Source organism: Pseudomonas sp. PME37.24/025, assembly GCF_055556615.1.
Genome location: NZ_JBVHNK010000003.1, coordinates 1 through 56,709 on the forward strand (window position 1 = coordinate 1; position 56,709 = coordinate 56,709).

Annotated in this window: 53 protein-coding genes and 2 pseudogenes (1 of these 55 only partly in view); 27 read left to right on the top strand and 28 right to left on the bottom strand. The window is 56.4% G+C overall.

Going from position 1 to position 56,709, the window contains the following annotated elements; genetic code table 11:
• Positions 1-72 precede the first annotated feature (72 nt).
• The 3 genes from tnpA to ACZ3HH_RS06030 form a co-directional block, all read right to left on the bottom strand.
• On the bottom strand, positions 73-384 hold the full coding sequence (tnpA, locus tag ACZ3HH_RS06020; protein ID WP_465803410.1) for an IS66-like element accessory protein TnpA: 312 nt from the start codon (positions 382-384) through the stop codon (positions 73-75).
• 199 nt (positions 385-583) lie between these two features.
• Positions 584-817, bottom strand: coding sequence for a BPSL0761 family protein (locus tag ACZ3HH_RS06025; protein WP_465803412.1), 234 nt, complete (start codon positions 815-817; stop codon positions 584-586).
• Between the two features lie 165 nt (positions 818-982).
• A complete protein-coding gene (locus ACZ3HH_RS06030; protein ID WP_465803413.1) occupies positions 983-1,765 on the bottom strand; it encodes an SIR2 family NAD-dependent protein deacylase in 783 nt (260 codons plus the stop codon).
• A gap of 106 nt (positions 1,766-1,871) precedes the next feature.
• On the opposite strand from ACZ3HH_RS06030, the gene ACZ3HH_RS06035 reads away from it, so the two are divergent.
• Positions 1,872-2,081, top strand: a complete 210-nt coding sequence (locus ACZ3HH_RS06035) for a hypothetical protein (RefSeq protein WP_465803415.1) — start codon at positions 1,872-1,874, stop codon at positions 2,079-2,081.
• Positions 2,082-2,131: 50 nt separating this feature from the next.
• On the opposite strand, the gene ACZ3HH_RS06040 is transcribed toward ACZ3HH_RS06035, so the two are convergent.
• A complete protein-coding gene (locus tag ACZ3HH_RS06040; RefSeq protein ID WP_465803416.1) occupies positions 2,132-2,623 on the bottom strand; it encodes a hypothetical protein in 492 nt (163 codons plus the stop codon).
• Between the two features lie 3,049 nt (positions 2,624-5,672).
• On the opposite strand from ACZ3HH_RS06040, the gene ACZ3HH_RS06045 reads away from it, so the two are divergent.
• From ACZ3HH_RS06045 to ACZ3HH_RS06075, 7 genes and pseudogenes are all read left to right on the top strand, one after another.
• Complete coding sequence (locus ACZ3HH_RS06045) at positions 5,673-7,607, top strand: hypothetical protein (protein WP_465803418.1); 1,935 nt, start codon at positions 5,673-5,675, stop codon at positions 7,605-7,607.
• Positions 7,608-7,615: 8 nt separating this feature from the next.
• On the top strand, positions 7,616-8,554 hold the full coding sequence (locus ACZ3HH_RS06050; RefSeq protein ID WP_465803419.1) for a TniB family NTP-binding protein: 939 nt from the start codon (positions 7,616-7,618) through the stop codon (positions 8,552-8,554).
• A complete protein-coding gene (locus ACZ3HH_RS06055) occupies positions 8,547-10,478 on the top strand; it encodes a TniQ family protein (RefSeq protein WP_465803420.1) in 1,932 nt (643 codons plus the stop codon). Before ACZ3HH_RS06050 ends, ACZ3HH_RS06055 begins: the two co-directional genes overlap by 8 nt.
• A 459-nt stretch (positions 10,479-10,937) precedes the next feature.
• A pseudogene (locus tag ACZ3HH_RS06060) lies at positions 10,938-11,249 on the top strand (response regulator); the annotation flags it as partial.
• Between the two features lie 255 nt (positions 11,250-11,504).
• Positions 11,505-12,131 (top strand): response regulator, encoded by a 627-nt coding sequence (locus tag ACZ3HH_RS06065; protein WP_367372443.1) that lies wholly within the window; start codon positions 11,505-11,507, stop codon positions 12,129-12,131.
• 8 nt (positions 12,132-12,139) lie between these two features.
• Complete coding sequence (locus ACZ3HH_RS06070) at positions 12,140-15,784, top strand: transporter substrate-binding domain-containing protein (RefSeq protein WP_465803422.1); 3,645 nt, start codon at positions 12,140-12,142, stop codon at positions 15,782-15,784.
• Positions 15,785-15,833: 49 nt separating this feature from the next.
• On the top strand, positions 15,834-18,779 hold the full coding sequence (locus ACZ3HH_RS06075; RefSeq protein ID WP_465803424.1) for an HD domain-containing phosphohydrolase: 2,946 nt from the start codon (positions 15,834-15,836) through the stop codon (positions 18,777-18,779).
• On the opposite strand, the gene ACZ3HH_RS06080 is transcribed toward ACZ3HH_RS06075, so the two are convergent.
• Both ACZ3HH_RS06080 and ACZ3HH_RS06085 read right to left on the bottom strand, forming a co-directional pair.
• Positions 18,780-19,262: a GAF domain-containing protein gene (locus ACZ3HH_RS06080; protein ID WP_007940023.1), complete on the bottom strand. Its 483-nt coding sequence runs from the start codon at positions 19,260-19,262 to the stop codon at positions 18,780-18,782.
• Positions 19,259-20,149 carry an ATP-binding protein gene (locus tag ACZ3HH_RS06085; RefSeq protein WP_465803426.1) on the bottom strand — a complete coding sequence of 297 codons (891 nt, stop codon included), beginning with the start codon at positions 20,147-20,149 and terminating at the stop codon, positions 19,259-19,261. Before ACZ3HH_RS06085 ends, ACZ3HH_RS06080 begins: the two co-directional genes overlap by 4 nt.
• Before the next feature lie 154 nt (positions 20,150-20,303).
• Between ACZ3HH_RS06085 and ACZ3HH_RS06090 the strand changes: the two genes are divergently transcribed.
• Positions 20,304-22,625, top strand: a complete 2,322-nt coding sequence (locus ACZ3HH_RS06090; RefSeq protein ID WP_465803427.1) for a hybrid sensor histidine kinase/response regulator — start codon at positions 20,304-20,306, stop codon at positions 22,623-22,625.
• Here the strand turns inward: ACZ3HH_RS06090 and ACZ3HH_RS06095 are convergent.
• The 3 genes from ACZ3HH_RS06095 to msrB form a co-directional block, all read right to left on the bottom strand.
• Positions 22,609-23,070, bottom strand: a complete 462-nt coding sequence (locus ACZ3HH_RS06095) for a MarR family winged helix-turn-helix transcriptional regulator (protein ID WP_465803428.1) — start codon at positions 23,068-23,070, stop codon at positions 22,609-22,611. The genes ACZ3HH_RS06090 and ACZ3HH_RS06095 overlap by 17 nt on opposite strands.
• Positions 23,067-23,552, bottom strand: coding sequence for a glutathione peroxidase (locus ACZ3HH_RS06100; RefSeq protein WP_465803429.1), 486 nt, complete (start codon positions 23,550-23,552; stop codon positions 23,067-23,069). The genes ACZ3HH_RS06095 and ACZ3HH_RS06100 overlap by 4 nt, the downstream gene beginning before the upstream one ends.
• A gap of 143 nt (positions 23,553-23,695) precedes the next feature.
• A complete protein-coding gene (msrB, locus tag ACZ3HH_RS06105; protein WP_465803431.1) occupies positions 23,696-24,091 on the bottom strand; it encodes a peptide-methionine (R)-S-oxide reductase MsrB in 396 nt (131 codons plus the stop codon).
• 225 nt (positions 24,092-24,316) lie between these two features.
• Between msrB and ACZ3HH_RS06110 the strand changes: the two genes are divergently transcribed.
• Positions 24,317-25,528 carry a pyridoxal phosphate-dependent aminotransferase gene (locus ACZ3HH_RS06110; RefSeq protein WP_030132315.1) on the top strand — a complete coding sequence of 404 codons (1,212 nt, stop codon included), beginning with the start codon at positions 24,317-24,319 and terminating at the stop codon, positions 25,526-25,528.
• Positions 25,529-25,845: 317 nt separating this feature from the next.
• Entirely contained in the window at positions 25,846-26,733 is an 888-nt protein-coding gene (htpX, locus tag ACZ3HH_RS06115) for a protease HtpX (protein ID WP_008075669.1), read from the top strand.
• 189 nt (positions 26,734-26,922) lie between these two features.
• Here htpX and ACZ3HH_RS06120 read toward each other — a convergent pair whose 3' ends face one another.
• Positions 26,923-27,579 (bottom strand): thiopurine S-methyltransferase, encoded by a 657-nt coding sequence (locus ACZ3HH_RS06120; protein ID WP_465803433.1) that lies wholly within the window; start codon positions 27,577-27,579, stop codon positions 26,923-26,925.
• 103 nt (positions 27,580-27,682) lie between these two features.
• Here ACZ3HH_RS06120 and ACZ3HH_RS06125 point away from each other — a divergent pair, with 103 nt between their 5' ends.
• Complete coding sequence (locus ACZ3HH_RS06125) at positions 27,683-28,450, top strand: DODA-type extradiol aromatic ring-opening family dioxygenase (protein WP_465803435.1); 768 nt, start codon at positions 27,683-27,685, stop codon at positions 28,448-28,450.
• A gap of 69 nt (positions 28,451-28,519) precedes the next feature.
• Here ACZ3HH_RS06125 and ACZ3HH_RS06130 read toward each other — a convergent pair whose 3' ends face one another.
• Entirely contained in the window at positions 28,520-30,193 is a 1,674-nt protein-coding gene (locus ACZ3HH_RS06130; RefSeq protein WP_007899905.1) for a DEAD/DEAH box helicase, read from the bottom strand.
• A gap of 422 nt (positions 30,194-30,615) precedes the next feature.
• Between ACZ3HH_RS06130 and ACZ3HH_RS06135 the strand changes: the two genes are divergently transcribed.
• A complete protein-coding gene (locus ACZ3HH_RS06135; protein WP_465803436.1) occupies positions 30,616-31,407 on the top strand; it encodes a crotonase/enoyl-CoA hydratase family protein in 792 nt (263 codons plus the stop codon).
• A gap of 142 nt (positions 31,408-31,549) precedes the next feature.
• On the opposite strand, the gene ACZ3HH_RS06140 is transcribed toward ACZ3HH_RS06135, so the two are convergent.
• Entirely contained in the window at positions 31,550-32,305 is a 756-nt protein-coding gene (locus ACZ3HH_RS06140; RefSeq protein ID WP_460145150.1) for a spermidine synthase, read from the bottom strand.
• Positions 32,306-32,468: 163 nt separating this feature from the next.
• On the opposite strand from ACZ3HH_RS06140, the gene ACZ3HH_RS06145 reads away from it, so the two are divergent.
• The gene (locus ACZ3HH_RS06145; protein ID WP_465803438.1) at positions 32,469-33,815 is read left to right on the top strand and encodes a class II 3-deoxy-7-phosphoheptulonate synthase; all 1,347 of its coding nucleotides are present in this window, start codon (positions 32,469-32,471) and stop codon (positions 33,813-33,815) included.
• Positions 33,816-33,945: 130 nt separating this feature from the next.
• Here the strand turns inward: ACZ3HH_RS06145 and ACZ3HH_RS06150 are convergent, their stop codons facing one another.
• Positions 33,946-35,175 (bottom strand): winged helix-turn-helix domain-containing protein, encoded by a 1,230-nt coding sequence (locus ACZ3HH_RS06150; RefSeq protein ID WP_465803439.1) that lies wholly within the window; start codon positions 35,173-35,175, stop codon positions 33,946-33,948.
• 64 nt (positions 35,176-35,239) lie between these two features.
• Entirely contained in the window at positions 35,240-35,455 is a 216-nt protein-coding gene (locus ACZ3HH_RS06155; RefSeq protein WP_465803441.1) for a DUF1127 domain-containing protein, read from the bottom strand.
• Between the two features lie 96 nt (positions 35,456-35,551).
• Between ACZ3HH_RS06155 and ACZ3HH_RS06160 the strand changes: the two genes are divergently transcribed.
• Positions 35,552-36,406, top strand: coding sequence for a LysR substrate-binding domain-containing protein (locus ACZ3HH_RS06160; RefSeq protein WP_007899911.1), 855 nt, complete (start codon positions 35,552-35,554; stop codon positions 36,404-36,406).
• Here the strand turns inward: ACZ3HH_RS06160 and ACZ3HH_RS06165 are convergent.
• Positions 36,396-37,130 carry a sulfite exporter TauE/SafE family protein gene (locus ACZ3HH_RS06165; RefSeq protein ID WP_465804022.1) on the bottom strand — a complete coding sequence of 245 codons (735 nt, stop codon included), beginning with the start codon at positions 37,128-37,130 and terminating at the stop codon, positions 36,396-36,398. The two genes, ACZ3HH_RS06160 and ACZ3HH_RS06165, sit on opposite strands and share 11 nt — an antisense overlap.
• A gap of 125 nt (positions 37,131-37,255) precedes the next feature.
• Between ACZ3HH_RS06165 and ACZ3HH_RS06170 the strand changes: the two genes are divergently transcribed.
• The 4 genes from ACZ3HH_RS06170 to ACZ3HH_RS06185 all read left to right on the top strand — a co-directional run bounded on the left by ACZ3HH_RS06170 (position 37,256) and on the right by ACZ3HH_RS06185 (position 40,567).
• Positions 37,256-38,212 carry a LysR family transcriptional regulator gene (locus ACZ3HH_RS06170; protein ID WP_465803442.1) on the top strand — a complete coding sequence of 319 codons (957 nt, stop codon included), beginning with the start codon at positions 37,256-37,258 and terminating at the stop codon, positions 38,210-38,212.
• Between the two features lie 69 nt (positions 38,213-38,281).
• Positions 38,282-38,743, top strand: a complete 462-nt coding sequence (locus tag ACZ3HH_RS06175) for a MarR family winged helix-turn-helix transcriptional regulator (RefSeq protein ID WP_465804024.1) — start codon at positions 38,282-38,284, stop codon at positions 38,741-38,743.
• Between the two features lie 355 nt (positions 38,744-39,098).
• Positions 39,099-39,518 carry an organic hydroperoxide resistance protein gene (locus ACZ3HH_RS06180; protein WP_052964019.1) on the top strand — a complete coding sequence of 140 codons (420 nt, stop codon included), beginning with the start codon at positions 39,099-39,101 and terminating at the stop codon, positions 39,516-39,518.
• Between the two features lie 32 nt (positions 39,519-39,550).
• Positions 39,551-40,567, top strand: a complete 1,017-nt coding sequence (locus ACZ3HH_RS06185) for an alpha/beta hydrolase (protein WP_465803444.1) — start codon at positions 39,551-39,553, stop codon at positions 40,565-40,567.
• 100 nt (positions 40,568-40,667) lie between these two features.
• Here the strand turns inward: ACZ3HH_RS06185 and ACZ3HH_RS06190 are convergent, their stop codons facing one another.
• Positions 40,668-41,237: an elongation factor P gene (locus tag ACZ3HH_RS06190; RefSeq protein WP_028619992.1), complete on the bottom strand. Its 570-nt coding sequence runs from the start codon at positions 41,235-41,237 to the stop codon at positions 40,668-40,670.
• 48 nt (positions 41,238-41,285) lie between these two features.
• Entirely contained in the window at positions 41,286-42,428 is a 1,143-nt protein-coding gene (gene earP / locus ACZ3HH_RS06195; protein WP_465803447.1) for an elongation factor P maturation arginine rhamnosyltransferase EarP, read from the bottom strand.
• Positions 42,429-42,552: 124 nt separating this feature from the next.
• Between earP and ACZ3HH_RS06200 the strand changes: the two genes are divergently transcribed.
• On the top strand, positions 42,553-42,951 hold the full coding sequence (locus tag ACZ3HH_RS06200) for a hypothetical protein (RefSeq protein ID WP_007899919.1): 399 nt from the start codon (positions 42,553-42,555) through the stop codon (positions 42,949-42,951).
• Positions 42,952-42,965: 14 nt separating this feature from the next.
• Positions 42,966-43,448, top strand: coding sequence for a GreA/GreB family elongation factor (locus ACZ3HH_RS06205; RefSeq protein WP_465803449.1), 483 nt, complete (start codon positions 42,966-42,968; stop codon positions 43,446-43,448).
• A 16-nt stretch (positions 43,449-43,464) separates the two neighbouring features.
• On the opposite strand, the gene cysB is transcribed toward ACZ3HH_RS06205, so the two are convergent.
• The 5 genes from cysB to ACZ3HH_RS06230 all read right to left on the bottom strand — a co-directional run bounded on the left by cysB (position 43,465) and on the right by ACZ3HH_RS06230 (position 47,423).
• The gene (gene cysB / locus ACZ3HH_RS06210) at positions 43,465-44,439 is read right to left on the bottom strand and encodes an HTH-type transcriptional regulator CysB (RefSeq protein WP_007899921.1); all 975 of its coding nucleotides are present in this window, start codon (positions 44,437-44,439) and stop codon (positions 43,465-43,467) included.
• 113 nt (positions 44,440-44,552) lie between these two features.
• On the bottom strand, positions 44,553-45,056 hold the full coding sequence (locus tag ACZ3HH_RS06215; RefSeq protein WP_123357700.1) for a universal stress protein: 504 nt from the start codon (positions 45,054-45,056) through the stop codon (positions 44,553-44,555).
• A gap of 97 nt (positions 45,057-45,153) precedes the next feature.
• Positions 45,154-46,059 (bottom strand): 5'-nucleotidase, encoded by a 906-nt coding sequence (locus ACZ3HH_RS06220; protein WP_253550608.1) that lies wholly within the window; start codon positions 46,057-46,059, stop codon positions 45,154-45,156.
• Positions 46,060-46,083: 24 nt separating this feature from the next.
• Positions 46,084-47,040, bottom strand: coding sequence for a putative 2-dehydropantoate 2-reductase (locus ACZ3HH_RS06225; RefSeq protein ID WP_465803452.1), 957 nt, complete (start codon positions 47,038-47,040; stop codon positions 46,084-46,086).
• Entirely contained in the window at positions 47,037-47,423 is a 387-nt protein-coding gene (locus ACZ3HH_RS06230; RefSeq protein ID WP_465803454.1) for a thioredoxin family protein, read from the bottom strand. Before ACZ3HH_RS06230 ends, ACZ3HH_RS06225 begins: the two co-directional genes overlap by 4 nt.
• On the opposite strand from ACZ3HH_RS06230, the gene ACZ3HH_RS06235 reads away from it, so the two are divergent.
• The gene (locus ACZ3HH_RS06235; RefSeq protein ID WP_465803456.1) at positions 47,422-47,850 is read left to right on the top strand and encodes a PilZ domain-containing protein; all 429 of its coding nucleotides are present in this window, start codon (positions 47,422-47,424) and stop codon (positions 47,848-47,850) included. The genes ACZ3HH_RS06230 and ACZ3HH_RS06235 overlap by 2 nt on opposite strands.
• 143 nt (positions 47,851-47,993) lie before the next feature.
• Positions 47,994-49,070, top strand: coding sequence for a 3-deoxy-7-phosphoheptulonate synthase (locus ACZ3HH_RS06240; protein WP_008009435.1), 1,077 nt, complete (start codon positions 47,994-47,996; stop codon positions 49,068-49,070).
• A 70-nt stretch (positions 49,071-49,140) separates the two neighbouring features.
• Here the strand turns inward: ACZ3HH_RS06240 and ACZ3HH_RS06245 are convergent, their stop codons facing one another.
• Complete coding sequence (locus ACZ3HH_RS06245) at positions 49,141-49,422, bottom strand: GNAT family N-acetyltransferase (protein WP_030132333.1); 282 nt, start codon at positions 49,420-49,422, stop codon at positions 49,141-49,143.
• Between the two features lie 631 nt (positions 49,423-50,053).
• Between ACZ3HH_RS06245 and oprI the strand changes: the two genes are divergently transcribed.
• A complete protein-coding gene (gene oprI / locus ACZ3HH_RS06250; RefSeq protein WP_003172710.1) occupies positions 50,054-50,305 on the top strand; it encodes an outer membrane lipoprotei OprI in 252 nt (83 codons plus the stop codon).
• Between the two features lie 123 nt (positions 50,306-50,428).
• Here oprI and ACZ3HH_RS06255 read toward each other — a convergent pair whose 3' ends face one another.
• The 3 genes from ACZ3HH_RS06255 to ACZ3HH_RS06265 all read right to left on the bottom strand — a co-directional run bounded on the left by ACZ3HH_RS06255 (position 50,429) and on the right by ACZ3HH_RS06265 (position 52,664).
• A complete protein-coding gene (locus ACZ3HH_RS06255) occupies positions 50,429-51,400 on the bottom strand; it encodes a L,D-transpeptidase family protein (protein ID WP_465803464.1) in 972 nt (323 codons plus the stop codon).
• Positions 51,401-51,708: 308 nt separating this feature from the next.
• Positions 51,709-52,002 (bottom strand): hypothetical protein, encoded by a 294-nt coding sequence (locus ACZ3HH_RS06260; protein WP_003226812.1) that lies wholly within the window; start codon positions 52,000-52,002, stop codon positions 51,709-51,711.
• 56 nt (positions 52,003-52,058) lie between these two features.
• Complete coding sequence (locus ACZ3HH_RS06265; protein WP_465803467.1) at positions 52,059-52,664, bottom strand: arylesterase; 606 nt, start codon at positions 52,662-52,664, stop codon at positions 52,059-52,061.
• A 10-nt stretch (positions 52,665-52,674) separates the two neighbouring features.
• On the opposite strand from ACZ3HH_RS06265, the gene ACZ3HH_RS06270 reads away from it, so the two are divergent.
• The 3 genes and pseudogenes from ACZ3HH_RS06270 to ACZ3HH_RS06280 form a co-directional block, all read left to right on the top strand.
• A complete protein-coding gene (locus ACZ3HH_RS06270; protein ID WP_258620861.1) occupies positions 52,675-53,358 on the top strand; it encodes an ABC transporter ATP-binding protein in 684 nt (227 codons plus the stop codon).
• On the top strand, positions 53,358-55,862 hold the full coding sequence (locus ACZ3HH_RS06275) for an ABC transporter permease (RefSeq protein WP_465803469.1): 2,505 nt from the start codon (positions 53,358-53,360) through the stop codon (positions 55,860-55,862). The genes ACZ3HH_RS06270 and ACZ3HH_RS06275 overlap by 1 nt, the downstream gene beginning before the upstream one ends.
• 70 nt (positions 55,863-55,932) lie before the next feature.
• Positions 55,933-55,998, top strand: a pseudogene (locus ACZ3HH_RS06280) (transcription elongation factor GreB); the annotation flags it as partial.
• A gap of 106 nt (positions 55,999-56,104) precedes the next feature.
• Here ACZ3HH_RS06280 and greB read toward each other — a convergent pair.
• Both greB and ACZ3HH_RS06290 read right to left on the bottom strand, forming a co-directional pair.
• On the bottom strand, positions 56,105-56,578 hold the full coding sequence (gene greB / locus ACZ3HH_RS06285; protein ID WP_465803470.1) for a transcription elongation factor GreB: 474 nt from the start codon (positions 56,576-56,578) through the stop codon (positions 56,105-56,107).
• 78 nt (positions 56,579-56,656) lie between these two features.
• Positions 56,657-56,709 carry the 3' end of a type II toxin-antitoxin system HipA family toxin gene (locus ACZ3HH_RS06290; RefSeq protein ID WP_465803471.1) on the bottom strand. Its footprint extends 1,252 nt past the window's final position, so 53 of the gene's 1,305 nt are visible here — the last part of the coding sequence; its start codon lies off the right edge, out of view; it ends in the stop codon at positions 56,657-56,659.

Sequence of the window (56,709 nt, forward strand, 5' to 3'; positions counted from 1 at the left end):
AGTGTCCACGTATTTTTAAGTGGAGAACATCGCCCTTATCGCGGGGATCGGGTAGGTGACTTTGGCGGACGGTTACAGTCCACGGACAAAGCAGGCGCAACCTTCAGGATCGGACGCTGGCCATTTCACTGTGATCGATTGCTCACCAAGCGGCAGCTCAATGGTCGCCAACGCTTCCACCTGCCGTTTAGGCGTAGCTTTCAACGGAACGAAAGCCGGCAACGCCGCTGGTAGCTGATCTCGATAAAGCGGTAGCCACTTGCGGATAACGTTGGCATTAATGCCGTGGCTGATGGCAACGCTGGATAGTGTTGCGCCCGGTTGCAGACATTCCTGAACAACCTGGGCTTTGAACTGTTTCGGGTAAGAGCTTCGTTGGCGCATGGAAATCCTGACGTTAAGGGCGATCGCGTCCGCTTAAAAAAACGCGGACACCATCGCCCTTAATGCTGGAGTTCGGAAGGTGTGTTCGCCGGCCCCTTACTCATAAGCGTCCCCACCATGATCTAAACGATCAAAAGATTGAGCAGTTTCAGACGTTTTCACACAGCGTGGGTCGGAAGTTGCCTGTCGTGATGAGCTGCTACCAGTCTTCAGTTGAGGAGCAAAAAACGGGGCCAAATACACCTATCCCTAATTTTTTTGCTTGCTCTTCAATTCGGCCAGCCTGGAGCACATCATGCTTAGTGGGAAAGTGGCGTAAAAGGAAGTGAGCGTTTTGTCTAACGCGTTCGGGCACTTCTGTGTCGCGAGCAAGTTCCGTCAAGAAAGCATGAGTTTGTGCGACGGACCTGCTCCGTTCAAATGGCATCGTCATTTAAGCCTCCACACGTTGAGGTCGTCAGTCCAAGACAAGGCGACCAAATTCGGTCACCTATAATCGCTCTATAATCGCTCTATAATTCCCTATAAACCTGCGCCGTAAGCGGCCGCCTGTAGCGGTCTAATGGGCAGATCAGGAACGCGTGTTCGAAACGTGGCTTCAAGGCTCAAGCTTCCTGATCTTACCCGTCTCTATCCTTTCGAGCAGCATCGACAGTACTTCAGCGGCAGCCCCCATCAGCATGAACTCCCTCGGTTCACCCATTGCAACGTCGACCTTGTTCACATGAATGACCGAAGCTCCCGACGCCAATGCAAGGTCGGGAAGGCCTGCGGCAGGCATAACGATTCCGGAGGTGCCGACTGAGACCAGCAGATCGCAATCCTTCACCAACTGCACTGCGGCCTTCCAAGCTTGGGGCGGCAAATCCTCACCGTACCAGACCACCGCAGGACGCATTTTGCCGTTACAACGCTGACACCTAGGCGGCTCGATCAGGGCGCCCTCATCCGGCACTGCTGATTGATCGGGTGACACAACCGCAGGCCGGTGGCAGGCGAAGCATTTGGGCATTGCCAAACTGCCATGCAAATGCACCACATTGAACGAGCCGGCTCGCTCATGGAGGTCGTCAATATTCTGGGTGATAACAGACACCTGGCGCTGGGAGTTAGCTAGGCGAGGTATTGCACGATGTGCGGCATTGGGCTCTGCTTGAGCAACGCGAAGCCGCCGCCACAGATACCATCCCCAGACCAAGGCGGGGTTCTCCCGAAAGGCCTTGGCCGTCTCCAAATCCCTTGGATCGGATCCTGTCCAGATTCCAGACAGTTTTTCGCGGTACGTGGGAATGCCGCTATCGGCGGAGATGCCAGCACCGGTGAAAAAGACCACCTTCCTGGCCTTTTGCAGTGCGTCTACAGCTTGCTCTATGACTGTCATGCTACCCCTCCCAGCCTCAGTTGCTTTCCACAAGTAGCAACTGGCAGCTAATTGCATCGAAGGCCGCCACGCCCTGCTACGCTTTGCCCTTCACGGAGGAAACACCATGCCCACCTCAGACCTGCTGCCGTCCCTGTTGTCCAAGCTCAATGAAAACCAACTCGCCTTGGAAGCAGCCATCCTAGAACTTTCAAACTGGGTAGAGCAGCGTGGTGCGGTAGAAGTCGCGGATAACGTACGCGGCGCCCTGGTGGCGATCGACCGAAATGAAGAATTCATCAAGCTGACCCTCGCGTTAATGATGACGCCAGAGTGAAGATCGGAAGCGAGCTGTGTCCCGCGAAATACGATAACGGGGGGAGTGATCTACCCCTTCAACACAGCCGGAGACAAGAGGTCATCGTCTGTCGATCCGCTTTTGTCACTGTCAGGACTGCTGACTTTCGGTTTTCGACGACGAGTGTTGCCAGACGGGAGATCCGTACCTAGTCCCGCCAGCGGGCCGGATGGCTCCAGGCTTTCATCGCGATGGCGCAGGTTATTGATCAGCCGCTCATCGAGTGCGCCAAATCCCAAAGTCGTTTCTTCCCCCTCTGGCTCAACATCCTCGGCGTCTGGGGCCAAGTAGCCAGGGCTGAGCAAATAATGCGAAAGCAGTTTGTGCTGGGGATATCGATTCTCAAAAAGCGGTAACAACCCATTGAAAATTTCTTCCCCGGCGGGTGCCCCGGCAACCCGCCGAATTACAAACTCGGCGATGGCCAGGCGGACCTCGATCTCGCTCGAGTTAAGCGGAAGCTCCTCTGCGGTTTCTTCAAACCATTGGTAACTACCGTATCTCAGAGGCTGATCAGACATCTTCGGACACCCGTAGCGAATGGATCGCCGCGATGAGCAAGACCGTACACCAACATCCGGCCAATCGTTATCAGCTGGCTGTCGTTAAAGTGAATGCGGCAGCGAAGTCCAACATACTTCAAGCGGGAGGCCAATGAAACCACCGGAATCCTGTGTACGCCCGCGGGAGGGTCGCAGCCGTACATGCGGCAACAAGCGCCAGGATGACGACGTCGAAGATGGTCGCCAGAGTGAACGCTCTTGCCAGGCCCCTCCTCAGCCATTTAACCGTCGAGGCCGCCTTCGGGTCTGGCCCAGCTCAAGCTCGACCACCTCCGCGAATGACGCATTCGGGTTTCCCTTCAGCTCGAAGCCGGCACTAAACGACGAAAAAGGCCACTTCACAGGCACGCAAACACCGTGAGGGCGGGCGGCTTATGCATCCGTCGACCATCTATTTACTGCGCAGCGGAAAGACAGCGGCATACTTTTGCAAGGTGTCGTATTATTGTATGTAACCAAGCATTGGCCGATGTTGGAGTATTAAACGTCCAATCGGCATCAAAACTTCTTGGAGGTTAACAATAGGTTATAAGTGAAGCCGTCATTGCGGCGAATGACCGCGAGGGTCTACGCCCTGAATAATCGCTGGTCACCCGTAAAATGATACCGAATTTTCGACTATTTTCCCGATAAACGGTCATCACCTTGGGTAACTTTAGATTATCCCGCATCAACAAGCCTTACAAACTAGCGTTCGATCACAAACTTTGTACACTGTAATTACATGCAACGTACTACAGTTCAAAAAAGTATTGTGTATGGCATAAAGACATCAATACCCCTTGAGGTAAAAAATCAAACAAGGTTGGTGGCCTAATGCTAGCGCTTGGCTACTGCTGCCATAAGCAGTCGCACAGGTGGTTGAATGCTCCGAAGGACTCGCCAAATCACCGGCAATAACATGTGGCACTTGGAATTTTGCAAAAACCAGCGCTAGCGATGCCCCATAAGCAACTGACTTGGTATTAGTGCAGCTCTTGCTCGCGAATACGTAAGGTGAGCGGGCCCGCGAAAGCAAACGGCTCAGCAGATATAAAGGGAGGAACGACGCTTAAACATGCAGCGACTGCTATACAAACAATAAAACTGCTATGAAGTTAAAAGCGGCGTTAAAAAGACAAAAAAATTAACTAGCCGCCTTATCGAACGCAGCCAAGCAACATCTTCAATTAAGCATAAACTTACCAACTAAGTGCGAGCTCGCAGATTACGACACACCTAGATCTAAAATCGGTTTACATATCCATCTTCTTCAGAACACATAAGACCAACACACCATCCCCTGAAGTAAAACCATCTATCTCAGATATACGAACCCCCTTCAAAAAAGCGAATGAAACATATAATGAAAAGTGGGACAAGTACAAAAATACTGAACACAGCTAAATTAAACCAAGCCTGTGACTAACCAGCCAACTATAGCGGGAGTAGTAAATTCAGTGTCTAGCTTATCTGAACGAAGCCCTTTAACTTTCAAAGCGGGAAGCGGCGAAACAGACTCCTGCAATAAATCACGTCCAGTAATACTCCCAACCGAACGCGGTGCTAGTCCGATACATCGAGTCGTCGGTTGATCTAAGCGAAACACATCAATGGTCAATCAATGGTCGCTAAGGAATGGCGCCCCAGGCGCAAACTCACGTCAGCTTACCTTTACAGCATGAGCACTGCGCCAAGCCACTCTCCAGACCGGTCCGCAAACGCCAGCCGATTGGTGCCATCACCACCATCCGAAGTGTCAACACTTTTTGGCACGCGTGAAAACGAACACTGATCACTGGCACCGCAAAGCATTTACCAACCAAGGTAAACTTTTACCAACTAAGGTAAATAACTTACACACGAAGCAATATAACTCGTTCTATTTATTGATATTTTTGAAAATTGTAACAATCATCGTTTACCAGTAGAAAAAAGAATGAACCAGGCGTACATTTACCCTCATCAAGCAAAAGCAATCATTACCATCAGCCACCAATAAAGGGCCGTCATTTAAGATCAAATATCATTTCATCGCCATTCAAATGAGAGGCATTTAAACCAATTTTTATTTTTCTAGAAGGACGAGTGTTTAGTATTTGTTGAATCCTTAAAAATTTTAGCTATCGAGACCCGCTTCTCAACAGTCAACAAGGGATGGAAAAACGCCCAAGCTCTTAGAGGACATTTACTACAGAAAACACGCGACGATAACGCGAAACAACTTAATACGGTCATCGCTTCATCATGAAACCAGAGGGTGGTCATCATGTTTGATCGAAACTGGCGGCCTTCGCATGCCGCCCCTGCACGCGACGTACGTAAAAAACGCTTCGGCAAATCGTTGGTCTACTTTCCATCGAGAAAAAATCACGTCCAACTCATCTGCGAGAGTCACAACGAAGCCTATATGTGTTGGCTTTTGGAGTATCAACACCACGTCACTCAATATTACATACAACCCGTCAGTTACAGGTATGACTCCACCAAAAAATCTTGTCAATATACGCCAGACTTTTTCGTTAAATGCGATGACGGCCATGCTTACTTTATTGAGTTAAAGGGAAGCCTGTCAGAACTTTCCAGCCACTATCACTCCGTATTAGACAGTTTCGCAACTGCGGCGGCCATGTTGGGCTATGGCTTTGAAACATTCAACCTGGCTGAGTTTGCTAAGGATGGTACCCTAGATAATCTCGCACTCCTATACTCGCGTTCGCACCGGGTCACAGACTATGAGCTACGGCAACTCATGAGTTGTCTCTGCACATGGACGGGGCCGCTCTCGATCTCACTCCTGCTTTCGCACGAATCACACCCATCATTAAGGGCAATATGCTCCGCTATATTTGATCAACAGCTAAATTTTGATCTCCGTAACACACTCACCTTGAACACGCCGTTATTCAAACCGAAGATTCAAGAGCCTTAAAAGTTTATTAAAGTATAAATCGCTGCTTAATCGGCGCATTGAAACATACGGAATATCTCCATTTCCACGGCATAAAACTCAAACATGAGTGTAGTCATGGATACCTACCCCATAATTCACCCCGGCAGCCAATACAATCTTTATGGAAAGGTATATGAAGTAATCACGGTCGAAACAACTCGAATCTCGCTCCGCTCAGTACAGAGTAAACACCCACTATTCTTCAGCCCAGAATTATTTAACGCTTTAGCCTTGAAGGGCGAAATCCGACTGCATGCGTCGGCCCTCATCGACCAGTCCTATGAAATTTGCCTGCAGTGCCTTTCAACAAAACAGCAGATGGCGGCACAACGAAAAATTTATTATGTCAGAGGTCTTAATGAATATTTTCAAGGGCCATTACCAAAGAGTGAGGTTAAAATAGAAGCAGCGCGCCTGGCGAAGCTTTATAACAACGACAAACCGCCTTGTTACACTTCCCTTTATACGTGGTGTCGAATTTACCGTGAGTCCAATTTTAGTCTAGCGTCGCTGATCAAAGCTCCCAGCCGTCGAGCTCGAGGAAAAAAACTTAGCTCAGAGACAGACACAATAATATCAGACTTCATCCATAAATTTTATTTGCAACCCAAACACCCAACCATAAAAACACTGCAGAAGCTTATTCACGCGTATATCGACAACGAGAATGATGCCCGCAGTGCCTATTCGACGATAAAAATTGACGTACCATCGACATCCACTGTCAAAAGACACATTAAACGCATCAATGAATATTACAAAGACATTAAACAGCTTGGCCGAAAGCAAGCGGAGAAAAGCAATAACTACAGTACAAAACAAACCCCCTCGAATGTATTGTTGAGACTCGTCCAAGGCGACTCACATGAAATGGACATTCTGATTGTTGACCATATAGGTAGAATTCTCGGGCGCCCTTGGTTACATGTCTTAGTAGAAGTGTCCACACGTTACATCATCGGATACGAACTCTCGCTCACGCCCCCATGTGCTGAAAAATTTCTAAAATCACTTCGCATGGCATTAACATCTGAAGACGAATCGCGTTACGGTGGTCGAACGGTGGAAATCACCGTTGATAATGGCGCAGAGGCCGCCAACGGCTCAGTCCAAAATGTCGGACATTTACTTTGTATCAATATCCACTACGCACCTCCTGGTACGCCTAATGCTAAAGCAATAGTCGAGCGTTTCTTTGGCACACTTAACACTCAACTCACTCACGCGATGGAGGGTTCCACAGGGTCTAATCCCGTCATTGGAAATTTTTACAGCTCTGAAAACGGTGCCTGTTTTCAGCTTAGTGAACTTGTTCAGATTTTTGATCGCTTTGTTTATGGCGTCTACCACAACGAATACCACCAGACAATTCGCACGTCACCAAACGAAGCATGGGCTTCCGCGCTACGCAATCAATTGCCACCTGAGCGCTATACGTCAGCAGCACTCAACGGTCTTTTCCGACTACCGTTACATAAACGCATAAATAACGGCCGAGTTCAACATGCGAATCTCTCCTGGACCGGTCCCGCTCTACCAGACATAGCTACCCGATTAAGCGCAAAACAAAAAGCAACGGTTTATCTTGATATTACTGACCTTTCAACTGTTTGGGTGGCTCACCCAGACAAACCTACCGAACTGTTCGAAGCCTATGCAACCGCACCTCTCTATCAAAACAACCTGACACTGTATGCACATGAACTTGTACAGAAACAACTGAAATTAGACGAAAAGAAATTTGACGCAAACTTGGCACGCCAAGCCCTCCTGGAAATCTACGACATGATATGGGAAATCAAATTCAACGCAAAATCAAAATCACGCAATCCAAGTCGACAAGATAAAAAACTGCTACAAGCAGCAGAAAGATTAGGAATATCAAAGACATATAAACAAGCAGCAAATGCACAAATAGAAACCACAAGCGCTGCTCAACTGCCATTAACATTTGTCAACGAAATCGCCCCAACACAATTAGACGAATTCCCGACCTATATTCTTCCATAGGTGACACCATGATTTTATCCACTGCTATGCAAATGAAGATATTAGAATTTAAAAAAACTATAGTCATGCACCCCCAATATTCTACTGCAATTGAGACTATGCTTCACGGAATGGACGCTACGTATCTTCGAGGCGAACCTTGTTCAACGCTGTTGATCGGTGAATCCGGCACCGGGAAAAGCACCGCATGTGCACATATGATTAATATCGTTGGCGGGAAACAAACGATTTACTGTGATACCGGATGCACGAAACAAGTTCATGCCTTTGACTGCGCAGTACCAGCAACCTACTCGATAAATGATCTATGCATCGAGATGCTGAAACAACTCGGTGACGCCCCTGAAACTGGCAAACTCTCAACACATCAAAATAGACTCTTTCGGTTGCTGATTACTTGTGAAACCCGATTGATTATTATCGATGATATTCACGACCTCCTTAATCGCGGCGCCGAAAAAACCTGGAAAAACGTCTGTAAATGGATCAAGTATATTGCCAACACTACGGGTATACCAATTATTCTTTCCGGCAAATCCAAAGCAGAATCATTGATTAACCAATATGAAGAATTGGACGGGCGCTACCCGTACCGCGCCCGATTGCACAATATTAAATACGATGAAATATTTGTATCCATACTTTCCAAGCTAAACTTGGAAATGAATCGTTTCGGCGAATTTACCACCCCACTGCATATAACAGACAGTCAAATTTCAGGGGCCTTCTATCTTCATACTCACGGAAACATGCGAGAACTCAGAACCATTCTGCTTGAGATCATGCTTGCCGCGGCAACCCGCGGTGATCATACGGTTATTCCTAGCGACTGCATCTACGCGGCAGACAAACTCAATAAAATGGCCCCGGATCTTAAATATATCAATCCTTTTAAGTTGCCGTGGTCGCTAATCAAACAAAAAATTGAAGAACTTGAAAATGCTTAATCTTATATTTTGGCCGAAACCTTATCACAACGAAAGCCCTTCCAGTTTATTCTCAAGAGCTGCGTTTCACAATGGCTATAGCAACGCTAGGTCTTTCGCACGATCCATCGGACACAACGTATATATTGGATTTAACAATCTATTTAACGATCAGCAACTCAGTAATTTTTTCCTAAAAAATAACGATAACCCCTATTCAGAGTACGATATTTTTTATTTCCAATCGTTGCAACTCAAAGCAACGCATCGTATAAATATTGCTGGGATGACAGTACCATCAAGCGCATGTCGATTTAGAGCTCATTTTTGCCCTCTGTGTCTTCAAGACGGGTACTGGAGATTCATTCAAGATATTGAGTTTATAAAGGTGTGCCCCTATCACCAGGTGGAGTACCTTAATAGCTGCCCGGCGTGCGGAAAAAAATATGACTGGTCATCCGTCAATGGCCCCTATTGTAGGTGCCACTATGATTTACGCCTCGCCGACACTGTTCACTCTGACGATGTCGGCCCGCTAAACTTTCTAAATTTATTTATTTCTGGCGATCAGGATGCAACAGATCGTTTTTTTGCCGCCATCGATTGCCTTAAATATCCGCTATTAACCTCGAAAAAAATAGATAACGAGCTGATTCTCGCCACCAATATCGCAGAAAAGCATAAAAATTATTTTCATTTTTATATTGCTACCAAAATCAAAAATCATCCCAACCTTAGCCCTAAGACTATATTATCGCCATGGATGCTTAGTCGAGATCAGTGGATCCGTGACACTGCCAATAATTTTGTATCAACGCTGCGATCAACCAATCAATACGGTTGCTCAGAAAGTAACTGCTGCGGTGCGATCGCCTTTACTTTTAACGAACTGTGTTCCGTATTGCAAACGAATAGAGAAGCAACTCGATCGATTATCACAAATCATAAATTTGAAAAAATCACCATTTCTGACAGAGTATTTTACAAACGTAATAATATTTGTAGATCGATCAAAAACAGTATTGAAGAAAGGACTAGGGTTCCGATCCCGGAGACACACTTAAGAGAAGAGTTTGAAAGCATTGAAGAGATCCAACTCACCCACCGTCTTTCAGCTACAAAAATTAGGAAGCTCATAGACTCCGGATACTTTCATGACGGAATCATTTTTGGAAAAAGAGATAGTATTCTAATTAGCAAAGACGCATTGGATCATTTCGCTCAGCATTATATAACAGAAAACTTCCTGTCACGGACATACTCACTAAACATATTCACAATACGCGCTATATTAAAACACGCAGGAATCTCAGCATCATCTGGCGACCCAAACATTGCTGACTTGCCCTACGTCTATCAGCGACAGAATATAACTGGTGATATACAAAAACTGTTGAAAATACGCGCAAACAAGCCAAAACACATTAGAACATTGGCCAGAGGTCCGACTTCTGCCTGGCACTTTGCGGACGTCCTCAACATCGAACGACGTACCTTATACACAATCTTGGATAAGAAAATCATCGAGGAACTCAACTCACTTTACAACGCCCAGACCAAAACTTTTGCGCAGCCAGAAACGGCGATGAATATTCTTGTTCACTGGCGCGACCAGTTCAAAACCAATGTGGAACTGGCAAAACATCTCAACATTGATTGCAACCTTCTCGGGAGAAGATTTGAACATATCAATGCTACTAAACCAGTTATCATTGGCACACAAAAATTTTACCATTCCATTATATGGAAGGAGATCGAACGCCAACTTATGCTTTACGTTCCCGCATGTGCAGTAATCTCCCATGCGCACCTTTCCACTTATAGCTTCCGCAGTTTGATAAAAAACGGCTTTATTATACCAATTGACTCGAACAACCCTGCTTACTGCCCCAAAATGTCTTTATACAATCTATCTGACGTCCTTTTGCAATCTGAAACTCGCTAGACCAATCATATTCCAATGCCTGCCATTGGGGTCTACCCCCTTTTTTTAGCAATTCAGCCCACAGTAAACGCGCAATCTCACTGGCATTGAGTTGAGAAAGCTTTCCAGCGCGCTCCCCCTGCCCACTCTCTAAGGCCACTCCAGCCAAATGTTAGATAGTATTAATGGCCTATACGCTTTGAAACAGTTCAGTCGAAGGGCTATCGTTCGTCTTTGCGCAGCTTAATATTTTGTGCGAAGCACGAACCGAGCCTCCCAACTGCTCATGTTGAAACTAGCTTTAAGTTAAAGTACGTACAACACCCTGAAAATATTATCATAAAATAAATTCACAATTAAATGGACCAAGACCTTGAAAATTCAGGATCTATTGGTTTTTTATTTCAAATTAATGATCCAACCACCCTTCCAACAGCTCTAAATCACGCCCCTCGATTCAAAATCTAATGATTCTCGTTGTATGGCTTCACCCAATTGACTGCCACTGACAGTGCCGAAGCCGCCTTGCAACAAATGCTCAAGGCTGCGCAACCGTTCGATATTCTTTTGTGCGACCAATGCCTGCCTGACCTTCCAGGCCTCGACTTGATCGAATACGCCAGTCGCCGGGGGATGATCAGGCAGGCAATACTTTTGAGCAGCCTGACATCCGTCGAACTGGACCAACTTAAAATAATGGCCCACGAACATGGACTGCCCTTGCTCGGTTACTTGATCAAACCATTGAAACAATCAGACTTCAGAAACTTGTTGACCTTGGCCTCATCATAAAAACGCAAAAACCCAAACGCACTAAAGCCATGACAAGAATAAAGACCCACAGCTCTAACTCAATATTTTTAATCTCTTGATTACCCCTCAAAACTTTTGCCCTTCCTCATGCAAAACCTAGTTGATACGTAGTCCGATTCCTCTTCGGTTGTAGGACTTTTCCTGTATTGCTGCTACAGCCCCCTCAGTTCATGCGGCGCCTCAACTATCTGAGCTAAGGTGCGCGCTTTATTTGTGCACGTATGGGATTTGATTATGAACTCCGTTTTTATTGTCGACGATCACCCTGTTATCCGCCTTGCCGTTCGAATGCTGCTGGAACATGAAGGTTACAAAGTCGTCGGCGAAACTGACAATGGGGTCGATGCAATGCAGATGGTTCGCGAATGCATGCCTGACCTGATCATCCTCGACATCAGCATTCCCAAACTGGATGGGCTGGAAGTTCTTTCCCGTTTCAACGCCATGAGTACACCCTTAAAAACACTGGTATTAACTGCACAGTGCCCAACACTTTTTGGTATTCGCTGCATGCAGTCCGGTGCATCGGGCTATGTCTGCAAGCAGGAAGACCTCAGTGAACTGATGAGTGCGATCAAAGCGGTCTTATCAGGTTACAACTACTTTCCCAGTCAAGCCTTGAACCCTGTTCGTCGTGACGACGCGCGCTGGTCCGACCTGGAATTGTTTAAATCTGTCAACGATCGAGAGCTGATGGTATTACAACTTTTCGCCCAAGGTCGCACCAACAAAGAAATTGCCAAGGGCATGTTTCTCAGCAACAAAACGGTCAGTACTTATAAAAAAAGACTCATGCAGAAACTCAAAGCCAAATCCCTGGTTGAACTCATCGATATGGCAAAACGTAACGCGTTAGTGTGAGAAACAGGATGCCCAGCCGCTTGAAGGATCATCTAATACTCATGGCCGCGGGTTTATGCCTGAGCACCTCATTACTCGCGGCCAAGACAGCCGGCGAGCATTACTCCCTGCTCAGTCGCTCGACGGCCGGGCACATGGAAGTCCAACTGGATACCTCACAACGACAATGGGTTAAAGACAAACGTGAATTGATCCTGGGTACATCGGCCCCGGATTATCCTCCTTTCGACCTGACCCTCAGCGGCCACGACTATGAAGGTTTGACCGCCGATTACGCTGGTATCCTCGGCAAGGCCATAGGGTTGCCGATCAAGGTGCAGCGTTTCGCATCCCGGGGGGCCGCGATCGAGGCGCTGGAAAAAGGCCAGGTCGACATGCTCGGCACCGCCAATGGGTTCGAAGCCGACAACGCTGACATTGCCTTATCCATGCCTTATGCGGTGGATCAACCCGTACTGGTGACACGAGAAGGAGAAACCAGATCGCTGACCGATGGACTTGCCGGCATGCGGCTCAGCATGGTGTATCACTATCTGCCTCTGGATGAGGTAAGGGCGCTGTATCCGAAGGCCATCATTACCTCCTATCCGTCCTACCAGAATGCGATCAATGCGGTTGCCTTCGACCAGGCCGACGTTTTTCTCGGCGACACCATTTCAACCCACTACATGATCAACAAGGGGTATCTGAACAACATCCGCATGGCCAACTTCGGTAAACACGAAGCCCATGGTTTCAGCTTTGCCGTGCAGAAGGACAACCCGAATCTGCTCGCAATCATCAACGTGGTACTCAAGACCATCCCCACCAGCGAGCGAGAAAACATTGCCAAACGCTGGAGTGCCGGCAGCGACATTCTTCTCACCGATCACAAACTGCAACTCAGCCACCGTGAAGAACGCTGGCTGGCACAACATCCGGTTGTGCGTGTCGTGGTTAATGAAGCGTTTGCGCCGTTGTCGTTTTTCGACAGCGACGGCAACTTTCGAGGTGTCACGGCTGATCTGCTCGAGCTAATCAGATTGCGCACCGGTTTGCGTTTCGAAATCCAGCGCAGCCGAAGCGATGACGAGATGATCGAGCAGATCGCTAACCATCAGGCTGACCTGATCGCCGCCCTGCTCCCCAGCATCCAACGTGAAACGACGTTGAATTTCAGCCGCCCCTATCTGGAAAACTCCTTTGTGCTGCTGACGCGCAAAGCGGCCGACAGCCCGACAAATCTCACGCAATTGCAGGACAAACGCCTGGCCATCGCCCAAGGCAATCCACTGGTGGATTACCTGCGTAGCGAGTTTCCGCGGATCAATCTGGTTGAAACTCCGGACACGTTCAGCGCCGTGGAGTTGCTCGCCGGGGGCCAGGCAGAAGGTGCGGTGAACTCACTGGTGATCGCCAACTACTTCATCTCATCGCGGATCTTCGAACAGACACTTCAGATCAGCACCACCATCGGCACCCGACAGGCAGCGTTTTCCCTGGCGACCGGGCGCGACGCCAAAGAATTGAATGCCATCCTCGACAAGGCGCTGCTGAGCATTGCACCGGAGAAACTGGGCATCATTAACAACCGCTGGCGTGGCTATTCGACGCCCTCGCAGAATACTTGGCGCAACTATCACCGAGTGTTCTATCAGATCGTTACAGGCGCTGGTGTTTTACTGCTGATATCCGTTGCCTGGAACGCCTATATGAGACGTCAGATAAAACAGCGTCAGGCGGCCGAACGCGCATTGAACGATCAACTGGAATTTATGCGATCACTGGTCAATGGCACACCTCATCCCATTTATGTCCGTGATCGCCAGGGGTTGCAGCAAAGCTGCAACGACAGTTACCTGGAAACCTTCTGCGCGAAACGCGAAGACATCATCGGTAAAGGCGTCACGCAGGGCTGCTTCAGCAACGCCTTCGAAGCACGGGAATATCAGGCGGACTACCAGCGCGTCATGGCCGAGGGTACGCCGCTGATTTTCGACCGTCCGTTGCACATCGACGACCGCAAGCTGACGATCTATCACTGGATTCTTCCCTATCGCGACTCGAGCGGTGACGTGCAAGGCATCATTGGCGGCTGGATTGACATCAGCGAACGGCGGCAACTGTTTGATGAGTTGCGGGCAGCGAAAGAGCGCGCCGATGAAGCCAACCGAGCTAAAAGCACCTTTCTGGCGACCATGAGCCATGAGATCCGCACGCCCATGAATGCAATCATCGGCATGCTTGAACTGACACTCAAGCGTATCGATCACCGTCATCCGGATCGACCAGCCATCGACGTCGCGTACCACTCGGCGAAAGACCTGCTGGAACTGATCGGGGACATTCTCGATATTGCGCGTATCGAATCCGGGCGTCTGAGCCTGAGCCCGGAGCGCGTCAATCTGGCTGAAACCGTCGCCTCGGTGGTGCGGATTTTCGACGGGCTGGCCCGGCAGAAAAATCTCGGGCTGCAACTGGAGTTCAGCCCTGCTAAACCGACGACTGATGTCCTGTTGGACCCGATGCGCTTCAAGCAGGTGCTGTCCAATCTGATCAGCAATGCCATCAAGTTTACGCAACAGGGCCAAGTCAGGATCAGCGTAGAGTTGCAGCCGACCGACGAGCCCGAGCGAGTTGACCTGCAATTGCTGGTTGAAGACAGTGGTGCAGGAATCAGCGAGCAGGATCAACAGCGGTTGTTCGAGCCTTTCGTCCAGGCCCATAACTCCAGCCAGTCAGCCAGAGGCGGCGCGGGGCTTGGCCTGGTGATCAGCCGCAATCTATGCGAAAGGATGGGCGGCAGCCTGCAACTGAACAGTCAGCCGGGAGTCGGCACACAGGTTCGGGTTTCACTGAGCCTGGCCACCCTGCCAACGGAACGGATGCCGGAACCTGCCGAGCCGCGAATCCACCCGAGCGCGGCCCCCTTGAACGTGCTGGTGGTCGACGATCACCCGGCCAATCGCTTGCTCATGTGCCAGCAACTGGAGTTTCTGGGGCATCGATTCAACGTCGCTGCGGATGGCGAGGAGGGGTTCGAGGCATGGAAGAATCAGCCATTCGATTTGGTGATTGCAGATTGCAACATGCCGATCATGAATGGATATGAGCTGGTCCGTGCCATTCGCCAATATGAACAGCAACTGCAGCGCCCTCCCTGTACCGTTTTGGGTTTCACCGCCAACGCGCAGCCGGAGGAAAGACAGCGCTGCAAACTGGCCGGGATGGACGATTGCCTGTTCAAGCCCCTCAGCCTGACGGCCTTGAGCCAATGGGTCGAAGGCATCACGCCGAGGGTCCGCGAGCCGGCCTTCAGCCTGGAGGGGCTGCACCTGTTGACCGGTGGCAACCCGACACTGAACCAGCGATTGTTGACCGAACTGCTGAACAGCAACCGCCTGGACCGCAAAGCGCTGCTGGCGTTATCCGAGTCAAAGGACCGGCAGTCATTCCTCGACATTGCCCACAAAATCAAGGGCGCGGCCCGAATCGTCCAGGCCTCCCGACTGATCGACAGCTGCGAGGCGCTTGAACAGGCCTGCAACAACAGGTTCCACCACGATGAAGTGGCCGATTGCAGCAAATCCATGGAGCGCGCCATGCTCGAACTCGAGCAGGCGTTGCAACAACAGATGGCACGCCATGACAAAAGCACAATGCAGGAGCATTAACTATGCTTGGAGGCTGAGCAGTGTGTTAATCATCATGGAGAAAGCTGCAATGCCCAGCCCACTGCGCCCGGATCAACGCCGGTTCCCTCTGCACATCCATATCAGCGTGATGTTCACCTTCCTGTTGTTACTGACCGGGGTGGTACTGGGCATTTTCAACTATCGGCAAACCACCCAGATCATTCTTTCCAGCAGCGAAAAACTCTTCAACCGCATCGAGCAGGATGTCCGTCTGGACCTGCATCGCACCTATCAGCCGATTCGCCATCTGCTGAGCCTGCTGGCGGATATTCCGGCGACCCAGGCGCCCGACCTTGAAAAGCGCCTGGCGTTGCTCAAGCCCTTCAGCCAATCACTCAAGGACAACCCCGATCTGGCCTCGTTATATCTGGGTTACAGCAATGGCGACTTCTTCATGGTTCGTCCTTTGCCGACCGGAGCCCTGAAAGCACTGGTCAAGGCACCCGACACGGCGGCGTACCAGGTATGGAGCATCGAACACTCAAGCAGCGGCCAGATCCGCTCCCAATCATTGTTTTTCGATCAGAACCTGGCCCTCATCAGTCATCAGGACAACCCCGACGAAACCTACGATCCTCGTGCCCGCGCCTGGTTCTCCAGCGCCCGCGGCAACCGTGATCAGATCACCACCGAGCCCTACCTTTTTTTCTCCACCCACAATGTCGGCACCACACTGGCCCGGAGCAGTGGCAAGCATGCGGTGATCGGGGCCGACCTTACGCTGGCTGAACTGTCGGCGACCCTGGCCGAACATGTGGTGACCCCCAGTACCGAAATTGTGCTGTTCGATGCCGAGGGTAATGCCATCGCCTACCCCGACAGTAGCAAACTGATTGTCGACGACCAGACGGCGCGGTTGACCAAAGCCGCAGACCTGAGCCCCACACTCGCGGCGCTGCTCACCAGCCCCGCCGAGGTCAATCGATTGAACGCCGCAGGTCGTCAATGGATCGTGGCGCGCAGCAGCATCCAGGAGGGTGGCCCGCAGGGACTGCAACTGGCACTACTGGTGCCGGAGGACGAATTGCTCGTCGATGCCTACCGCATGCGCTGGCAAGGCGCGTTGATTACCCTGGCGACGCTGCTGTTGTGCCTGCCGATGGGTTGGCTGACCTCGAGAATCCTGGTCAAACCCTTACGCGCCCTCGTGCAGGAAGCCGATGCAATTCGCAGTTTCGATTTCAATTTTCCGTCCTCCCGTCGCTCGCCGGTGCTTGAAGTCGACCAATTGAGCGTGTCGATGGCGCGCATGAAAGACACCTTGGCGAGTTTTTTCCAGATCACCGACAGCCTGAGCGCCGAGACCCGTTTCGCCCCGCTGCTGCAACGGGTGCTGTTTGAAACCGTGAAGATCGGCCAGGCCCAGGCCGGTCTACTCTACCTGCGGGAAAGTGATGACGATCGCGTGGAGCCTCATGCGCTAGTCATCAATGGCGGCTCACAGGCATTGCCGTCATTCGCCATTCAAGGACACACGCCTCAGGATCTGCAGAGCCCTCAATGGATGCAGAAATTGTCGAGCACCAACAATGTCGTCACCAGCCTGGGTTTTGAAGAGGCGGGGGATTTGCAGAAGGTTTTGCTAGCACTGGAGTGCCCACGGGTTCATCTGATCGGTATCCGGCTGCACAATCGTCATAACGAAACAGTCGGGCTGCTGATCCTGCTGCTGGCCGACAGCGGCACGCAGGACGACCTGGAAAAACTTCGCCCGGACCGCATCGCGTTTCTCCAGGCGGTTTCCGGTGCCGCCGCAGTGAGTATCGAAAGTCAGCGCCTGCAAGCCAAACAGAAACAGTTGCTGGACTCTTTTATTCAACTGCTGGCTGGCGCGATCGATGCCAAGAGTCCCTATACCGGCGGGCACTGCCAGCGGGTGCCGGTACTGACGCTGATGCTGGCGCAGGCGGCCGCAGCCAGTCAGGACCCGGCTTTCAGCAGCTATCAGCCCACAGAAGATGAGTGGGAAACCCTGCACATCGCCGCCTGGCTGCATGATTGCGGCAAGATCACCACGCCTGAATACGTGGTCGACAAAGCCACGAAGCTTGAAACCCTGTACGACCGCATCCACGAAATCCGCACCCGTTTCGAAGTGCTCAAGCGTGATGCCTGGATCAACTATTGGCAGGCCATCGCCCAGGGAGGAGACGAACAGCATCTGGCGCAATTGCGCAATGCGAACCTGGCGGCGCTGGATGATGATTTCGCGTTCATCGCCCGCTGCAATCTCGGCAGCGAGGCCATGGCCGAGGCCGATCTGCAACGCCTGAACACCATCGCCCAACGCACCTGGACCCGAACCCTGGATGATCGACTGGGGGTTTCGTGGGAAGAGAACCGTCGCCAGGCCCGGACCCCGACGCCGACCCTGCCGGTCAGCGAGCCGCTGCTGGCGGATAAACCCGAACACTTGCTCGAACGCGCCGACAGCGAACTGATCCCGGCCGATAATCCGTGGGGGTTCAAGCTCGACGTGCCGCGCTACAAGTACAACCGGGGCGAGCTCTACAACCTGAGCATCACCCGAGGCACCCTGACCCGCGAGGAGCGTTACATCATCAATCATCACATGGTGCAGACGATTCTGATGCTCAATCACCTGCCCTTCCCCGGCCACCTCAATAACATCGCGGAGATCGCCGGCGGCCACCACGAGAAAATGGACGGCACCGGTTATCCCAAACGGTTGAAACGCGAAGACATGAGCTTGCCGGCGCGGATGATGGCGATAGCCGATATTTTCGAAGCGCTGACCGCCGCCGATCGCCCCTACAAGAAAGCCAAGTCCTTGAACGAAGCGCTGGGCATCATGGCCACCATGTGCCGTGACGCCCACATTGACGCTGAGTTGTTCGGGCTGTTCATCAACGACGAAGTCTACTTGCAGTACGCCAACCGTTTTCTCGACCCACGACAGATTGATGCGGTCGACCCGTCAAGCCTGCTGATCAAGGCCGGCTTGATGGCCTGATCAGCAGTCGGTCAGACGCAGGAAAATCGCCGCCAGTTGTTCGATACCGGCCTGATCGTCAGCGGTAAAACGTGCGAGTTTCGGGCTGTCGAGGTCCAGCACACCGATCAGTCGACCGTCCTTGACCAGCGGCACTACCAGTTCGCTGTTCGAGGCACTGTCGCACGCGATGTGCCCGGGGAACGCATGTACATCTTCGACCCGTTGAGTCTGCAAGGTGGCCGCTGCCGCCCCGCACACACCGCGACCGAATGGAATTCGTACACAGGCGATCTGCCCCTGAAACGGGCCAAGCACCAGTTCTTCGTTGCGATTAAGGTAGAAACCGGCCCAGTTCAGGTCATCGAGCTGGTTGAACAAAAACGCCGAAAATTGTGCGGCGTTGGCGATAAAATCACGCTCGTCTGCCAGCAGTGATTCCAGCTGTGCCCATAGCATGCCGTAGCCCTCCAGGCCCTGGCCGCTCTTTTGTAAATCGATCATGCCCTGTGCTCCAACAGCTTCAGCCCGACCCAATAGCGGGCAAATTGATACGCGCAACGTCCGTTGCGATTGCCCCGGCCCGTGGCCCAGCGCACTGCGAGGATGTCCAGCGCTTCGTCACGCTGCCACTCAAGGCCGGCCTTGTCAGCCAATTGGCCGATCCAGTGTTCGACGACGTTGAGGAAATGTTCCTGAGTAAATGGATAGAACGACAGCCACAGACCAAAACGATCCGACAGCGCGATCTTGTCTTCCACCGCCTCACTGGGATGGAGTTCGCCATCGACCCTTTTCCAGTTCTCGTTATCGCTTTCCTTTTCCGGCACCAGATGACGGCGGTTGGAAGTGGCGTACAGCAGAACGTTGTCTGGCGCCTGTTCGAGCGAACCATCGAGCACGCTCTTGAGCACGCGGTAATCGCCCTCACCCGATTCGAACGACAGGTCATCGCAGAACAGCACAAAGCGCTGCGGCAACTTGGCGATCTGCTCGACCACGCGCGGCAAGTCCGCCAAGTGATCGCGTTCGATCTCGATCAGCCGCAGGCCGCTTTTGGCGTGTTCCGACAGCAAGGCGCGCACCAGCGAAGATTTACCAGTGCCACGCGAGCCCCAGAGCAAGGCGTGGTTGGCCGGCATGCCGTCGAGGAACTGTCGGGTGTTGCGGCCCAATTGCTCCAGTTGCCGGTCAACGCCGATCAGGTCGGACAAACGCGTGTCGAGGCTGACTTGCAGCGGCAACAAAAAACCGCTGCGCCCCTCGCGCTGCCAGCGTGCGGCCAGGCAGTGCGTCCAGTCGATGGCTTGCCGAGGCGCGGGAAGCAGCGGCTCGATACGGGCCAGAACGGCATCGGCGCGTTCAAGAAAAGCATTCAATCGGGAATCCACGTCTTCTCCTCGGGCACGTTCACGGTAATGATGGCGGTACAACGACGAAACACAGCATCTACACCCCCTACAGGTGTTTTGCGAGAACATCGGTATCCATTGATGATCGACTATGCTTGAGCAGCGAAGGGAAACGGAAGTGGTTCAACATCCCATGGATATCAAATTCAGCCACCGGCTGTCGTACAAACAAGCCAGGCTTACGGTACTGGCCGGCTTCATTCTGGGCACGCTGCTCAGCCTGCTGCAAATAGGCATCGATTATGCCAGCGAAGACGCCTCCATCAACCGCGAAATACTGTCGTTGCTGGAAATCAGCCATAACCCTGCGTCCCGCATCGCCTACAACATCGATGCCGAACTCGCTCAGGAACTGGCCCTGGGTCTGCTGCGCTCCCCGGCAATCATCGGCGCGCAATTGACCGACAACAACAATACCGTGCTGGCCAACGTCAAACGTCCTGGCCTGGAAAACAATGACCGGATGATCAGCGACTTCCTGTTCGGCGCCAACCGGCAATTCGCAGACCGCCTTTACCTGGACCACTTGCCGGACGAATCCCTCGGGACCTTGCACCTGGAAGTCGATACCTACACCTTCGGCAGTCGTTTCCTGCGTCGGGCCGAAGTGACCCTGCTCAACGGCTTCGCGCGCAGCCTGATTCTCACGGGTATTCTGCTGGCGCTGTTTTACGTGATGCTGACCAAACCGCTGGTGCGGGTCATCCGCGAACTCAGTGGCCGTGATCCGCGCAGCGCGGAACCGACGTTGCTGGAATGTCCAACAGGGCATGAAAACGATGAAATCGGGGTCTTGGTCGAGGTCGCCAATCAGCAGTTCGAAAACATTGCCACCGAAATCCAGCAGCGGCGCAACGCCGAAAACCGCCTGACCGACTACCTCTCGCAACTGGAAAACATCGTCTCGGCCCGCACCGCGGAACTCAAGGCGATCAATACCCGCCTCAGCCAATCCAACGAGGAACTGGAAGTCGCCCGCAGCACTGCCCTGGACATGGCCGAAGCGCGCTCGGTGTTCCTGGCCAACATGAGTCATGAAATCCGCACGCCCCTCAACGGTCTGCTGGGGATGATCGCGCTCTCGCTGGACGGCCCGCTCAATGCCGAGCAGCAGCAACAGCTGTCCATCGCCCATGACTCGGGAAAAGTGCTGGTGGAACTGCTCAACGATATTCTCGACCTGTCGAAGTTCGATGCCGGCCAGCTCGAACTCGAACACATTCCATTCGACCTTGGTTCGCTGATCGAAGACACCGCCAACCTGCTGTCCCAGAACGCCGCGCCGAGTGTCGAGTTGGCATGCCTGATCGACCCGCAATTTCCCGCACTGGTGCTCGGCGATCCGACCCGGGTCCGGCAGATTGTCAGCAACCTGTTGTCCAACGCCCTCAAGTTCACCCGTTTCGGGCGGGTCGATGTGCGACTTTCCACGTTCGAAGACGGCGTACGGATCGAAGTCTGCGACACTGGCATCGGCATCGCCCAGGATGCGCAGGTCAAAATCTTCCAGCCATTCACCCAGGCCGGTGCCGGTATTACCCGGCAATTCGGTGGGACCGGGTTGGGTCTGGCGCTGACTTATAGCCTCTGCGAAGCCATGCAGGGGCGTTTGACGATCAGCTCGGAAGCGGGATTCGGCAGTCAGTTCTGCGCCGATCTGCCCCTACCCTGCCATACCCGGGCCATTTCCCCGGCAGCGCTGCGGGGCAACATCGTCGCGATCACCGCCGCCAGCAGCGGTCTGGCGGAATTGTTGAGCAGTCTGCTGCCCGGCTGGGGGCTCGACTATCAGCAGCGTTCCATCGATGACCGGTTGATCGGTCTGGAGCCGGATGTGCTGATTACCGACTGTCCCGAATGCCTGTTTGGCCTGCGTCCTGGCTTCACCGCGCCGATTCTGCTGGTGACCGCTTACGGCAGTTTCCTGCCCGGCGAGCAAGCCAACGCCCTGGCGCCCTTGCAGCAACAGGCTAGGCCTCTGGCGCGCAATGCGCTTTACCAGGCATTGCGGCGGATCTTGCAGCCGGAACTCACCACGATCAACGGCGCCCGGATCGAAGCCATCTCACTCCAGCGACGCGGACGCATCCTGCTGGTGGAGGACAACCCGGTCAATCAGTTGGTGGCCAAGGGAATGCTCGGAAAACTCGGTTGCGAGGTGAGCGTCGCGGCCCACGGCGGTGAAGCGCTGGATCAACTTGAGCAGAGCGAATTCGATCTGGTGCTGATGGACTGCAACATGCCGGTGATGGATGGCTATGAAGCCAGTCGGCAGATTCGTCGCAGCGGGCGCTGGCCACAGTTGCCCATCGTCGCCCTGACCGCCAACGCCATGTCCGAAGAACGCGAACGCTGCCGTGCGGCGGGCATGAGTGACTACCTGGCCAAACCCTTCCGCCGGGAAGAACTGGCCGCCCTGCTCGACTTGTGGATACCCACTACGACAGCGCTTTGATTTGCCCCAGCAGGTGATCGAGGCCATCGCGCAGATCATTCAGGCGATCCAGATCGACGCCGCTATCGCACAACAGCCGGGCCTTGAGCGGCCCGACCTGATCGCGCAAGGCCTTGCCGGCGGGCGACAGGCTCAAGTGCACCTCACGTTCATCGCGCGCCGAACGCTGACGCTGCACCAGCCGCAGTTGCTCAAGCCGTTTGAGCAGTGGCGTCAAGGTCCCGGAATCCAGCGCCAGACGCTCACCCAAGGCCTTGACCGTCGGCTGCTCCGGCGCCGCCTCCTGCCATTCCCACAGCACCAGCATCGCCAGGTATTGCGGATAGGTCAGGCCCAGCTGATCGAGCATCGGCTTGTAGGCTCGGATCACCGCCCGAGACGCGGCGTACAGCTTGAAGCAGAGTTGACTGTCGAGCTTCAGCGAATCAACGGACAACGCGTTCATTTGAGCAGGGCTTCGATCTCGAGGCTCAGGTCCTGCGGTTTAGTCGCCGGAGCGAAGCGCTTGACCAACTGGCCGTCCTTGCCGATCAGGAACTTGGTGAAGTTCCACTTGATGCCTTGGGAACCCAAAACGCCCGGTGCGCGCTTTTTCAGCTGAACGAACAGGGGGTGGGCGTCGGCACCATTCACTTCGATCTTCTTGAACAGCGGGAAGCTCACCCCGTAATTCAACTCGCAGAATTCGGAAATCGCCCCCTCGTTACCCGGCTCTTGCTTGCCGAACTGATTGCAGGGGAAGCCAAGCACCACCAGGCCTTGATCCTTGTACGTCTGCCACAGCTCTTCGAGGCCTTTGTACTGCGGGGTGAACCCGCATTTGCTGGCGGTGTTGACCACCAGAACCGCTTTGCCGGCGAAATCGGCCAAGGTCTTTTGCTCGCCCTTGATGGTGGTGCAAGGGATGCTCAGCAGGTTGTCGCTCATGGCACGAACTCCGAGTGGAAGAACAAAGACCAAACATAGCGAGCAATTGAATTGTGCGCAATTTAATAAATCAATAGATGCCCGCACGCACTCCTCATCTACGTTAAGCAAGGTACATCCGCGCCCCTGCGCAACGATGCAGATTATTCGCGGGGAACGAGGTCCAGGCACACCGAGTTGATGCAATAACGCAAACCGGTTGGCGGGGGACCGTCCGGGAACACATGCCCCAGGTGAGCATCACATTTGGCGCAGACCACTTCGGTGCGGATCATGCCGTGGCTGACATCACGGATCTCGACCATCGCGCTGTCGCCGATCGGCGCGTAGAAGCTCGGCCAGCCGCAGCCGGAATCGAACTTGGTCTTTGAGTCGAACAGCGGCGAGTTGCAGCAGATACAGTGGTAGACACCGTCGACCTTGCTGTCGTTGTACTTACCGGAGAACGGCCGTTCGGTGCCCTTGAGGCGGCAAACGTTGTACTGCTCCGGGTCGAGCATTGCATGCCATTCTTCCAGGGTTTTTTCCAACTTTTCCATTGTTACACCTCAGCAGCTGAAAAAGCCCGATCTGTACCTTTTCCACGGATCGGGCGGCACGTATGATTGCGCCTCGTCAAACGCCAGTCTGGCAGCCAGACCACGCGCATTCAAACGGATTATGAGTGCCGCCATTCGAGGCGTCAGGCCTGTGTGAATACGCAGGATTCCCAGTACGGTCGTTCATACGCCGCCTGGATCGTTCATTTTCGGGAACACATCGCCATGCAGGTCAGCAAATCGAACAAGCTCGCCAACGTCTGCTACGACATTCGCGGCCCAGTGCTCAAGCACGCCAAACGCCTGGAAGAGGAAGGCCATCGCATCCTCAAGCTGAACATCGGCAACCCGGCGCCCTTTGGTTTCGAAGCGCCGGATGAAATCCTTCAGGACGTGATCCGCAACCTGCCGACCGCCCAGGGCTACAGCGACTCCAAGGGGTTGTTCAGCGCTCGCAAGGCTGTGATGCAGTACTACCAGCAAAAACAGGTGGAAGGCGTCGGCATCGAGGACATCTATCTGGGCAACGGCGTTTCCGAGCTGATCGTGATGTCGATGCAGGCCCTGCTCAACAACGGCGACGAAGTGCTGGTGCCGGCTCCCGACTATCCGCTGTGGACCGCCGCAGTGAGCCTGGCGGGCGGCAACGCGGTGCATTACTTGTGCGATGAACAGGCCAACTGGTGGCCAGATCTGGCGGACATCAAGGCCAAGATCACCCCGAACACCAAGGCTCTGGTGATCATCAATCCGAACAACCCTACCGGCTCGGTGTACTCGAAAGAAGTCCTGCTGGGCATGCTGGAACTGGCCCGTCAGCACAATCTGGTGGTGTTCTCCGACGAGATCTACGACAAGATCCTGTACGACGACGCAGTGCACATCTGCACCGCCTCGCTGGCGCCGGATTTGCTGTGCCTGACCTTCAACGGTCTGTCCAAGTCCTATCGTGTGGCTGGCTTCCGTTCCGGCTGGGTCGCTATTTCCGGTCCGAAACATCATGCCCAGAGCTACATCGAAGGCATCGACATATTGGCCAACATGCGCCTGTGCGCCAACGTGCCGAGCCAGCACGCCATCCAGACCGCGCTGGGCGGCTATCAGAGCATCAACGACCTGGTACTGCCACAAGGGCGCTTGCTGGAACAGCGCAATCGCACCTGGGAACTGCTGAACGACATTCCGGGCGTGAGCTGCGTCAAGCCGATGGGCGCGCTGTATGCGTTCCCGCGGATCGACCCGAAAGTCTGCCCGATCCACAACGACGAGAAATTCGTGCTCGACCTGCTGCTCTCGGAGAAGCTGCTGGTGGTACAAGGCACGGCCTTCAACTGGCCATGGCCGGACCACTTCCGCGTGGTCACCCTGCCACGGCTCGACGATCTGGATCAGGCGATTGGCCGGATCGGTAACTTCCTCAAATCCTATCGCCAGTAAGTGGCCTGTCACCGTGCGACGCTGGCTAAAGTCGCACGGTGATTAATTCTGCAACATATCTTTGCACCCTACCCTGCATCGCTGTTTCAAGCACTGACTGACGACACGTTTCATGCCCGCGTCTAACAACGGCGGGGGCTTGCGACGCTAATTGACTGACAACCGTTTCCCATGCCGACGTCGGAAATGCCTTTCAAGCCGCTAGACTGTTGCTGTAGGACACAGTTTGAAATAGTCACTCGGTTGAATAGCCCGGTGCAGCACCTTATATACCCCGCAGTACGCTACATCTTTAGCACGAGGAGATTTCTACAACCATGATGCGCATTTTGCTGTTTTTGGCCACTAACCTGGCGGTCGTGCTGATTGCCAGCATCACCCTGAGCCTTTTCGGCTTCAACGGGTTCATGGCGGCCAACGGGGTTGATCTCAACCTCAATCAGCTGCTGATTTTCTGTGCGGTCTTTGGTTTCGCCGGTTCCCTGTTCTCGCTGTTCATCTCCAAGTGGATGGCGAAAATGAGTACCAGCACCCAGATCATCAGCCAGCCGCGCACCCGGCACGAGCAATGGCTGCTGCAAACGGTCGAGCAACTGTCCCGCGAAGCCGGGATCAAGATGCCCGAAGTCGGGATTTTCCCGGCCTATGAAGCCAACGCCTTCGCCACCGGCTGGAACAAGAACGACGCACTGGTCGCGGTCAGCCAGGGCTTGCTCGAGCGTTTCTCGCCGGATGAAGTGAAAGCCGTTCTGGCCCACGAAATCGGCCACGTGGCCAATGGCGACATGGTCACCTTGGCGTTGATCCAGGGCGTGGTGAACACCTTCGTGATGTTCTTCGCCCGGATCATCGGTAACTTTGTCGACAAGGTGATCTTCAAGAACGAAGAAGGCCAAGGCATCGCCTACTACGTAGCGACCATCTTCGCCGAACTGGTTCTGGGTATTCTGGCCAGCGCCATCGTCATGTGGTTCTCGCGCAAGCGCGAATTCCGGGCCGATGATGCCGGTGCGCGCCTGGCGGGTACCAGCGCAATGATCGGTGCCCTGCAGCGTCTGCGTGCAGAACAAGGGCTGCCGGTGCACATGCCGGACACCCTGAATGCCTTTGGCATCAACGGTGGCCTCAAACAAGGGTTCGCCCGTATGTTCATGAGCCACCCGCCGCTGGAAGAGCGCATCGACGCATTGCGCCGTCGGGGCTGACAGGCTCTGCACTAAAAGGAAAGGCCCGCAGTGAATGCGGGCCTTTTTTTGTCTGTTTGATTAATTCGGTGCTCTTCAGGCCCTCATCGCGGGCAAGCCCGCTCCCACAAGGATATGCGTTTGTCGATGCACCACCATCCCCTGTGGGAGCGGGCTTGCCCGCGATGAGGCCAGCACAATCAGCAGCTTTTACCGACTGGAAACCCGATAAACCCGCTCTTCAAGCCGCGTCACACCGGCCTCGAGAAACTTCCAGCTCTCGCCCAGAACGTCCTGGTCTTCCAGAATCTTCAGCGCCCACACATCGCCGAACAACCGTTGCACTTCGTCATCAAGCACAGCAAACGGCGGCCCGGCCATTTGCGCCTGGTCGTAATCCAGCGTAATCAAAAGCCCTAAAGAATCCTTCGGCAGAATCCGAATCAAATGAGCCGCATATTGCTCACGCATCGCCGGCGGCAGGGCAATCAACGCCGCACGGTCGTACAGCCCACTGCAATCGGCGACATCGCCTGCCGTCAGCTCAAAGAAATCGCCACACCACAACTCGATTGAACCGGCGCGGTAGACCTTGAACGGCCCCTGCTCACTGACGTCCGGGTCAAATTGATGCTCACTGAAGAAATCCTCCACGGCCTTTTCTGACAGCTCAATCCCCAAGACCTCATGACCTTGGTGCGCCAGCCACAACAGATCCAGACTTTTCCCACACAGCGGCACCAGCACGCGAGCGCCCTCTTCCAGGCTCAACGCTGGCCAGAACCGTTGCAGATAAGGATTCACTTCCGGCAGATGAAAGCCGATCTGATTCGACGCCCATCGTTTGTGCCAAAACTCCGGCTGCATAATTAACCCCGAAAAATTCGATCAAAAGACCCTAAAACTTATATTAGATTTAGATCAATGATCTGACTGAAGATGGTGCCATCTTACTCTCAGGAGCTCATTCATGTTCCCCAGCCTGTATATCTCTCATGGCTCCCCGATGCTAGCCCTGGAACCCGGTGCCAGCGGACCTGCTCTCGCGCGCCTGGCCGCGGCATTGCCAAAACCTAAAGCCATCGTGATGGTTTCCGCGCACTGGGAAAGCAGCGAACTGCTGGTCAGCGGCAACCCTCAGCCTGAAACCTGGCACGACTTTGGCGGTTTTCCGCAGGCCTTGTTTGAGGTGCAATACCCGGCCCCCGGCAATCCGCAACTGGCAGCGGAGGTGGTCGAGCTGCTGAGGGCCGATGGCCTGCCGGCGCGCATCGACTCCCAGCGGCTGTTCGACCATGGCGTTTGGGTGCCCTTGTCGTTGATGTATCCGCAAGCGGATATCCCCGTGGTGCAGGTCTCGCTACCCACCCGTGGCGGCCCTGCCCTGCAAACCCGCGTCGGCCATGCCTTGGCCAGCCTGCGCGAGCACGGCGTGCTGCTAATCGGTTCCGGCAGCATCACCCACAACCTGCGCGAACTGGACTGGCATGCCGGCCCGGAAAGCGTCGAACCCTGGGCCAAGGCGTTCCGCGACTGGATGATCGAGAAACTCGAAGCGAACGACGAAGCCGCCTTGCACGACTATCGTCAGCAAGCTCCGAATGCTGTGCGTAACCATCCGAGTGACGAGCATCTGCTGCCGCTGTACTTTGCCCGCGCGGCCGGGGGTGAGTTCAGCGTTGCGCATCAGGGGTTCACCATGGGGGCGCTGGGGATGGATATTTATCGCTTTGGCTGACACAGGCAAAAAAAAATCCCCGAACCAGTCGGGGATTTTTTATGTGCGATCAATCAGCTCAAGAGCGGATCAATCTTCGCGATAGCGACGCAGCTTCAACTGCTTACCGGCAACGCGAGTGTCCTTCAGTTTGGTCAGAAGTTTCTCCAGACCATCTTCCGGCAGCTCGACGAGGCTGAAGCTGTCACGCACCTGGATGCGGCCGATGGCTTCACGCGCCAAACCGCCTTCATTCAGGATGGCACCCAGCAGGTTCTTGGCAGCGATACCATCACGCGCACCCAGCGCGGTACGGCAACGAGCACGACCTTCGGCCAATGGAACCGGAGCACGACGCTCGCGATCACCACGGTCCGGACGATCACCGGAACGCTCTGGACGATCGCCACGCGGTGCGTTGTTCGGCACCAGTGGACGTTCTTTCTCGATTGCGGCCAGGGTCAGCGCCTGAGCGTTGGTTGCCTTGCGCAGCAGAGCAGCGGCCAGTGCACGCGGGGTGCAACCGATGTCGGCGGTCAGGCGATCCAGCAGATCACCGTGAGTCGATTCGGCATCAGCGACCAGCGGCGACAGGCTGTTGGTCAGTTTCTTGATGCGGGCATCGAGAACGGCCTGGGCGTCCGGCAGACGAACTTCGGCAACCTTCTGACCGGTTACACGCTCGATCACTTGCAGCATGCGGCGCTCACGAGGAGTCACCAGCAGCAGTGCACGACCTTCGCGACCGGCACGGCCGGTACGGCCGATACGGTGAACGTAGGACTCAGGATCGTACGGCATGTCAACGTTGAACACGTGAGTGATGCGCGGAACGTCCAGACCACGAGCGGCAACGTCGGTCGCCACAACGATGTCCAGACGGCCATCCTTGAGGGATTCGATCACGCGCTCACGCTGGTTCTGAGCAATGTCACCGTTCAGCGCAGCGGCTTTGTAGCCTTTGGCTTCCAGGGCACTGGCCAGGTCCAGGGTCGCTTGCTTGGTACGCACGAACATGATCAGGGCGTCGAAATCTTCCACTTCCAGCAGGCTCAATACAGCCGAGGTCTTCTGGTCAGCGTGAACCAACAGGTGAGCCTGTTCGATCGCGGTAACGGTCTGAGTCTTGGTCTGGATCTTCACGTGTTGCGGATCGCGCAGATGGCGTTCGGCAATGGCACGGATCGACTGCGGCAGGGTGGCCGAGAACAATACGGTCTGACGGGTTGCTGGCAGGGCCTTGAAGATAACTTCGAGGTCGTCCATGAAACCCAGTTTGAGCATTTCATCGGCTTCGTCGAGAACCAGGTGGTTCACGGTAGCCAGAACTTTTTCGTCACGACGCAGGTGGTCGCACAGACGGCCCGGCGTGGCGACAACGATCTGTGCGCCATTACGGATTGCTTTCAGTTGTGGGCCCATAGGCGCGCCGCCGTAAACGGCCACAACGGTAACGCCCGGCATTTGCTTGGCGTAGGTTTCAAAAGCGGTTGCTACTTGCAGCGCCAACTCACGGGTTGGCGCCAGGATCAGGGCTTGCGGCTCGCGCTTGGCAGGATCGATGCGGTGCAGGATCGGCAGGGCGAACGCGGCGGTTTTACCCGTACCGGTTTGCGCTTGGCCAATCATGTCGTGGCCGGCCATGATGATCGGGATCGATTGCTGCTGAATAGCCGAAGGCTCTTCGTAGCCGGTCGCAATGACGGCTGCAAGAATATTCGGATTAAGATTAAAAGCGGCGAAGCCGCCGGTTTCCTGGGTCATGGGTCTGCCTCTAAGTGCATCCGCAAAGACCCATGCTCCAAAGCTGCGCATGCCGTGTAAGACTCAAGAGTCGCCCTGGCTGCTTTGTCGGCGGGGATTTGCGAAAACGAATGAATGAAAAAGATTCGTCAAGGAAGAGTCCGCTGTGCGGACGTGCAGCCGAAGCTGGCTTCGGGGAATTGCGCTACCTAAACGCGGCCCGGTTAAAGGCCGGCGCGCACTATACCGGAATTAGCCCGAAAAGGGAGCTTTTTTTATCGGAAAAAACCGGCGCATAGCGTTGTGTCACGGGCTTTGCGGATATTCGTGCGACGGTCTATTTTGCAAAGGCCCGGCCCTGCTGACGATGGCGCTAAAACGGTTCACTCTTGTGAGGCAGACCTTCGGTCTGACACCCCCCTTCCCGCCCGAGGAAATCTTCCATGAATCAGCCCAGCCCCAGTCGTGTAACCCGTGAACGACACGGTCATGTCCTGATGATCGGCCTGGATCGGGTGGCCAAACGCAATGCCTTCGACCTCGACCTGCTCAATGAACTCAGTCTGGCCTATGGCGAGTTCGAGGCCGACAGCGAGGCGCGGGTCGCGGTGGTGTTCGGTCATGGTGAGCATTTCACCGCCGGGCTGGATCTGGTCAGCGCCGGCGCGGCCCTGGCCGAAGGCTGGCAGGCACCGCCCGGTGGCTGCGACCCCTGGGGCGTGCTCGCAGGCCCCAGGGTCAGCAAACCGGTGATTGTCGCGGCTCAAGGCTACTGCCTGACCGTTGGCATCGAGTTGATGCTGGCCGCCGACATCAACCTGTGCGCCAGCAATACCCGTTTTGCGCAGAAGGAAGTGCAGCGCGGGATCTTCCCGTTCGGCGGCGCCACCTTGCGCCTGCATCAAGTTGCCGGCTGGGGCAATGCCATGCGCTGGTTGCTTACTGGCGATGAGTTCGACGCTCATGACGCCTTGCATCTGGGGTTGGTGCAGGAGGTCATGGCCAGCGAGGACTTGTTGCCGCGGGCGGTCGAGTTGGCTGAGCGAATCGCCCGGCAGGCACCGCTGGGGGTTCAGGCAACGCTGATGTCTGCCCGGCAGGCGCGCTATGAGGGTGAAATGGCGGCAGCTCAGGCTTTGCCGGCGCTGGTGAAGACATTGCTCAATAGCGAGGATGCCAAGGAGGGTGTGCGGTCGATGGTCGAGAAGCGGCCGGGCGTTTTCAAAGGCTGCTGACACGTCGGCTTTTGTGGCGAGGGAGCTTGCTCCCGTTGGGCTGCGAAGCGGCCCCAAAAAATCTTGGCAATCAATGCAGATTTTGTGAGTGCTGCGCACTCAAGCGGGAGCAAGCTCCCTCGCCACAGATGACCTCACCGCTTCACGTCGCCGGCCGAATCGCCTTGATCAACGACTGCAACGAATACCCCAATCGCGGCGCCAGGCCTTCAGCGCGAGCGATCAGCCCATCCAGATCCAGTTCCTGATCCAGCTCGGACGGCACGATCAGAATCACGTTGCCCTCCTTCACCGGCAACTCCCAGTAATGCCGGTGATAGAGGCCGCGCAACAACGCCGCCCCCAACGGTCGACCATCGTCGGTGGCCCACTGGTTAATCACCAGCCAGCCACCCGGATTCAACCGTTTCTGACAGTTCTCCAGAAAACTCCAGGCCAGATGCCCGACACCCGGCCCGACATCGGTATAGAGGTCGACGAAAATCAGATCGGCCGGTTCAGCCGTATCGAGCAACTCCAGGGCATCGCCGACGCGAATGTACAGCCGCGGATCATCATCGAGCCCGAGGTATTCGATTGCCAGGCGCGGCACGTCGGGACGCAGCTCGATGGCTTCGACATCTTCCAGCGGCAGGAACTTGAGGCACGCCTGGGTCAGAGTGCCGGCGCCGAGCCCGAGGAACAGCGCACTTTCCGGTTGTTCGTGGCACAGCGCCCCAATCAACATCGCCCGGGTGTAATCGTACTCGAGCCAGCTCGGGTCAGCGGTGAACACGCAGCTCTGTTCGATGGCATCACCGAACTCCAGAAAACGGTAATCAGCCACTTCCAGCACGCGAATCACGCCGAATTCATCCTGTACCTCGGCGAGCAGATGCTCGACGCGCTCCTCAGTCATTTCGTCTCCTGATGTCACCGGGCCTGCAATGTAATAAATAGCAGTGCAATAAGACCGCGTGGGTGGCGCGGCAAAGGCGCGATTGTCCGCGAAGCGACGGGAACAGGTCACGCACTAATTGCTGATAACATAACCGTCCGAGCGGAAAACACTAGAGACTGCAATGAGCCAACCCTGGAGCCCTGACAGCTGGCGCGCCCTGCCGATCCAGCAACAACCCCAATACCCCGACGCGGCGCATTTGCTGCACGTCGAGCAAACCCTGGCGAGCTATCCGCCACTGGTGTTTGCCGGTGAAGCACGGGAGTTGCGCCGTCAGTTTGCCGAAGTAACTCAGGGCCGGGCGTTTCTGTTGCAGGGCGGCGACTGCGCCGAAAGCTTTGCAGAATTCTCCGCCGCGAAAATTCGCGACACGTTTAAAGTGTTGCTGCAAATGGCGATCGTCATGACCTTCGCCGCCGGTTGCCCGGTGGTCAAAGTCGGACGCATGGCCGGCCAGTTCGCCAAGCCTCGCTCGGCCAACGATGAAACCATCAACGGCGTAACGCTGCCGGCCTACCGTGGCGATATCGTCAACGGCATCGGTTTCGACGAAAAAAGCCGCGTACCGGACCCGGATCGTCTGCTGCAGTCTTACCACCAGTCCACTGCAACCCTGAACCTGCTGCGCGCCTTTGCCCAAGGCGGTTTTGCCGACCTGCATCAGGTGCACAAGTGGAACCTGGACTTCATCGCCAACTCGGCGCTGGCCGAGAAGTACAGCCATCTGGCCGATCGCATCGATGAAACCCTGGCCTTCATGCGCGCCTGCGGCATGGACAGCTCGCCGCAACTGCGTGAAACCAGTTTCTTCACCGCCCATGAAGCGTTGCTGCTGAACTACGAAGAAGCTTTCGTGCGTCGCGACAGCCTGACCAACGACTACTACGACTGCTCGGCCCACATGCTGTGGATCGGCGACCGTACCCGTCAACTGGACGGCGCTCATATCGAATTCCTGCGCGGGGTGCACAACCCGATCGGCGTCAAGGTCGGCCCGAGCATGAACCCTGAAGACCTGATTCGCCTGATCGATGTGCTCAACCCGGACAACGACCCGGGTCGCCTGAACCTGATTGCGCGGATGGGCGCGAACAAGGTCGGCGATCACCTGCCGCAGCTGATCCGCGCGGTGCAGCGTGAAGGCAAGCAGGTGCTTTGGAGCTCCGACCCAATGCACGGCAACACCATCAAGGCCAGCAGCGGCTACAAGACCCGCGACTTCGCGCAGATCCTTGGCGAGGTGAAGCAGTTCTTCCAGGTTCACGAGGCGGAAGGCAGTTATGCCGGCGGCATCCACATCGAAATGACCGGGCAGAATGTCACCGAATGCATCGGCGGCGCGCGGCCGATTACCGAGGATGGGTTGTCAGACCGTTACCACACCCACTGCGACCCACGGATGAATGCCGATCAGTCGCTGGAACTGGCGTTTTTGATTGCCGAAACCCTGAAGCAGGTTCGGCGGTGAGTCAGTAGTTTTTTATTGCCTGACAGGCCGCCATCGCGGGCAAGCCCGCTCCCACAGTGACCGCGTCGCTCACAAATTATGTGTCTGGCGCTAACCCTGTGGGAGCGGGCTTGCCCGCGATGGCGTCGGTTCAATCACCATCAATCTGTGCCAATGCCACCCGCAATCTTGCCGCACTCGCCCGCGGGCAATTCAACTGAATCTGCTCCAGCCCCAGCCAATCCGCCATCTGCCGCAGATTGACCGCCAACGCCAGCATCCCCGCCTCATCCAGCCCCGGCTCTTCCTCATGCACGGCATGCACCGCCAACCGGTTCAACGCCCGTTCGGCCCGCAAATCGACCCGCGCAGCAATCCGCTCATTGTGCAAAAACGGCAATACGTAATAGCCGTAGACGCGCTTGTGCTGCGGTGTATAAATCTCCAGCCGATAACGGAAATCGAACAATCGCTCGGTGCGGCTGCGCTCCCAGATCAGCGAATCGAACGGTGAAAGCAGCGCACTGGCCTCGACCTTGCGCGGCACTCTCGGCCCTGCCAGGCAATAGGCCGGTTGCCGCCAGCCTTCAACTTCACAGAGCAGCAGATCACCCGCCTCGACCAGCTCCGCCAGACGCGGTCGGCTATCGGCAGGGCTCAAGCGAAAATAATCTCGCAGGTCTTTTTCCGTGCCGATGCCCAAAGCCGTGGCGGCGTGCAGCAGCAGACCGCGCTGAGCCTCGGCTTCGCTAAGCAAGGGCTGCTGGAGAATCGCCGAAGGAATCACCCGCTCCGGCAAATCATAAAGCCGTTCGAACCCGCGCCGACCGGCCACGGTCACTTCACCGGCAGCGAACAACCATTCCAGCGCATGCTTTTCCGCGCTCCAGTCCCACCACGGTCCTGCCCGCTCCTGCCGGGTCGACAAGCTGCCGGCCCCCAGCGCACCGAGTTCCTGTACCGACGCCAGCACGCGGCGAATCGTGTCTTGCTGCTCATGACCGAAGCGCGCCAGTTGCTGATAGATGTCTTCGCCGCGGGTCGCGCGCTGCATACGCCAGCGCATCAAGGGGTACATCGACAAGGGCAACAAAGACGCTTCATGACCCCAGTACTCGAACAACGTGCGTCGACGGCCCTGACTCCAGGCAGCCTGATCAAGCAAGTCGGATGGGTAATTGCCAAGACGGGAAAACAAGGGAAGGTAGTGCGAACGCACCAACGCATTGACCGAATCGATCTGCAGAATGCCCAGGCGCTCGATCAGCCGGTTGAGCTGAACCGGTTTGATCGCCGCCGGCGGCTGGCGCCCGTTGAACCCTTGGGCAGCCAGCGCCAGACGCCGAACCTGTTTGAGGGAAAAAGACAGTGTGGCGGGCATGAGCATCTCCTTGTCTGCTCGCAACCTACCTCACCCGTAAGCGGTTTGTGTAGCGATGGCATCATCATTTATGCATCGGATCATCCCAGAACGGTCTTACCGTCTCATGCTCCACATCCGCACGGCTCACGCCGATATCCTTCAGTGCTTCGTCGCTCAAGCCCGCCAACATTTCACGTTCACGGTGAAGTTCGTACCAGCGACTAAACTTGTGCAGCAGTTCGGATACCGCGTGGATTGAGAATTTTTGTTCCGTTACATGCTCGTTGTGACCTTTCATCGTATTGCCCTCCTTTTGGGATGGCTCAAGTCTCGCGCCAGCGATAAGATCAATCCAACGAATGTTTCTGATGATATACATCTCGGAGATTGATGAATGTCCGCTTACCCCAGTATCGACACCGATGTACTGCGCACCTTCGTCGCGATCGCCGATCAGGGCGGTTTTACCCGCGCCGGTGAAATGGTCAACCGCACTCAATCGGCGGTGAGCATGCAGATGAAACGCCTGGAAGAGGACGTGTTGCAGCGCCAGCTGTTCGAACGCGACGGGCGCCAGGTCAAGCTGACCGCCGAAGGCCAGGTATTGCTGGGCTATGCGCGGCGCATCCTCAAACTCCATAGCGAAGTCTTCAATACCCTGCGCGAGCCACACATGGTCGGCACGGTGCGCATCGGCACGCCTGATGATTACGTCATGCGTTTTCTGCCGGGCATCCTGTCGCGCTTTGCGCAGTTCTACCCATTGATCCAGATCGAGGTTCATTGCGAATCGACCCGGCAACTGTTGCAGCGCCAGGACCTGGACCTGTCCATCGTCACCCGTGAGCCGGGTAACGAGATCGGCCAGTTGTTGCGCAAGGAGCGTTTTGTCTGGGCCGAAGCCCAATGCTTCAGCGCCCACGAACAAACGCCGCTGCCGCTGGCGATGTTCAACAGCGATTGCTTCTGCCGCCTCTGGGCGTGCAATGCCCTGGACGCCATGGGCCGCGACTACCGGATTGCCTACAACAGCTCCAGCCTGTCGGCGTTGATGGCCGTGGTCAGCGCGGGCCTGGCGATCACCGCGCAGCTGGAAAGCCTGATCACACCGGACATGCGCATCCTTGGCGCCAACGAAGACCTGCCGCTGTTGCCGGAAGCCAGCATCATGCTGATCCGCAACCTGAACAACCCTTCACCTATCACCGAATGCCTGGCCGAGCACATCGTCGAAGGTTTCAAACTTTAAACGCGAGCATCACCGCACAGACCACCAGAAAACCACAGAACAGCCCGCGCAGGAGCCGCTCCGGCAATGCGTGGGCAATTCTCACGCCCCAACTGATGCTCATCAATCCACCGACCGCCAACGGCACACCGATCGCCCAATGCACTTGATGGTGCACCGCATAAGTCGCCAGGGTGACGCCCGTACTCGGCAACGCCAGCGCCAGCGCCAACCCTTGAGCAACCACTTGAGTGGTACCGAACAGGCTGGTCAACACCGGCGTTGCGACCACCGCCCCGCCCACTCCAAATAGTCCGCCCATCGTCCCGGAAGCCGCGCCGAGCACACCCAGCCACGGCCAGGAATAGCGCATCTGCGAAGAGGCCGGTGCATTGGTGGTGAACATTCGCATCAGGTTGTAGGCCGACAGCGCGATCAGAAAAGCGACGAAGCCCAAGCGCATGGTTTGCGCATCGATACCCACCGCCCAGATCGAACCGATCCAGGCGAAGAAAAATCCCATCGAGGCCAGTGGCAGCGCATGCCGCAATTCGATGCGATTGCGCTGGTGATAGCGCCACAGCGCCAGCATCACGTTCGGCACCACCATCACCAGCGCCGTGCCTTGGGCGATCTGCTGATCAAGACCGAACCACACGCCCAGCAGCGGGATCGCGACCAATCCGCCCCCAATGCCGAACAGACCGCCGAGGGTTCCCAGGGCCGCGCCAAAAACCAGATACATCAAGAACTCAATCACAGGCGAATTTCCTTTTGTGAGGCTGTTCATCCTACGCAGTCGGCGCTGGCGGGGAAACGCACAGCAACGCACAATGGCTGTGCCAATTTCGCACAAGCATCGACGAAACCATGAACCCCAACCAATTGACCGAACAACTTGGCCTGTTTCTCGATGTGCTGGAAAGCGGCAGTTTTTCCGCCGCCTCCCGCCGTCATCCATTGACGCCTTCGGCCGTGGCGCGACGCATCGACAGCCTCGAAAGCGCGGTCGGCAGCCAGTTGTTTATTCGCAGCACCCATGCCGTGCGCGCGACCCCGGCCGGTCTGGCTTTTGCCGAGCGTGCGCGGCGGATCGTCGCTGAACTGCGCCTGGCCCGGGCGGAAGCGGTGTCTCTTAGCAGTGCGCCGGAAGGCTTGATTCGGGTGGATGCGCCGGCAGCGTTCGGACGCCGACACTTGGCGCCGGTGATTGCCGATTTCCTGACGCTTTACCCCGGCCTCGACGTGCAGTTGCACCTGATCGACAGCTTTGTCGATATGCAGGGCTCGAACCTGGGCAAGGTCGATCTGGTGTTGCGTGCAGGGCAGATGGCCGACACCCGGCTGGTGGCGACACCGCTGGCGAGCATGGTGCGCATCGCCTGCGCCAGCCCCGATTATCTGCAACGCCGTGGCGTGCCGACCGACCCTGCGCAGTTGGTCGACCATGATGGCCTCGACTGGGAAGGCCTGGCTCCGCCGTTCGCCTGGCGCTTCGAACGGGAGGGGCAGATGCACTTGCACCGACCAGCGCGAATCCGCATGAGCGCCAACAATGCCGAGGCGCTGGTGTGCGGCGCACTGGCCGGATTGGGCATCGCGCACTTGCCGACCTGGCTGGCCAGCGAATACTTATTACGCGGCGAACTGCTGCCGCTGTTTTGCGAGAATGGTTTGCCAAAACCGGAAAGCACCGGCATTTACGCGTTGCGCCTGGAGCAGCAACCCAGTTCGCGCAGCCGTTTGTTGCTGGAATACCTGAAGACCCGTTTCAGCCCCATCCCGCCGTGGGACCTGGCGCTGCAAACCAACCTGGACCGCCACTAGTCCAGAATTATCTGGCGCATTAAAGATTCGCCCGCTAGATTCATGACGATCACTGATCAAGGCTTTGAAATGAACACCGAGCGCAACAACCCGGACAACTGCGACGACCTGCTGCTGGACAATCAGGTCTGCTTCGCCCTGCATTCCACCTCGCTGCTAATGACCAAGGTCTACAAGCCGCTGCTGCAAACGCTGGGCCTGACCTATCCGCAGTACCTGGCGATGATGGTGTTGTGGGAAAAGGATGGGCTGACGGTCGGCGAAATCAGCACCCGACTGCTGACCGATCCCGGTTCCCTCACCCCGCTGCTCAAGCGTCTGGAAGCCGAAGGCCTGCTGAGCCGCACCCGCAGCCGTGAAGACGAGCGAGTGGTGATTGTCGAACTGACCGAGCAAGGCCGTGCGCTGCGAGACAAGGCACGGGGCATTCCCCAGTGCATCCTCGGCGCCAGCGGACAAACGCTGGAACAGTTGAAGAAGCTGCAAGCGGATCTTCAAGCGCTGCGTAGTCATCTGCAAGACAGCCTCTGACCTCCAAAACACCACCAATCCCTTGTGGGAGCGAGGCTGCTCGCGATAGCGGAGTGACATTCAGCATTGATGTTGACTGACACACTGCTATCGCGAGCAGGCTCGCTCCACATTTGTTTTGTAGCGCTCTCAAAAATCCGCTTCGCCCACCCTGTCCTCGAAAAAAAATCCCCCGCAAAAATCCCGCCTCGACAGCTCTAACTCAACACTTTTAGTCGAGCGCGTTCAGTGCGGGCCAAATTTTCTTCAAAATTTATATTGCGCACTAAATACTTGCGAGCCACATTCACCTCGCACTTACTTAGCGCGCAAACATTTAGCGCAAAAACATCCAAATCCGAATGAGGCTCACACCATGCAAACTCTCTACACCGCAATCGCAACCTCCACCGGCGGCCGTGACGGTCGTGCGATCTCCAGTGACAACATCCTCGACGTCAAACTCGCGACCCCGAAAGAACTCGGTGGTGCTGGCGGCGCGGCAACCAACCCTGAACAACTGTTTGCAGCTGGCTACTCCGCCTGCTTTATCGGCGCGTTGAAATTCGTCGCCAGCCAGACCAAACGCAAAATCCCGGACGATGCATCGATTACCGCCCATGTCGGCATCGGCCAGATCCCTGGCGGTTTCGGTCTGGATATCGATCTGCACATCAGCCTGCCGGGTCTTGAGCAAGCCGATGCACAAAGCCTGGTCGAAGCTGCCCACCAGGTTTGCCCGTACTCCAACGCCACCCGTGGCAACGTCGATGTGCGCCTGCACGTTACCGTCTAACCGCTGACTTCAAGGTCGAACAGGAAATGAATATGAACACTGTCAGCAAAGTCTTGACCGGTACTCTTCTCGCCCTGTCCATTAACAGCGCATTCGCAGGCAACGGAGTTGAACACAACACCCAGGCGTTCCTCGATGTACTGAATGCCGGCACCGGCAAACCGATGGAACAGCTCACCCCTGCCGAAGCCCGTGCGGTGTTGGTGGGCGCGCAGGCAGGGGTGAAACTGACACTGCCCAAAGCCGATGTCAGCGAGAAGACCATCCAGGTCGACGGCCAACCGATCAGCCTGACCATCGTTCGGCCGGCCGGGGTCAAAGGCGAGCTGCCGGTGTTCATGTTCTTTCACGGCGGTGGCTGGGTGCTGGGGGATTTCCCGACCCACGAACGACTGGTTCGCGACTTGGTAACGGGTTCGGGCGCGGCGGCAGTGTTCGTCAATTACACCCCGTCGCCAGAAGCGCATTACCCGGTGGCGATCAACCAGGCGTACGCCGCGACGAAGTGGGTGGCCGAGCACGGCAAAGAGATCAACGTCGACGGCAAACGTCTGGCCGTGGCCGGCAACAGCGTCGGTGGCAACATGGCAGCCGTGGTTGCGTTGATGGCCAAAGTCAAAGGCACACCGGCGATCAGGTTCCAGGTGTTGTTGTGGCCGGTGACTGACGCCAGCTTCGAGACGGCGTCTTACAACCAGTTCGCCGAGGGACACTTCCTCACCAAAAACATGATGAAGTGGTTCTGGGACAACTACATCACCGATGCCAAACAGCGGAGCGAGATCTACGCCTCACCGCTGCGGGCGACCACCGAGCAACTCAAGGGCTTGCCTCCCGCCCTGGTGCAGACGGCTGGCGCCGATGTCCTGCGCGATGAGGGTGAAGCCTATGCCCGTAAACTCGATGAGGCTGGCGTACCGGTCACGGCAGTACGCTACAACGGCATGATCCACGACTATGGTTTGCTCAACGTAGTGAGCCAGGTGCCCGCGGTGCGCTCGGCCATGCTGCAGGCATCCGAAGAACTCAAGCAACATCTGAAGAAATAACGCCGCTCCCACAGGGTTTTATGCAACTGGCTTGAATCTTTCTGACAGGCACAAAAAAGCCCGACTCAATGGTCGGGCTTTTTCATTCCTCAAGCTGTGCTTATTTAGCACGGCCTTTGTAGGAACCGCCTTCGCGGGTGTCGATCTCGATCTTGTCACCGATTTCGATGAAGTCAGCAACTTGCAGTTCAGTACCGTTGCTCAGCTTGGCAGGCTTCATCACCTTGCCGGAAGTGTCGCCGCGAGCCGAACCTTCGGTGTAGTCAACTACGCGCACGATAGTGGTCGGCAGTTCTACGGAAACCAGACGCTCTTCGAAGAAGATCGCTTCGCAAACATCGGTCATGCCTTCTTCAACGAAAGGCAGAACGGCTTCGATGTCTTCAGCGTTCAGCTCGTACATGGTGTAGTCAGTGGTGTCCATGAACGTGTAGGTGTCGCCGCTGATGAAGGACAGGGTCGCTTCTTTGCGGTCGAGGATTACGTCGTCCAGTTTGTCGTCAGCGCTGTAAACGATCTCGGTCTTGTAACCGGTCAGCAGGTTTTTCAGCTTGGTCTTCATGATCGCGCTGTTACGACCAGATTTGGTGAATTCAGCTTTCTGAACCAGCCAAGGATCGTTTTCGAGACGGATCACGGTACCGGGTTTCAGTTCTTTACCAGTTTTCATTGCGAATATCCGAATTTGGATGGGATTTACAAAAATCTAGGCCGCGTATCATATCCAATTTAGGTAAAACTGTACCAGCGCTGCGGCAAGATCTGCCTGCAAGGCTTGTTCCAGACACCATGTCTCGGCATGTTTTTCCAGTTCAGGCCAGTGTTTGCGGGTTGATTTCCAGTGATCCGCCATTGTCTCACCTGCATTCCATGCCCGCCATAGACCGCTGATCGCCTCGCGGGCAGGCTCGGACAGGCCTTGGGTGTACAGGGTCAGGAAAGCATCGAGCTTGTCCAGATGGATGTCTTCGTCCTGCCGATAGATGTGCCAGAGCAGCGGACGGCCAGCCCATTGGGCGCGGACAAAGGAGTCTTCGCCGCGTACGGCGTTGAAATCGCAGCTCCACAGCAGCAGGTCATATTGATCCTGTCGGACGAATGGCAGCACTTGCACGGTCAAGGCATCGCGCACATACACCGCCCCGGCCTTCAGCCCATCCACCCCGAGCCAACGTTCGACATCGCCGAGAATACGGCCTTCGGGTACCAGCAAATGAGTCGGCGTCGAATCGGCCACCATCGTGTCGAGCCAACTGGCCAGCCCGGTATTTTCGTAGGCGAACAGCGAGATCAGCTGTGCATTCGGCGCGCGATCAACTCCCAAGCCTTGCAGGAATTCCCGCTGAGCTTGCGGACTTTGCTGAAATTGCCGACGCCGCTCCAGCAATCCGCTTTCGCGTAGCAAGCCACCGGTGCCCTTGCGAAAGCCCGGGAAGAAAAAGAACTTCTGCACATTCTTGTACTTCACCGATGGCAAGCCGTGACAGCCAACGACCCAGTCTTCGGCACTCAGATAATCGAGGTTCATCCACAGCGGCGGTTTTTCCCGTGCAGCCATGGCCTCCATATAAGCACTCGGCAACTGGCAGGCGAATGCGGCGATGACGACATCAGCGGCTTCGGTGGGCTGCCAGTCGGCCGACCACTGTCGCACCTCGACGCCCTGTTGCCACTGCTGCGCAGCGTTGATATCGATTTGCGGACACAAACGCTCGAAGGCCCGCAGGTCGTCGACCCACAAGCGCACCGTCACGGCATGTTCGGCCACCAGTTGTCGGGCCAGGCGCCAGGTCACACCGATGTCGCCGAAGTTGTCGACTACGGTGCAAAAAATATCCCAGCGGGTTTTCATTTCAGGCATTCCAGGCTCCCGTTGGCAAAGGCGCCGATTGTCCGCATAAATTACCCCGTGCAGAAGAGCCGACGGCGATTAATCTTCATGCGACAATCGCCACTTGCCCGCGACTACCCGCCAGGAGGCAGTAATGCCCTACCGTCCCAACCCGCGCCGTCCCTTGCCGATTCAGTTTAATGCGCTGCAACTGACCGGCAGCATTGCCCTCGGTTTGTGGCTGGGATTCATCGCGATCGCACTGACTTGCTGGCTCGCCTGGCGCCTGTTGTTCAACGAGCAATTGGCGCCCTTGGCCCAGGCGGTGGAACAACTGGCCAAGCCACCGGTGATTGAGCAACCGGCCCCGCAGAACCCGATGTTCGAACAGTACGAGGACCACCTGCGCAGGAATGAACAGCAGCAAATGGTGGAACAGGCCAGAAGCAGCAAACACAATCTGTCCAATCCCAAATGCCAGTTCTGGCTGCAGCAGAATCAAACTGCGCCGAGCGAAAAAAGCCGCGCCAACGTCCTTCAGTTCTGCGATTGATCATGAAGCTCTCTATGCACAAGCCGACCGTCCACCAACTGATTATCGACAAGCTGCGGATCGATCTCGACATCGCCGAGCGTGCCGCGCAAACCGCTTACGAAACCGCGACCCACGAAGAAAACATAGCCGAAAACAAGTACGACACGTTGGGGCTGGAGGCGTCTTATCTGGCGGCCGGACAGGCCAGACGAGTGGAAGAAATCAGGCAGTCATTGACCCTTTGCCAGAACCTGACTCTGCGGCCTTATGACGATCAGCGCGGTATCGAAGTCGGTGCACTGCTCGGTCTGGAAGACGAAAAGGGTCGCGAGCAATGGCTGTTCCTGGCCCCTGACGCGGCCGGGATGAAGGTTGATCTGGTGGGACAACTGATTACCGTCATCACCCCCCGTTCGCCGCTGGGCAAAAGCCTGCTGGGCAAGTTCGAAGGGGATGAAGTGGAGATTCTGGTGGCGGGCGCTCGGCAACAGTTTTCTGTTACCGAGGTGGTCTAGGCAAGAAGATTGACGATTAATGCACCGGCAGTTCGACGCCGTCGAACAGCTCTTCCAGTTCCTGTTTGTTGTGGCACTGAATGGCCTTGGCCATGACTTCGCGGGTCAGGTGCGGAGCGAATTTCTCGATGAAGTCGCACATGAAACCACGCAGGAACGTGCCGCGACGGAAACCGATTTTGGTAATGCTGGATTCGAACAACTCGCTGGCATCGAGCACCACCAGGTCGCTATCAAGCTTGGTGTCGACCGCCATTTTCGCCACGATCCCTACGCCCAGGCCCAGACGGACGTAAGTCTTGATCACGTCCGCGTCGGCCGCGGTGAACACCACTTTCGGTGTCAGGCCACGATGGCTGAAGGCTTCGTCGAGTTTCGAACGGCCGGTGAAACCGAACACGTAGGTCACGATCGGGTATTCGGCCAGGGCTTCGAGGGTCAGCTTCGACAGCTTGGTCAGCGGGTGACCCTGAGGCACGACCACGCAGCGGTTCCAGCGGTAGCACGGCATCATCACCAGGTCACCGAACAGCTCCAGCGCTTCGGTGGCGATGGCGAAATCGACGGTGCCGTCAGCGGCCATCTCGGCGATCTGCATCGGCGAACCCTGGTGCATGTGCAGGGCAACGTCCGGGTATTGCTTGATGAAATTGCTGATCACTGGTGGCAACGCGTAACGCGCCTGGGTGTGCGTGGTGGCGATCGACAGGGTGCCCTTTTTCTCATTGGAGAATTCCTGGGCGATCTGCTTGATGCTTTCAACTTTGCGCAGGATCTCACCAGCGGTGGTGATGATGCGCTCGCCGGCCGGGGTAACCCGGGTCAAGTGCTTGCCGCTGCGGGCGAAAACCTCGACCCCCAATTCGTCTTCCAGCAGACGGATCTGTTTGCTGATGCCCGGTTGCGAGGTGTAGAGGCTTTGGGCTGTAGCTGAAACGTTGAGGTCGTGGTGCGCCACTTCCCAGATGTAGCGCAATTGTTGAAGCTTCATATGAATCCCTCAAAGCAGGTAGACGCCACGGGCATCAGCGACGATATATAACTATATTAATGGTTTGATTAATAAATCTAGAACTTTTTTATCAAAATGCCATTATTCGTGTCCTAGCGATCCCCTTTGCGCCGACGCTCCATCAGCGGCACCAGATAGACCGGCACCCTGGACAGTTGCAACACGCGCGCAGCTGTTCGGCCCAATGGCGTTTCCGCGCCAGCGCCATGACTGTGACTCCCTACGATCAGCAAATCGACGGAGAGTTTCTGCGCCTGGTCGAGAATCACCTGCGACGGATCGCCCTGCAGCACCCGCACTGCCCGAATCCGTTGCAAATCCTGCTCCCCCTCATCCCCCAGTTCTTCGCGAAAGCTGTCGAGCACCCGCTGCTCGATATTGGCAATTACCGTATTCAGACCCTGACTGTGAAACTCGTTCAAGGCCTGCTCATCGAGGTAACTCTGAAGCACCGATTCGGCGAACAACCCCATCGGCTCAACCGCGTGCACCACATACAAATCGGCATTGAATGTTCGAGCCAGTGCCAACGCATGCTGCATCACAAAAGGTGCATACAGACCGAGGTCGGTGGCATACAGCATCGAATGAATCATAGTGACCTCCTTTAATGCCAACATGGCGGAGATTGATTCAGCTTAGCAGTGCCGTGGCGAGTGCGGCGTTCGGCTCCGCGCATCGAACCGCAGCGCTTTAAATCGACGGCTCGTTACTGATGCCATGCGGCACATGACCGGTGGCGACCACTTCGCGGGCGAGCTCGCAATGGCCGGCCTGATCGTCGAAAAATACGTCGGCGGCAAAGGCTTCGAGAAAAGCCGATTTGGTCAGCCCCCCAAGGAACAGCGATTCGTCCAGACGGATGTCCCATTCGCGCAAGGTGCGGATCACCCGTTCATGAGCCGGCGCCGAGCGCGCGGTCACCAGCGCGGTGCGAATCGGACAGGCATCATCGGGGAACTCGCGCTGCAAAAGATTGAGCGCTGCGAGGAAGCCTTTGAACGGTCCGCCACGCAGAGGTTCGCGGGCTGACTCGCGTTCGCTGGCCTGAAACGCCGCCAGACCTCCCGACTGATAGACCCGCTCCGACTCATCGGAAAACAGCACCGCGTCACCGTCGAAAGCAATGCGCAATTCATCACTGGCGGCGCGACTGGCACCGCCCGACAGAATAGTCGCTGCGGCGAAACCCGCATCCAGCGCACTGCGCACATCGTCGGAATGGGTCGAAAGAAACAGGTCGCAGCCAAAGGCCTTGAGGTACGGATAAGGGCTGCGTCCGCCGACAAATGCCGCACGCGAGATCGCCAGGCCATAGTGATGAATCGAGTTAAAAACCCGCAGGCCGGTGTCGGCGCTGTTGCGCGACACCAGGATCACCTCGACCCGGGCACGGCCGAGACTGGCGTTCAGGTTCAGGAGTTTTTCGACTAACGGGAACGCATCGCCGGGTTCAAGAATTTCGTCTTCGTGTTCGATCTGGTATTGCCGATAGGCCTCGACACCACTCGACAGATAAACCTTGTGGCTTTCACTCAAGTCGAACAGCGCTCGCGAAGAAATCGCCAGCACCAGTTTGTCGTCTATGCCATTTGCCATGCCCTTCCCTCTCCTTTGACCGACTCAGTGATTACGTCGGTCGATAAAACTCAAGCTGCGATACAAGGCTTCTATTCGTGGCATTTCACATCCCGCCGCCTGCGCCGCTGCCAGGGGTCGAGTGTAGATCGCGTCCAGTTCCAGCGGTCGCTTGTGCAGGAAGTCGTGGTACATGCTCGGCCAATAGTCGGGCATTTTCTCGGTCATCATGAACAGATAATCGGCGTAACCCGGCGGCATGTCGTGACCACAGGCCTTGGCCCCCTGAACCACCTCGGCCATCAAGGCCTGAATCAGCGCGCGGCTGTCGGCATCCGTCATCAATGGCGTAGTGCTGGCTCCCAGCAGAACCGACAGTCCGTTGTAGGGGATATTCCAAACCAGTTTCTGCCAACGCGCCTGATGCAGGTTCGGCATGGCCGAGGAGTCGATGCCCGCACTGCGAAACAGCCCGGCGCCCTCCTCGACGATATTCATGCGCGTCTGTTCATCGGCGGCGGGGCCGCTGTGATAGCCGACGTTCACGGCCCCGAGCGCCTGATGGGTAATGACCCCTGGGCCGGCGCGATGGACGCAGATCAGACAGAGCCCGCCGAGCAGGTTCAGCGAATCGGGGAGCAACTCGCGCAAACCGTCTTCAACGTCCAGGCCATTTTGCAGCAACAGCACTTTGGCATCGGGTGCCGCGGCTTGAATAATGGCCGGTGCCAGGTCCGCGTTACTGGTGGTCTTGGCGCCTACCAATAACCAGTCGCAGGGAGGCATGTCTGCGGCCGACGAATACGCCTGAACCGGATTCAAGACCAGCGGGCCCAACGACGCATGGTCGAGATGCAAACCGCGTTCGGCCACCGCCGAAAACTCACTGCGCAACAGGAAATGCACATCGAAACCGGCACGCGCCAGCATCAGCCCGTAGAAACCACCGATTGCGCCGGTCCCTATGATGCCGATTCTCGGCTTGACCACTGTGTCTGTCATGGCAACTCCTCTGCTTGTCGACTCAGCGCCTGACTCACGGCCTCGTTGAGCGCCGTGCGGGTCAGACGCGACTGTAGCGCCCCGAAGAACTCACCGTCGCGCACCACAAACAGCGCCGGCAAATGAAAGACCCGATAACGCTCGACCACCCCGCCATTGTTTCCGGCATCGATCCAGCACAGTCGATCGACCGCCAGATCGAACCTGGGCAGTTGCTCACGGGCAAAACGGCAACTGGCGCAGCCGACGCTGGTAAAAATCACCAGGGAAATGCCGTTCATCGCCAGCAACCGTTGGTCGGCGTCGAAATCGGTCAGTTCCGATTCGACCACTATACTGGGAGGAACGATGTCAGATGGCCGACACAGGGAGTCCGTGTTCATGAGACGTTATCTTCCTCATCCTGATGATGTACCCGTCGAATTAACATTGTTCCAACATGAGTGTATTTCGCGACAACAGCTGCACACTATCAGCCTCGGTGGCATGGCTTGCAATTACCACCGCGCGTGGCGCCACGGTACGGCGCTGGAAGTACGCATGCCGACCCTGAACCCGGACTTGCGTTTTCTGGGTTATGTGGCGTGGTGCCTGCGACGCAAGCGCGGCTATCTGGTCGGCATCGCCTTTGTTGACGAACAGATGCTGTTCAGCGCCAGGATGGGCGAGCAGGTGTGTCAGATCGAACGTTACCGCCGCCAGCATGACGCGCATGACGACCTGCAGGATATTCAGGCCCTCGCTCTCGAATGGGTCCAGCAGCACGCCGACGAGTTCTCCCACGATACCGTTCGCAAGGCATTTGCATAGCCAATGCCCCCTAAACCGGTGTCTGCCCATTGTCGAGCCACGGTGTAACGCGCTAAGGTTCAGGTCCCCCGACGCGCTTAATTTGCTGTGCTCCGCCGCGCGGGTTCGCTGGCGGCCGGCACCCGTGACCTGACGAGTAAACGATGGCTGATTTACCGATCAACGACCTTAACGTCGCTTCCAACGAGACACTGATCACTCCCGATCAGCTCAAGCGTGATATCCCTCTGAGCGATGCGGCCCTGCGCACCGTCACCAAGGGCCGCGAAGTCATTCGCAACATTCTTGATGGCACCGACCACCGCCTGTTCGTCGTGATCGGGCCATGCTCGATCCATGACATCAAGGCTGCCCACGAATATGCCGAGCGCCTGAAAGTGCTCGCGGCGGAAGTGTCCGATACCCTGTATCTGGTCATGCGCGTGTATTTCGAGAAGCCACGCACCACCGTCGGCTGGAAAGGCTTGATCAACGACCCGTACCTGGACGACTCGTTCAAGATTCAGGATGGCTTGCACATCGGTCGTCAGTTGCTGCTGGACCTGGCCGAGATGGGCCTGCCGACCGCGACCGAAGCCCTCGACCCGATCTCCCCGCAATACTTGCAGGACCTGATCAGCTGGTCGGCGATCGGCGCACGCACCACTGAATCCCAGACTCACCGTGAAATGGCTTCCGGCCTGTCCTCGGCCGTCGGCTTCAAGAACGGCACCGATGGCGGCCTGACGGTGGCCATCAACGCCCTGCAATCGGTCTCCAGCCCGCACCGCTTCCTGGGCATCAACCAGGAAGGTGGCGTGTCGATCGTCACCACCAAGGGCAACGCCTACGGCCACGTGGTGTTGCGCGGCGGTAACGGCAAACCAAACTACGATTCGGTCAGCGTCGCGCTCTGTGAGCAAGCGCTGAACAAGGCGAAAATCAAGCCGAACATCATGGTCGATTGCAGCCACGCCAACTCCAACAAGGACCCGGCCCTGCAACCTCTGGTGATGGAGAACGTTGCCAACCAGATCCTCGAAGGCAACCAGTCGATCATCGGCCTGATGGTCGAAAGTCACCTGAACTGGGGCTGCCAGGCGATCCCGAAAGACCTCGCCGACCTGCAATATGGCGTGTCGATCACCGATGCCTGCATCGATTGGACCGCCACCGAAAACACCTTGCGCAGCATGCACGCCAAGCTCAAGGATGTACTGCCGAAACGCGATCGCAGCTAATCGCCGTTTCGCTTCACGCATAAAAAAACGCCAGGTTTAAACCTGGCGTTTTTTTATGGGTTCGCTTTGTTCACAGCTTGGCGGCATGCCGCTGGTGGCGTTCCATGTAGCGCTCCACATAGGAGCACGATGGAATGACCGTGTAGCCCATTTCCTCGGCGTATTGCAGTGCCTGCTCGGTCAACGCCGCCGCGATGCCGCGACCACGCAGCGCGTTGGGCACAAAGGTACGATAAATATCCAGGGTCTGTTTTCCCAGATCCATATAGGTCAGGTAGGCACGATAACCGTCCACAGTGGTCTCGAACTGATGACCAGCCTGGTCATGGTGGATGGACAACGCCTCGCTCATCACTACTCCTCGCGGGTCTTTAATTCTGACCCCTACCTTACCGATGTTTTTCCGGCGAAGGAACATCTACGCCACCCCGTGCCTGAATGGACACCGAGAGAGCAACACCAATCTCGCGCAACCGAGCACGTATCAAATAGTAGGCACCATTGGCAGAAATGCTCAAGGGACGCTCGTCATGCTGGCAGGCGGGTGTTGCCTGGGGTAATGCAGGGGCGGCTCGACCGGAATCTTCCCGAGTCCGAGCCTGAACATTGCCGGATATTGAGACTTAAGACGAGCGCCCTTTGTTTAAGTCACCTCAACATGGATAAAGATATGAGAGCCGCCGCGCAAAATCCGAACAAAAGTGCAGGCGATTCCATCTAGACAGACTTTAGTCGAGACTGAAAAACAGCTGCCGACACCGGGAACTTTTCCTCGGCGGCTCGCTCAGTTCGGGCCTCGCAGCTGGATATTTTTTATACAATGCAGTTAAAAGTTGCTCGAAAAAGAATCAACGCCTACAATTTTTTTTGCTTCTTGCTCTACGTCAGTTTACTTACTACAAGTAATGGGTAGTATGTACGCCGGCTATTTCCTCAATCTGAGGAGACAGCTACTTAATAGAAAGTCCTTGAAGGGGAACACGATGAACAACGTTCTGAAATTCTCTGCTCTGGCTCTGGCCGCAGTTCTGGCTACCGGTTGCAGCAGCGTATCGAAAGAAACCGAAGCACGTCTGACTGCTACTGAAGACGCAGCAGCTCGCTCCCAGGCTCGTGCAGACGAAGCTTACCGTAAAGCTGATGAAGCTCTGGCTGCTGCTCAAAAAGCACAACAGACTGCTGACGAAGCTAACGAGCGTGCTCTGCGCATGCTGGAAAAAGCTAGCCGCAAGTAATAATCCTTCGGGATTGTTATCAAGCCGACCCATTTTTTGGGTCGGCTTTTTTATTGCCCGCCGTTTCTGCAGGCCATAAAAAACCCGCCGACGCGGCCTGCGTCGGCGGGTTGCTTTAACGCGTTACTGCTGCAGGTCGATCGGCGCACTCGATACCATGGGTGCCGACGAATTCGGCACGGCGATTTCCACCGGCAGGCCATCTTCAGCGGCAACCACGTCACGCACAACATCCCAGTTCATGCGCAAGTTGTTGGTGATGTCCTCACGCTTGAGCATCGCATTGATCACTGCGGTGTGCTTGTCGACTACCGAAGGGTTGCCCTTGTCGTCCAGCGGCGTGTGCGCTTCCAGATAAACCTTGCCGCCACTGAGGCCGAACTTGTACGGGTCGTTGAGGATGCGCACCGACGTCCCTACTGGCACCATGCCAGCCATTTCCAGCACATTGTTGTTGAACATGCGGAAGCAACCGTGGCTGGTGCGCATGCCGATACCGAACTTCTTGTTCGAGCCGTGGATCAGGTAGCCCGGAGTGCCCAGTGTGAACTTGAACGGCCCCAGCGGGTTGTCCGGGCCGGCCGGCACCACATTCGGCAATGGATCACCATCAGCGGCGTGCTCTGCCTTGATCGACGCTGGAGGCGTCCAGGTCGGGTTCGGCGTCTTGGCGACGATGCTGGTGTGGGCAATCGGCGAGCCCCAGCCTTCACGACCGATACCCAGCGGGAAGGTGTACACCACGTTCCGGCCTTTCGGGAAATAGTAAAGACGGTACTCAGCCAGGTTAATGACGATGCCTTCGCGCGGGCCCGGCGGCAAGATGAAGCGTGTCGGCAGCACGATTTCGGTACCTGCGCCCGGCAACCATGGATCAACACCAGGGTTGGCCGCGACCATTTCCGAATAGCCCAGATCGTAGGTGGTGCCAAGGTCGGCGAAGGTGTCTTCGTACTTGGCCTTGATCACTTGCACCTGGCCGATGATGTCTTCACCAGGGGGTGGCAGGGGTAGCTCCAATGCTGCTACCGGACCCGCGACACAGAGGGCGGCAAGAGACAGGCAGCGGGTGACGGCGGGAAAGCGCGGCAACATCCGGAAAATCCTTCGCATGATCGACAAGGGTATAAAAACGGGATTGTACACCGCCGCCCGTTATTTCGGGGAGACGTAAAGACCTGTGGTTGGGGGGATCGGCGGTGAGGGGTTTGCCTGTGGGGAGGGGTTGCCTGTGGAGAGCTTATCTGTGGCGAGGGAGCTTGCTCCCGCTCGGCGGCGTAGCCGTCGTGAAACCGGTAAATGCGTTTTTACTGTAAAACCCCGGTGATCGGAATTTAGGCCTGCTTCGCAGTCCAACGGGAGCAAGCTCCCTCGCCACAGGCAAGCCCCCTCGCCACAGGGACCTAAAGCTCGAACCGCAACTCGGGCCAGATCGGCGAGGTGCCACGTTTTTGCGATTCCAGAATGGCGCGGCACAGCGAGCACAGACGCTGGTCCTGGAACACTCTACGGTCGACGCTCGACCAGCGCGGTTGCGCCGGCAACAGGCTGCCGCACAAGGTTCGGTCCGCCGAGCCGCCCAACTCCAGTTGACGGGTCACCAGATGTACCCGCACTTCCTGGCAGGCGAACAGATCCAGCTGTTCGTCAGGCTCGATCAGTTGGTAGGCAAAAAGGGACCAGGCAGGACGCGGCATCGGGGGCTCCAAATCGGGGGCGCCACCTTAGCCGAAACACCGCCGCTAGAAAAGCGTCAAAGCAGCGGTTTCAGTGTTGGCCAGACATTTTCCAGCAACTTGTCCTGAGCCGCCGCAGCCGGGTGCAGACCGTCGCCTTGCATCAGGTCCGGATGACCACCCACACCGTCGAGAAAAAACGGCACCAGCGGGATTTTTTTCTCGCTGGCTACCTTGGTGAAAGCCTCGGCAAAGGCCTGGGTGTAACGCGCACCGTAGTTGGGTGGCAGTTGCATGCCCAGTAGCAATACCTTGGCACCACTGGCACGGGAGCTGTCGATCATCGACGCAAGATTTTGTTGCAATTGTGTTGGCAGCATTCCGCGCAACCCATCGTTGCCCCCCAACTCGAGGATAACGAGCGCAGGCTTATGCTCTGCAAGCAGCGCCGGCAGGCGCGCCCGGCCTCCGGCACTGGTGTCGCCGCTGATGGATGCATTGACCACTTTATCGTCGAAACCTTCGTGCTTGAGCCGTTGCTCGAGCAATGACACCCACCCCAAGCGGGTATCCAGGCCGAAACCGGCGCTGATACTATCGCCAACGATCAGGACTGTACCCGCCGCTGCGTTCTGGGCCATGCACATCAAGGCCAGGCCAGCACTCAAAAACCACACACGCATCGGATTCTCCATGGGCGTAAGCATTCTCACCGCGAAGAACCTCAGCAAAGTGGTTCCCAGCGCGGAAGGTGAACTGACTATCCTGCACGAACTCAGCCTGGAACTGAACAAGGGCGATAGCCTGGCCATCGTCGGCGCCTCCGGTTCCGGCAAATCCACCCTCCTCGGCCTGCTCGCCGGCCTCGACCTGCCGAGCAGCGGCGAAGTCACCCTCGCCGGGCAAGGCCTGAGCAATCTCGATGAAGACCAACGCGCCCGCATCCGTGCCGAGCACGTGGGGTTTGTCTTTCAATCATTCCAGCTGCTCGACAGCCTCAACGCTTTGGAAAACGTCATGCTGCCGCTGGAACTCGATGGCCGCAAAGACGCCCGTGAGCGCGCCACCGAACTGCTGCAACGGGTCGGCCTGGGCCAGCGCCTGACTCACTCCCCGCGTCAGCTTTCCGGTGGCGAGCAGCAGCGCGTGGCGATTGCCCGGGCGTTCGCCGCCGAGCCCGACGTGCTGTTCGCCGATGAACCCACCGGCAATCTCGATAGCCACACCGGCGAGCGCATCAGCGATCTGCTGTTCGAACTCAACCAGGAAAGCGGCACGACCCTGGTGCTGGTGACCCACGACGAACGCCTGGCACATCGCTGCCGGCGCCTGATCCGCCTTGAAGCCGGCCTGCTGGTCGCCCCTCTGGAGCCTTGATGGCACGCTTGCCGCTGTTGCGCCTGTTCAGTCTCGCTATCCGTCAACTGTTGCGCGATGCCCGCGCCGGTGAGTTGCGTGTGCTGTTCTTCGCCTTGCTGGTGGCGGTGGCGGCAAGTACCGCCATCGGTTACTTCGGCGCTCGCCTGAACGGCGCCATGATGCTGCGCGCCACCGAATTTCTCGGCGCCGACCTGGTACTCGAAGGCAGCTCGCCGGCGCGGCCCGAACAGATCAGAAGCGGCACGGAGCTGGGCCTTGAGCACGCTAAGGTGGTGGAGTTTTCCAGCGTTATCGCCACCGACAACAGCATTCAGCTGTCCAGTATCAAAGCCGCCGATGACGTCTACCCGTTGCGCGGCGAACTGAAAAGCGCCCCCGCGCCCTTCGCGCCGGAAGAACCCGGTGGTGGTCCGAAACCCGGCGAAGCCTGGGTCGAAGCGCGACTGCTGACCGCACTGGACTTGAAGATCGGCGACAGCATCGACGTCGGCATGAAAACCCTGACACTGGCGCGGGTGCTGACCTACGAACCGGATCGCGCCGGCAATTTCTACAGCCTGACACCGCGGGTGCTGATCAACCTTAGCGACCTTGAGGCGACCGGCGTGGTGCAACCCGGCAGCCGGGTCAGTTACCGCGAACTCTGGCGCGGCAAAGCCGAGGCGCTGGAAACCTATCGTCAACTGATCAAACCCGGGCTGGCGGCCAACCAACACATCCAGGATGCCCGGGACGGCAACCGGCAGATCGGCGGCGCTCTGGGCAAGGCTGAACGTTATTTGAACATGGCCAGTCTGGTGGCGGTGCTGTTGTCCGGCGTGGCAGTGGCGTTGTCGGCTACACGCTTCGCCACGCGCCGATTCGATGCCAGCGCATTGCTGCGCTGCCTGGGCCTGTCCCGTCGGGAAACCATGGTGCTGTTCAGTCTGCAACTGACGGTACTGGGATTGCTCGCCAGCATCAGCGGCGCCCTGCTCGGCTGGCTCGCGCAGCTCGGGTTATTTGCGCTGCTGGGTGACTTGCTGCCGACCGATGTTCCACCGGGAGGCCTGTTGCCGGCCATCGCCGGGATCGGCACAGGGTTGGTCGCGCTGGCCGGTTTCGCCCTGCCGCCACTGGCCGCTTTGGGTCGAGTGCCACCGCTGCGCGTATTGCGTCGCGACATGCTGCCGATTCCGTCCAGCACCTGGATTGTTTATGGGGCGGCATTGGGCGCCCTCGGTCTGATCATGTGGCGCTTGAGCCTGGACCTGTTGCTGACCTTCGCCCTGCTCGGCGGCGGTGTGATCGCGGCACTGGTGCTTGGCGGTTTGCTGTTGCTGCTACTGAAGAGCCTGCGCCGGATGCTGGCGCGCGCCTCATTGCCTTGGCGCCTCGGGTTGGGCCAACTGCTGCGCCATCCACTGGCGGCGGCGGGTCAAGCCCTGGCCTTCGGTTTGATTCTGCTGTCCATGACGCTGATCGCTTTGCTGCGTGGCGAATTGCTCGACACCTGGCAAAACCAGTTGCCGAAAAATGCCCCGAATTATTTCGCCCTGAACATTCTGCCGGCGGACAAGCAAGCCTTTACCGATCGACTGATGGAGGTGTCGGCACAATCGGCGCCGCTGTACCCGGTGGTGCCGGGACGCCTGATCAGCATCAATGGCGAACCGGTGCAGGACATCGTCAGCAAGGATTCGGCCGGTGATCGAGCCATTCAACGCGACTTGAGCCTGACCTGGGCGGCAGACCTGCCAGCGGGCAACAAGCTCACCGCCGGCAACTGGTGGGACCAGCAACCAGCGGATGAAATACCCGGTGTTTCGGTGGAAGGTAAAGTCGCCGAAAGCCTCAAACTCAAGCTCGGCGATCACATGGTATTCACCGTCGGCGGGGTCAATCGGGAGGCGAAAGTCACCAGCCTGCGAGAGATCAACTGGGACAACTTCCAGCCGAACTTTTTCATGATCTTCCAGCCCGGCACCTTGAAGGACTTGCCGGCGACCTACCTGACCAGTTTCTATCTGGCGGCCGGTCACGATCAGCAGATAGTCGACCTGTCCCGCAGCTTTCCGGCAGTGACCATTCTGCAAGTCGAAGCCTTGCTGGCGCAGCTGCGCAGCATCCTTGGCCAGGTCACCCTGGCAGTGGAATACGTACTGTTGTTTGTGCTGGCGGCAGGGATGGCGGTGTTGTTCTCCGGTTTGCAGGCAACGCTGGATGAACGCATTCGCCAAGGTGCATTGCTGCGAGCGCTAGGCGCCGAGCGGCAGTTGCTGGTCCGGGCCCGGCGGATCGAGTTCGGCCTGCTCGGCGCGGTCAGCGGGTTGTTGGCGGCACTGGGTTCGGAACTGGTGAGCCTGGCGCTCTACCGTTATGCCTTCGACTTGCCTTGGCACCCGCATCCATGGCTGTTGGTGTTGCCGCTGATCGGGGCCGTGCTGATCGGCGGGGCCGGTGTGTTCGGTACGCGCCGCGCCTTGAACGCCAGCCCCCTGACAGTCTTGCGCGAGGGTTGATAAACTCAAGCGCTCTGATCACGCACTCAACCACAAGAAGTCGTCATGAGCCGTTATCGCCCTCCCCGCACCGCAAGTGACGCAATCGGTCAGCGAGGCGGCGGCACAGGGCGACCGCTCGGAGAACGCCGAGTACGCCGAGTACGCCGAGTACGCCAAAGCATGGCATTCTCCATACTATCGCCTCTGAAAGCCTTTAAATCCGGGCATTCGACAATAGTATCCATACTCAAAAAACCATACTATTTTTCGTAAAAAATCTCGTTAATCCACCACAACATTTCTCCGCCCGGGGTCTGCACAACAGCCTCATCCCCCACCTCTTTCTTCAAAAGCGCACGTGCCATCGGCGAATCGATGGAGATGTAATCGTTGCGACCGTAGATTTCGTCATACCCCACAACCCTGAATTTCTTGATTTCACCTGCCTCGTTTTCGATCTCGACCCAAGCCCCGAAAAAGACCCTGCCTTCCTGCTCAGGTGAGTACGCAACCACCCGGACATCTTCAAGGCGCTTGCGAAGGTACCGAACACGTCGGTCGATTTCCCGGAGCAGCTTCTTGTTGTATTGGTAATCCGCGTTTTCGCTACGATCGCCGAGCGACGCCGCCCAAGTGACCTTGCGCGTGGTGTCAGGACGCTTTTCCCGCCAAAGGTAGTCGAGCTCCTGCTTCAGAGCCTCATGACCTTCCTTTGTGATGATGTTCGTACTCAAGATGGATTTCTCACTAACGATTTATCTCCAGCAAGGCTGTATCGGCTCTTGGAGCCCCAGATCGCACTCAGAACGCACTTAGATGGATCGTAAAGCCGGAGAATTATCCTCGAAGCGCACCCGCGCATCAC

Excerpts from the sequence above, each read along its gene's own strand:
- earP (WP_465803447.1), bottom strand. The coding sequence starts at position 42,428 with ATGCCTGAAATGAAAACCCGCTGGGATATTTTTTGCACCGTAGTCGAC.
- ACZ3HH_RS06080 (WP_007940023.1), bottom strand. The coding sequence starts at position 19,262 with ATGATCGATTTACAAAAGAGCGGCCAGGGCCTGGAGGGCTACGGCATG.
- ACZ3HH_RS06240 (WP_008009435.1), top strand. The coding sequence starts at position 47,994 with ATGGCTGATTTACCGATCAACGACCTTAACGTCGCTTCCAACGAGACA.
- ACZ3HH_RS06070 (WP_465803422.1), top strand. The coding sequence starts at position 12,140 with ATGCCCAGCCGCTTGAAGGATCATCTAATACTCATGGCCGCGGGTTTA.
- ACZ3HH_RS06110 (WP_030132315.1), top strand. The coding sequence starts at position 24,317 with ATGCAGGTCAGCAAATCGAACAAGCTCGCCAACGTCTGCTACGACATT.
- ACZ3HH_RS06120 (WP_465803433.1), bottom strand. The coding sequence starts at position 27,579 with ATGCAGCCGGAGTTTTGGCACAAACGATGGGCGTCGAATCAGATCGGC.
- ACZ3HH_RS06025 (WP_465803412.1), bottom strand. The coding sequence starts at position 817 with ATGACGATGCCATTTGAACGGAGCAGGTCCGTCGCACAAACTCATGCT.
- ACZ3HH_RS06205 (WP_465803449.1), top strand. The coding sequence starts at position 42,966 with ATGCACAAGCCGACCGTCCACCAACTGATTATCGACAAGCTGCGGATC.
- ACZ3HH_RS06170 (WP_465803442.1), top strand. The coding sequence starts at position 37,256 with ATGAACCCCAACCAATTGACCGAACAACTTGGCCTGTTTCTCGATGTG.
- ACZ3HH_RS06230 (WP_465803454.1), bottom strand. The coding sequence starts at position 47,423 with ATGAACACGGACTCCCTGTGTCGGCCATCTGACATCGTTCCTCCCAGT.
- ACZ3HH_RS06245 (WP_030132333.1), bottom strand. The coding sequence starts at position 49,422 with ATGAGCGAGGCGTTGTCCATCCACCATGACCAGGCTGGTCATCAGTTC.
- ACZ3HH_RS06130 (WP_007899905.1), bottom strand. The coding sequence starts at position 30,193 with ATGACCCAGGAAACCGGCGGCTTCGCCGCTTTTAATCTTAATCCGAAT.
- ACZ3HH_RS06175 (WP_465804024.1), top strand. The coding sequence starts at position 38,282 with ATGAACACCGAGCGCAACAACCCGGACAACTGCGACGACCTGCTGCTG.
- ACZ3HH_RS06030 (WP_465803413.1), bottom strand. The coding sequence starts at position 1,765 with ATGACAGTCATAGAGCAAGCTGTAGACGCACTGCAAAAGGCCAGGAAG.
- ACZ3HH_RS06190 (WP_028619992.1), bottom strand. The coding sequence starts at position 41,237 with ATGAAAACTGGTAAAGAACTGAAACCCGGTACCGTGATCCGTCTCGAA.
- ACZ3HH_RS06145 (WP_465803438.1), top strand. The coding sequence starts at position 32,469 with ATGAGCCAACCCTGGAGCCCTGACAGCTGGCGCGCCCTGCCGATCCAG.
- ACZ3HH_RS06215 (WP_123357700.1), bottom strand. The coding sequence starts at position 45,056 with ATGATTCATTCGATGCTGTATGCCACCGACCTCGGTCTGTATGCACCT.
- tnpA (WP_465803410.1), bottom strand. The coding sequence starts at position 384 with ATGCGCCAACGAAGCTCTTACCCGAAACAGTTCAAAGCCCAGGTTGTT.
- ACZ3HH_RS06140 (WP_460145150.1), bottom strand. The coding sequence starts at position 32,305 with ATGACTGAGGAGCGCGTCGAGCATCTGCTCGCCGAGGTACAGGATGAA.
- ACZ3HH_RS06180 (WP_052964019.1), top strand. The coding sequence starts at position 39,099 with ATGCAAACTCTCTACACCGCAATCGCAACCTCCACCGGCGGCCGTGAC.
- ACZ3HH_RS06220 (WP_253550608.1), bottom strand. The coding sequence starts at position 46,059 with ATGGCAAATGGCATAGACGACAAACTGGTGCTGGCGATTTCTTCGCGA.
- cysB (WP_007899921.1), bottom strand. The coding sequence starts at position 44,439 with ATGAAGCTTCAACAATTGCGCTACATCTGGGAAGTGGCGCACCACGAC.
- ACZ3HH_RS06275 (WP_465803469.1), top strand. The coding sequence starts at position 53,358 with ATGGCACGCTTGCCGCTGTTGCGCCTGTTCAGTCTCGCTATCCGTCAA.
- ACZ3HH_RS06185 (WP_465803444.1), top strand. The coding sequence starts at position 39,551 with ATGAACACTGTCAGCAAAGTCTTGACCGGTACTCTTCTCGCCCTGTCC.
- ACZ3HH_RS06100 (WP_465803429.1), bottom strand. The coding sequence starts at position 23,552 with ATGAGCGACAACCTGCTGAGCATCCCTTGCACCACCATCAAGGGCGAG.
- oprI (WP_003172710.1), top strand. The coding sequence starts at position 50,054 with ATGAACAACGTTCTGAAATTCTCTGCTCTGGCTCTGGCCGCAGTTCTG.
- htpX (WP_008075669.1), top strand. The coding sequence starts at position 25,846 with ATGATGCGCATTTTGCTGTTTTTGGCCACTAACCTGGCGGTCGTGCTG.
- ACZ3HH_RS06265 (WP_465803467.1), bottom strand. The coding sequence starts at position 52,664 with ATGCGTGTGTGGTTTTTGAGTGCTGGCCTGGCCTTGATGTGCATGGCC.
- ACZ3HH_RS06255 (WP_465803464.1), bottom strand. The coding sequence starts at position 51,400 with ATGTTGCCGCGCTTTCCCGCCGTCACCCGCTGCCTGTCTCTTGCCGCC.
- ACZ3HH_RS06135 (WP_465803436.1), top strand. The coding sequence starts at position 30,616 with ATGAATCAGCCCAGCCCCAGTCGTGTAACCCGTGAACGACACGGTCAT.
- ACZ3HH_RS06075 (WP_465803424.1), top strand. The coding sequence starts at position 15,834 with ATGCCCAGCCCACTGCGCCCGGATCAACGCCGGTTCCCTCTGCACATC.
- ACZ3HH_RS06225 (WP_465803452.1), bottom strand. The coding sequence starts at position 47,040 with ATGACAGACACAGTGGTCAAGCCGAGAATCGGCATCATAGGGACCGGC.
- ACZ3HH_RS06260 (WP_003226812.1), bottom strand. The coding sequence starts at position 52,002 with ATGCCGCGTCCTGCCTGGTCCCTTTTTGCCTACCAACTGATCGAGCCT.
- ACZ3HH_RS06095 (WP_465803428.1), bottom strand. The coding sequence starts at position 23,070 with ATGAACGCGTTGTCCGTTGATTCGCTGAAGCTCGACAGTCAACTCTGC.
- ACZ3HH_RS06035 (WP_465803415.1), top strand. The coding sequence starts at position 1,872 with ATGCCCACCTCAGACCTGCTGCCGTCCCTGTTGTCCAAGCTCAATGAA.
- ACZ3HH_RS06235 (WP_465803456.1), top strand. The coding sequence starts at position 47,422 with ATGAGACGTTATCTTCCTCATCCTGATGATGTACCCGTCGAATTAACA.
- ACZ3HH_RS06045 (WP_465803418.1), top strand. The coding sequence starts at position 5,673 with ATGGATACCTACCCCATAATTCACCCCGGCAGCCAATACAATCTTTAT.
- ACZ3HH_RS06090 (WP_465803427.1), top strand. The coding sequence starts at position 20,304 with ATGGATATCAAATTCAGCCACCGGCTGTCGTACAAACAAGCCAGGCTT.
- ACZ3HH_RS06165 (WP_465804022.1), bottom strand. The coding sequence starts at position 37,130 with ATGTATCTGGTTTTTGGCGCGGCCCTGGGAACCCTCGGCGGTCTGTTC.
- ACZ3HH_RS06055 (WP_465803420.1), top strand. The coding sequence starts at position 8,547 with ATGCTTAATCTTATATTTTGGCCGAAACCTTATCACAACGAAAGCCCT.
- ACZ3HH_RS06270 (WP_258620861.1), top strand. The coding sequence starts at position 52,675 with ATGGGCGTAAGCATTCTCACCGCGAAGAACCTCAGCAAAGTGGTTCCC.
- ACZ3HH_RS06040 (WP_465803416.1), bottom strand. The coding sequence starts at position 2,623 with ATGTCTGATCAGCCTCTGAGATACGGTAGTTACCAATGGTTTGAAGAA.
- msrB (WP_465803431.1), bottom strand. The coding sequence starts at position 24,091 with ATGGAAAAGTTGGAAAAAACCCTGGAAGAATGGCATGCAATGCTCGAC.
- ACZ3HH_RS06150 (WP_465803439.1), bottom strand. The coding sequence starts at position 35,175 with ATGCCCGCCACACTGTCTTTTTCCCTCAAACAGGTTCGGCGTCTGGCG.
- ACZ3HH_RS06155 (WP_465803441.1), bottom strand. The coding sequence starts at position 35,455 with ATGAAAGGTCACAACGAGCATGTAACGGAACAAAAATTCTCAATCCAC.
- ACZ3HH_RS06200 (WP_007899919.1), top strand. The coding sequence starts at position 42,553 with ATGCCCTACCGTCCCAACCCGCGCCGTCCCTTGCCGATTCAGTTTAAT.
- ACZ3HH_RS06160 (WP_007899911.1), top strand. The coding sequence starts at position 35,552 with ATGTCCGCTTACCCCAGTATCGACACCGATGTACTGCGCACCTTCGTC.
- ACZ3HH_RS06125 (WP_465803435.1), top strand. The coding sequence starts at position 27,683 with ATGTTCCCCAGCCTGTATATCTCTCATGGCTCCCCGATGCTAGCCCTG.
- ACZ3HH_RS06065 (WP_367372443.1), top strand. The coding sequence starts at position 11,505 with ATGAACTCCGTTTTTATTGTCGACGATCACCCTGTTATCCGCCTTGCC.
- ACZ3HH_RS06050 (WP_465803419.1), top strand. The coding sequence starts at position 7,616 with ATGATTTTATCCACTGCTATGCAAATGAAGATATTAGAATTTAAAAAA.